This window comes from Pseudobutyrivibrio xylanivorans (assembly GCF_010906925.1).
In the GTDB taxonomy this organism is placed as follows: domain Bacteria; phylum Bacillota; class Clostridia; order Lachnospirales; family Lachnospiraceae; genus Pseudobutyrivibrio.
On the sequence record NZ_VTVE01000003.1, the window covers coordinates 115344 to 173014 of the forward strand.

49 protein-coding genes (2 of these 49 cut by a window edge) are annotated in these 57671 nt (G+C 39.6%); 45 read left to right on the forward strand and 4 right to left on the reverse strand.

Annotated elements, in window-relative coordinates; translation table 11 throughout:
- The 3 genes from F0Q01_RS09930 to F0Q01_RS09940 form a co-directional block, all read left to right on the forward strand.
- Positions 1-1731, forward strand: partial view of a glycosyltransferase gene (locus tag F0Q01_RS09930; protein ID WP_090488543.1) — the 3' portion only. 132 nt of this gene lie to the left of the window's left edge; the window shows 1731 of its 1863 coding nt (coding positions 133-1863); the start codon falls outside the window, past its left edge; the stop codon is at positions 1729-1731.
- 254 nt (positions 1732-1985) lie between these two features.
- The gene (locus F0Q01_RS09935) at positions 1986-3155 is read left to right on the forward strand and encodes a glycosyltransferase family protein (protein WP_090488545.1); all 1170 of its coding nucleotides are present in this window, start codon (positions 1986-1988) and stop codon (positions 3153-3155) included.
- 155 nt (positions 3156-3310) lie between these two features.
- Positions 3311-4750 carry a radical SAM protein gene (locus F0Q01_RS09940; protein WP_090488547.1) on the forward strand — a complete coding sequence of 480 codons (1440 nt, stop codon included), beginning with the start codon at positions 3311-3313 and terminating at the stop codon, positions 4748-4750.
- Between the two features lie 4 nt (positions 4751-4754).
- Here the strand turns inward: F0Q01_RS09940 and F0Q01_RS09945 are convergent, their stop codons facing one another.
- Complete coding sequence (locus F0Q01_RS09945; protein ID WP_090154401.1) at positions 4755-5648, reverse strand: AraC family transcriptional regulator; 894 nt, start codon at positions 5646-5648, stop codon at positions 4755-4757.
- Between the two features lie 209 nt (positions 5649-5857).
- Between F0Q01_RS09945 and F0Q01_RS09950 the strand changes: the two genes are divergently transcribed.
- The 13 genes from F0Q01_RS09950 to F0Q01_RS10010 all read left to right on the forward strand — a co-directional run bounded on the left by F0Q01_RS09950 (position 5858) and on the right by F0Q01_RS10010 (position 20751).
- Positions 5858-6499, forward strand: a complete 642-nt coding sequence (locus tag F0Q01_RS09950) for a bifunctional 4-hydroxy-2-oxoglutarate aldolase/2-dehydro-3-deoxy-phosphogluconate aldolase (protein WP_090154399.1) — start codon at positions 5858-5860, stop codon at positions 6497-6499.
- The gene (gene uxuA / locus F0Q01_RS09955; RefSeq protein ID WP_090488549.1) at positions 6499-7572 is read left to right on the forward strand and encodes a mannonate dehydratase; all 1074 of its coding nucleotides are present in this window, start codon (positions 6499-6501) and stop codon (positions 7570-7572) included. The genes F0Q01_RS09950 and uxuA overlap by 1 nt, the downstream gene beginning before the upstream one ends.
- A 4-nt stretch (positions 7573-7576) precedes the next feature.
- The gene (locus tag F0Q01_RS09960; RefSeq protein WP_090488551.1) at positions 7577-9073 is read left to right on the forward strand and encodes a mannitol dehydrogenase family protein; all 1497 of its coding nucleotides are present in this window, start codon (positions 7577-7579) and stop codon (positions 9071-9073) included.
- A complete protein-coding gene (gene uxaC / locus F0Q01_RS09965) occupies positions 9070-10470 on the forward strand; it encodes a glucuronate isomerase (protein WP_090488552.1) in 1401 nt (466 codons plus the stop codon). Before F0Q01_RS09960 ends, uxaC begins: the two co-directional genes overlap by 4 nt.
- Before the next feature lie 231 nt (positions 10471-10701).
- The gene (locus tag F0Q01_RS09970) at positions 10702-11799 is read left to right on the forward strand and encodes a sugar kinase (RefSeq protein ID WP_090488554.1); all 1098 of its coding nucleotides are present in this window, start codon (positions 10702-10704) and stop codon (positions 11797-11799) included.
- A 275-nt stretch (positions 11800-12074) separates the two neighbouring features.
- On the forward strand, positions 12075-13121 hold the full coding sequence (locus F0Q01_RS09975; RefSeq protein WP_090488556.1) for a TRAP transporter substrate-binding protein: 1047 nt from the start codon (positions 12075-12077) through the stop codon (positions 13119-13121).
- A gap of 12 nt (positions 13122-13133) precedes the next feature.
- On the forward strand, positions 13134-13658 hold the full coding sequence (locus tag F0Q01_RS09980; protein WP_090155770.1) for a TRAP transporter small permease: 525 nt from the start codon (positions 13134-13136) through the stop codon (positions 13656-13658).
- On the forward strand, positions 13658-14953 hold the full coding sequence (locus tag F0Q01_RS09985; protein WP_090155771.1) for a TRAP transporter large permease: 1296 nt from the start codon (positions 13658-13660) through the stop codon (positions 14951-14953). Before F0Q01_RS09980 ends, F0Q01_RS09985 begins: the two co-directional genes overlap by 1 nt.
- A 77-nt stretch (positions 14954-15030) precedes the next feature.
- Entirely contained in the window at positions 15031-16560 is a 1530-nt protein-coding gene (locus F0Q01_RS09990; protein ID WP_090155773.1) for a sensor histidine kinase, read from the forward strand.
- Positions 16535-17320, forward strand: coding sequence for a response regulator transcription factor (locus F0Q01_RS09995; RefSeq protein WP_090155776.1), 786 nt, complete (start codon positions 16535-16537; stop codon positions 17318-17320). The genes F0Q01_RS09990 and F0Q01_RS09995 overlap by 26 nt, the downstream gene beginning before the upstream one ends.
- Positions 17317-18327: a TRAP transporter substrate-binding protein gene (locus tag F0Q01_RS10000; RefSeq protein WP_090488558.1), complete on the forward strand. Its 1011-nt coding sequence runs from the start codon at positions 17317-17319 to the stop codon at positions 18325-18327. The genes F0Q01_RS09995 and F0Q01_RS10000 overlap by 4 nt, the downstream gene beginning before the upstream one ends.
- Positions 18328-18598: 271 nt before the next feature.
- Positions 18599-19765 (forward strand): WG repeat-containing protein, encoded by a 1167-nt coding sequence (locus F0Q01_RS10005; RefSeq protein ID WP_090488560.1) that lies wholly within the window; start codon positions 18599-18601, stop codon positions 19763-19765.
- Positions 19766-19887: 122 nt separating this feature from the next.
- On the forward strand, positions 19888-20751 hold the full coding sequence (locus F0Q01_RS10010) for a hypothetical protein (RefSeq protein WP_090488562.1): 864 nt from the start codon (positions 19888-19890) through the stop codon (positions 20749-20751).
- 45 nt (positions 20752-20796) lie between these two features.
- On the opposite strand, the gene F0Q01_RS10015 is transcribed toward F0Q01_RS10010, so the two are convergent.
- The 3 genes from F0Q01_RS10015 to F0Q01_RS10025 form a co-directional block, all read right to left on the reverse strand.
- Positions 20797-22071, reverse strand: a complete 1275-nt coding sequence (locus F0Q01_RS10015; RefSeq protein WP_090488564.1) for a hypothetical protein — start codon at positions 22069-22071, stop codon at positions 20797-20799.
- A 228-nt stretch (positions 22072-22299) separates the two neighbouring features.
- Positions 22300-23343 (reverse strand): glycosyltransferase, encoded by a 1044-nt coding sequence (locus tag F0Q01_RS10020; RefSeq protein WP_090488566.1) that lies wholly within the window; start codon positions 23341-23343, stop codon positions 22300-22302.
- Positions 23344-23345: 2 nt separating this feature from the next.
- Entirely contained in the window at positions 23346-24701 is a 1356-nt protein-coding gene (locus F0Q01_RS10025; protein ID WP_090488569.1) for an ABC transporter substrate binding protein, read from the reverse strand.
- A 79-nt stretch (positions 24702-24780) separates the two neighbouring features.
- On the opposite strand from F0Q01_RS10025, the gene F0Q01_RS10030 reads away from it, so the two are divergent.
- The 29 genes from F0Q01_RS10030 to F0Q01_RS10170 form a co-directional block, all read left to right on the forward strand.
- On the forward strand, positions 24781-25515 hold the full coding sequence (locus F0Q01_RS10030; protein WP_090488571.1) for a ComF family protein: 735 nt from the start codon (positions 24781-24783) through the stop codon (positions 25513-25515).
- A 19-nt stretch (positions 25516-25534) separates the two neighbouring features.
- Entirely contained in the window at positions 25535-25942 is a 408-nt protein-coding gene (locus tag F0Q01_RS10035) for a flagellar protein (RefSeq protein WP_099412915.1), read from the forward strand.
- A gap of 126 nt (positions 25943-26068) precedes the next feature.
- Complete coding sequence (locus F0Q01_RS10040; RefSeq protein WP_090488572.1) at positions 26069-26500, forward strand: hypothetical protein; 432 nt, start codon at positions 26069-26071, stop codon at positions 26498-26500.
- Between the two features lie 15 nt (positions 26501-26515).
- Entirely contained in the window at positions 26516-27427 is a 912-nt protein-coding gene (locus F0Q01_RS10045) for a hypothetical protein (protein WP_090488574.1), read from the forward strand.
- A 34-nt stretch (positions 27428-27461) separates the two neighbouring features.
- Positions 27462-28322: a diadenylate cyclase CdaA gene (gene cdaA, locus F0Q01_RS10050; RefSeq protein ID WP_242941866.1), complete on the forward strand. Its 861-nt coding sequence runs from the start codon at positions 27462-27464 to the stop codon at positions 28320-28322.
- Positions 28323-28324: 2 nt separating this feature from the next.
- Positions 28325-29596 carry a YbbR-like domain-containing protein gene (locus tag F0Q01_RS10055; RefSeq protein WP_090488576.1) on the forward strand — a complete coding sequence of 424 codons (1272 nt, stop codon included), beginning with the start codon at positions 28325-28327 and terminating at the stop codon, positions 29594-29596.
- A 21-nt stretch (positions 29597-29617) separates the two neighbouring features.
- The gene (glmM, locus tag F0Q01_RS10060) at positions 29618-30967 is read left to right on the forward strand and encodes a phosphoglucosamine mutase (RefSeq protein ID WP_090154355.1); all 1350 of its coding nucleotides are present in this window, start codon (positions 29618-29620) and stop codon (positions 30965-30967) included.
- Positions 30968-31018: 51 nt separating this feature from the next.
- Positions 31019-31285 (forward strand): HPr family phosphocarrier protein, encoded by a 267-nt coding sequence (locus F0Q01_RS10065; RefSeq protein ID WP_090154353.1) that lies wholly within the window; start codon positions 31019-31021, stop codon positions 31283-31285.
- Positions 31286-31578: 293 nt separating this feature from the next.
- Positions 31579-33267, forward strand: coding sequence for a 2-isopropylmalate synthase (gene leuA / locus F0Q01_RS10070; RefSeq protein WP_090488578.1), 1689 nt, complete (start codon positions 31579-31581; stop codon positions 33265-33267).
- A 240-nt stretch (positions 33268-33507) separates the two neighbouring features.
- Entirely contained in the window at positions 33508-34371 is an 864-nt protein-coding gene (rfbD, locus tag F0Q01_RS10075) for a dTDP-4-dehydrorhamnose reductase (RefSeq protein ID WP_090488581.1), read from the forward strand.
- A 283-nt stretch (positions 34372-34654) separates the two neighbouring features.
- A complete protein-coding gene (gene rfbB, locus F0Q01_RS10080; protein ID WP_090154347.1) occupies positions 34655-35740 on the forward strand; it encodes a dTDP-glucose 4,6-dehydratase in 1086 nt (361 codons plus the stop codon).
- A gap of 181 nt (positions 35741-35921) precedes the next feature.
- Positions 35922-37040 carry a UDP-galactopyranose mutase gene (gene glf, locus F0Q01_RS10085; RefSeq protein WP_090488584.1) on the forward strand — a complete coding sequence of 373 codons (1119 nt, stop codon included), beginning with the start codon at positions 35922-35924 and terminating at the stop codon, positions 37038-37040.
- A gap of 227 nt (positions 37041-37267) precedes the next feature.
- Complete coding sequence (gene rfbA / locus F0Q01_RS10090; RefSeq protein WP_090488586.1) at positions 37268-38146, forward strand: glucose-1-phosphate thymidylyltransferase RfbA; 879 nt, start codon at positions 37268-37270, stop codon at positions 38144-38146.
- A 237-nt stretch (positions 38147-38383) separates the two neighbouring features.
- Positions 38384-38962: a dTDP-4-dehydrorhamnose 3,5-epimerase gene (gene rfbC / locus F0Q01_RS10095; RefSeq protein WP_090488588.1), complete on the forward strand. Its 579-nt coding sequence runs from the start codon at positions 38384-38386 to the stop codon at positions 38960-38962.
- Positions 38963-39070: 108 nt separating this feature from the next.
- Complete coding sequence (locus F0Q01_RS10100) at positions 39071-41848, forward strand: glycoside hydrolase family 25 protein (protein ID WP_090488590.1); 2778 nt, start codon at positions 39071-39073, stop codon at positions 41846-41848.
- Between the two features lie 120 nt (positions 41849-41968).
- A complete protein-coding gene (locus F0Q01_RS10105) occupies positions 41969-43348 on the forward strand; it encodes an exopolysaccharide biosynthesis polyprenyl glycosylphosphotransferase (protein ID WP_090488592.1) in 1380 nt (459 codons plus the stop codon).
- 154 nt (positions 43349-43502) lie between these two features.
- Positions 43503-44726 (forward strand): glycosyltransferase family 4 protein, encoded by a 1224-nt coding sequence (locus F0Q01_RS10110; RefSeq protein WP_090488594.1) that lies wholly within the window; start codon positions 43503-43505, stop codon positions 44724-44726.
- Between the two features lie 226 nt (positions 44727-44952).
- On the forward strand, positions 44953-46047 hold the full coding sequence (locus tag F0Q01_RS10115) for a glycosyltransferase family 4 protein (protein ID WP_163927225.1): 1095 nt from the start codon (positions 44953-44955) through the stop codon (positions 46045-46047).
- Positions 46013-47464, forward strand: a complete 1452-nt coding sequence (locus F0Q01_RS10120; protein ID WP_090488598.1) for a lipopolysaccharide biosynthesis protein — start codon at positions 46013-46015, stop codon at positions 47462-47464. The genes F0Q01_RS10115 and F0Q01_RS10120 overlap by 35 nt, the downstream gene beginning before the upstream one ends.
- Before the next feature lie 71 nt (positions 47465-47535).
- Complete coding sequence (locus F0Q01_RS10125) at positions 47536-48969, forward strand: hypothetical protein (RefSeq protein ID WP_090488600.1); 1434 nt, start codon at positions 47536-47538, stop codon at positions 48967-48969.
- Positions 48970-49114: 145 nt separating this feature from the next.
- On the forward strand, positions 49115-50095 hold the full coding sequence (locus tag F0Q01_RS10130; RefSeq protein ID WP_090154323.1) for an NAD-dependent 4,6-dehydratase LegB: 981 nt from the start codon (positions 49115-49117) through the stop codon (positions 50093-50095).
- A gap of 306 nt (positions 50096-50401) precedes the next feature.
- The gene (locus tag F0Q01_RS10135; protein WP_090488603.1) at positions 50402-51568 is read left to right on the forward strand and encodes a LegC family aminotransferase; all 1167 of its coding nucleotides are present in this window, start codon (positions 50402-50404) and stop codon (positions 51566-51568) included.
- Positions 51569-51910: 342 nt separating this feature from the next.
- A complete protein-coding gene (locus F0Q01_RS10140; protein ID WP_090488605.1) occupies positions 51911-52957 on the forward strand; it encodes a sugar phosphate nucleotidyltransferase in 1047 nt (348 codons plus the stop codon).
- A gap of 19 nt (positions 52958-52976) precedes the next feature.
- The gene (locus F0Q01_RS10145; protein ID WP_090488606.1) at positions 52977-54662 is read left to right on the forward strand and encodes a DUF2142 domain-containing protein; all 1686 of its coding nucleotides are present in this window, start codon (positions 52977-52979) and stop codon (positions 54660-54662) included.
- A gap of 23 nt (positions 54663-54685) precedes the next feature.
- Positions 54686-54928 carry an acyl carrier protein gene (locus F0Q01_RS10150; protein ID WP_090154315.1) on the forward strand — a complete coding sequence of 81 codons (243 nt, stop codon included), beginning with the start codon at positions 54686-54688 and terminating at the stop codon, positions 54926-54928.
- A 108-nt stretch (positions 54929-55036) separates the two neighbouring features.
- Positions 55037-55450 (forward strand): MaoC family dehydratase, encoded by a 414-nt coding sequence (locus F0Q01_RS10155; protein WP_090488608.1) that lies wholly within the window; start codon positions 55037-55039, stop codon positions 55448-55450.
- A gap of 52 nt (positions 55451-55502) precedes the next feature.
- A complete protein-coding gene (locus tag F0Q01_RS10160) occupies positions 55503-56237 on the forward strand; it encodes an SDR family NAD(P)-dependent oxidoreductase (protein ID WP_090488610.1) in 735 nt (244 codons plus the stop codon).
- Between the two features lie 52 nt (positions 56238-56289).
- Positions 56290-56910 (forward strand): acetyltransferase, encoded by a 621-nt coding sequence (locus F0Q01_RS10165; RefSeq protein WP_090488612.1) that lies wholly within the window; start codon positions 56290-56292, stop codon positions 56908-56910.
- Positions 56911-57082: 172 nt separating this feature from the next.
- A protein-coding gene (locus tag F0Q01_RS10170) for a glycosyltransferase family 4 protein (protein ID WP_242869255.1) crosses the window boundary here: on the forward strand, positions 57083-57671 show its beginning. Its footprint extends 611 nt past the window's final position; the window shows 589 of its 1200 coding nt (coding positions 1-589); its start codon is at positions 57083-57085; the stop codon falls past the right edge of the window.

The window sequence follows — 57671 nt, forward strand, 5'->3', positions numbered from 1 at the left end:
GATACTGGATGTTCTCCTGAGACAAGAGCCATAATTGAAAAATATGCTGATGAGGTATTTGAATTCACATGGTGTAATGATTTTGCCAAGGCGAGAAATTTCCAGCTGGATCAAGCCAATGGAAAGATGTTTCTCTTTATCGATGATGATGAGTGGTTTTTGGACACCAAATATATAATCGATTTCTTTAAGCAGCCAAATTGTACAGAGTACAATATAGGTGGCTATTATCAGCGTAATTATCTTGATTTTGAGGGAATAGAATACTCTGATATAGAGGTTGTACGCATGTGTTCTGTGACCCCAGAAACTAGGTTTATTGGAAAGGTACATGAGTACATTGAGCCTGCTTATGGAAATGCTATGTTTATGGATGCTCAGGCAGGACACTTTGGCTATGTGTATGTTTCTGAGGAGGACAATATTAAGCATTCAATGCGAAACATTCCTCTTTTAAAGGAAATGATGGAAGAGCAGCCTGATAACTTGCGTTGGCCATACCAGCTGGCTCAGGAGTATAGGGCATGTAAATATCACGAAGACCTTTTAGAATTATGTAAGAAAGCCCTTGAAGATGCTAGAATCAATAAAGAGGAAGAGGCTATCCGCTACCGTGGACCGTTTGCTTGTGGTATAGCAATAGCATTAGATGAGCTTGATAGATATGATGAGCTTATTGAATTCTATTATGATGAACTTAAGCGCAATGAGATAATGGATTTAGCTGTTGCGAAGCTAAGTACTTATGCTGCAAAGGCTTTCTATGTAACCATAAAAACAAAGGAATGTGTGGAGGCATGTAACCGTTATCTAGAGATAATGGATAGGCTGGAAAATAATAAGGGTGAAATATTCCTGCAGGGAGGAATATTTGTTTTTGATGCCTTTGATGAGTTGCATAAGAATACAACATACTGCTATTTAATGGCTTGCGGACTTATGAATGATGATTTTGGACCGCTAGTACATTATTATCGCAGAATATCATGGAATTCCCCTGTTGTAAGACTCAATCGTGGCTTTATAAAAATGCTAGTTATAAAGGCATGTGAGTATGGCTATAAAAAAGAGCTGAGGGACGTACTAAACAAGTTCTTTACTAGACCGGGATTTAGAGATGTGCTTCAGCATGAAATAGACGAGAATCTTGAAAAAATAGATGGACCTATGTGGAAGAATTTAAAATCCGCATTTAAGACTACAGATCGTGAAAAGGAAATGAATCTTTTCTGTGATATTAGACTTATGGAACGTCGCCTTTTAGAGGGAGATTTCTACACCTTCAGCGAGCTTTTAGACAAGCTATTACAATATGCTGCCATGACTGAAGAATGGCACGGTCTTCACATAGCTTGGATGGAAGAAAAGGCAGATAAAAATGAGGTCAAGCCAGAAGTACGCCTGGGCAGATTATTTGTAGAATTTGCAGAGAAAAAAGATGGAGACCCAACAGTAGCTTTAAAGATTTTAAAGGATGCCATCGGTGTGAGAAAGATAATGGATTCTACAATTCAAAGCTTCTCTAAGTTATATGGCACATACCAGATGATTAAGGAAGAAAAAGAGAAAGATCCAAATAAATTTGCTGAGATGTACAACCTAGAGGAAGCTATCTTAAAGCAAATTGCAGACCTAGATGCAGCAGGCAAATCAGACGAAGCCATAGCTACATACGGACAATTAACTTCAATCATCCGCAGCACCTACGGAGTGGATACCTTACACTTCTAGTGTGGTGGTATTTATGGCGTATAATTGTGTTGAGTAATTAATAAAAACTAAGCATGTAGATAACAAGCTCTTTGTGGTGGAATGCAAAATTTTTGTGTATGAAGAGTTGACAATTAAAATGAGCTTGTAGCTATCAAGCTCTGAGTGTTGCGCAGCGAGACATGTAGTCGAGCGGAGTAATATCTCAGGCTTGAGAGCGTAACAAGCGGAGATAATTATATGGCTTGTTATCGTAACATGCGTAGGACATAGAAATGAAAAAGATTTTGATGTATAGGTGGAAAGCCTACAATTACAAAGACATAAAGTTTACATTTGAGAAAATGGGATTCGAAGTTAAGGAGGTCTATCAGGACCTTCTTAATTATGATGTGGATGAAAAATTTGCAGCTGAACTAAAGGCTATGATAAAGGCAGATTCATATGACTTTTTCTTTACTGTAAATTACTTTCCACTGATATCAAATGTATGCCAGGAATGTGGTCTTTTGTATGTGTGCTGGAGCTGTGACAATCCACTGATTTCCATGTATCACAAGTCAGTTTTCAATGATGTAAATCGCATCTTTTTATTTGATTTAACCAATGTCGAAGAGTTCAAGGGAATGGGGGTAGAGCATGTATATCACCTGCCCCTAGCAGTGGATTGCAACAGAATCGACTACCTTTTTAAAAACTCTGGAGATTTAGATAAATATATTAATGACATAAGCTTTGTAGGCTCCCTATATGAGAAAAATTCTTACGACAAAATGGAGTATACCCTGCCTGATTATTTGCGAGGATATTTTGAGGCGACAATGGAGGCACAGAAGGATTTACAGGGGATAAATATCATCGATAGAATGCTTACGCCAGAGATTTTAATGGAGCTTGAAAACTACTTTGAACTGGAAAAATCTGAGGATTCTCTGTCAGATTTAAACCTTATTTTTTCAGTTACAACACTTGGATTTAAAATAGCCGAAAAGCAAAGAAGAAGCATACTTATAGAGCTGTCAAAGCACCATGATGTAAGCATTTATACAAACTCAAATACAGCTGATTTGATACGTGTTAACTACAAGGGGGCCGTGGATTATTGGGAGGAAATGCCTAAGGTATTTAGGGGCTCCAAAGTAAACTTGAACATGACAATTCCAAATATAAAAAGCGGAGTTCCGCTTCGTATATACGATATACTTGGGGCAGGTGGATTTTGCATTACAAACTTCCAGGCGGAGCTGCCTATGCAATTTGAAAATGAAAAACATCTAGTCTGGTACTACGACCAGAGAGATCTTTTTGAAAAGGTGGATTTCTATCTAAAGCACGACGCTGAGCGAGCTGCCATTGCAGCAGCCGGCCGAAAGTATGTAGAAGAGAATTGTTCATATGAGCAGCGCATAAATACATTGCTTGAGGTCGTAACAGACTCATTGTGAATACATTTTAGATAAATAATGTAAATTATTAGACATTTTTATTCAAATGTAGTCTACAACAAACATTATATTTTTGCTGTACATTGTTTCATTTTAAATCCCTAACTAATATAAAAATAGAGAGCGAAAAGTTTTCGGTATCAGGGAGGGTTAAAATGGGTACAAATAATCTTGCACATGCGGCTCAGCGAAAGATTTTTTCAGCTGAGATTAACAAATTTATAAGAAATCTTAATAACAATCCAAAAGCACGAACAAATTCATATTTAAGACTGGCCAATGTTGGAGAAAAATTTTGGGGTACTAAAGGTGCCGATAAAGAAAAGCTTGAAAGGGCAAAAAAAGCTTTAGCTGATCCAAATAATAGATGGGTGAAATATATCAACAAGGTAATTGACGAAACTAACCCTGATTATCTCAGTAAAATGACGTTAAACCTAGGATACGAAGCATTTTTCCGTGGCACAAAAAAGATTCGCAAGAATAGAAAAAAGTATGGCTGTAACGTGCCTTGGCTTATTCTTTTTGACCCTACAATGGCTTGTAATATGCACTGTATTGGTTGCTGGTCTGGCACATATGGACACAAGGCAAATCTTACATTTGAAGACATGGATAAAATTGTCACAGAGGGTAAAGAGCTTGGCGTATATCTGTACATGATGACAGGCGGCGAACCAATGGTCAGAAAGGCTGATATTATAAAGCTTTGCGAGAAGCATAATGACTGTTTCTTTGCAGCCTACTCTAACTCTACTTTGATTGATGAGGAGCTTTGTAAGAAAGTTGTAGAGCTTGGAAATCTTACGTTCATGCTTTCTATCGAGGGAACTCCTGAGACAAATGATGCAAGAAGAGGCGACGGCCACTACGAAGCTGTAATGAAGGCTATGGACCTTTTAAAGAAGTATGGAATCATTTATGGAACTTCGATTTGTTATACAAGAGATAATATTGAAGCAGTAACTAGCGATGAGTTCTTAAGATTTATTTCTGAGAAGGGTGCTAGATTTGGTTTCTATTTCCACTATATGCCGGTTGGAAACAATGCTGTTCCTGAGCTTATGCCAACTGTTGAGCAGCGCAAGAATATGATTGAGCGTATCCGCTTTGTCAGATCAAATGAATCAGATATAGAATTTTTCCCAATGGACTTTCAGAATGATGGTGAGTATGTTGGTGGTTGTATAGCGGGTGGTCGTAATTACTTCCACATTAACTCAAACGGCGATGCGGAACCATGCGTGTTTATACATTTTTCAGATTCGAACATTCATGAGAAATCAATTTTGGAGATTCTACAGAGTCCACTTTTCATGGCATATCACGATGGACAGCCATTTAACAAGAATCACTTAAGACCATGTCCAATGCTTGAAAATCCTGAGAAACTCAGAGGCATTGTTGCTGCCACAGGTGCAAAGCAAACTAACATGGAATCACCAGAATCCGTAGACCACCTTTGCTCAAAGGCCGACACCTACGCCCGCGACTGGGGTAAAGCAGCCGATGAAATCTGGGAAAGCCAGCATAGTGTACAAACCCACAAGCACAGCGTTAAAGCACCTTTGCGACATATAAAACATACATCCTAAAATGTTATGTAGTAGGAAGGCCCATATTTCGTACAATATTATCCCTGTATTTCTTGGGGCTGGTTCCGTATTCCTTAACAAAGGCACGGTAGAATACGGAGTAGTCAGAAAAGCCGTAAGTTTCGGCTACTAGAGATATATCTTGACCGCTTAAAATGGCGTCTCGGCACATGTCGAGGCGCTTTTTTGTTATGTATTTATGGATGGAGAGTCCATTGGTTTCGGTGAAAACATGGGCTATGTGGAACTTGCTGACATGGAAATAGTCGGAGAGCAATTCCAATGATAAATCCTCGTCGATGTGGGTCTCAATGTATTGGATAATGCTTTCGTAAAGGGAGTCAGAATCCGCATTTACGATATTAGGGTTTTGTGACTCATATACATTTCGATTAATAGAAAGGATTAAATCGCTGACATAAAGCATGATTTTAGCGTCTTTTCCAAAGCGATTTGAGTTGATTTCATCAATGAGAGAGAATACCTTTCCCTGGATGGTGTTGAACTCAATTTCTGTGAATTTGTTAATGAAAAAGCTGCCGGAATTTTTGGCCTTATCGGTAAGGTATCGGTAGTCCTCTGACTGTCTACCCAGGTTGTCAATGAAGTCCTCTGTAACCCAAAATACAAATCTTCGATAAGGAACATCACTGTCTACAAGGCGAGCATAGTGTGCCAAATATGGAGGGATAACAACCATTGTTCCAGGTGTTGGAACAAATTTTTTACCATCAATGTACATGATAATATTTCCCTCGATGAAAAGATAAAACTCGTAATAATCATGAGTATGAGCCTCAACTGTAGGCACAATTCTGTCGCTGTAATAATAAATCTCAAAGTCCTGCGACAGCATATATTGTCTAGTAGAAAACTCGGTTTTTAAATTCTTTTTCATAATCAAATCACCCTAAAATTGCAATATTTGCCCAGTCAAAATAAGCGATTACTTCTTATTAAAAGTACTATTTTATAAATAACATAAAACAACAAGATTTGCAATATAGCTAACAATTTCAACAATGGGATAAATCTTTTTTCGAAGTTATTATGTGAACATAAACTAGTTCCCTAGAGGGAAAACCGGAAAGAAAAAGGAGAAAGGTCATGTACGAGGATTTAAAGAAAAGATTTGAAGAAATTGGTATTATCCCAGTTGTTGTACTTGAAGATGCTAAGGATGCTCACGCACTTGGAGAGGCTTTGATGAAGGGCGGTCTTCCAGCTGCTGAGGTTACTTTTAGAACAGAAGCTGCAGAGGAGGTAATCAGAATCTTATCAAAAGATTTCCCTGACATGCTTGTGGGCGCTGGCACAGTTTTAACATGTGAGCAGGCAGACAGAGCAGTTGCAGCAGGTGCAAAATTTATCGTTGCCCCAGGATTTAATCCAACAGTTGTTAAGCATTGTTTGGAGAAGGGATACCCAGTTACACCAGGTGTTCAGACACCAGGCGAGATGGAGCAGGCAATGGAGCTTGGACTTGATTTTGTAAAGTTCTTCCCAGCTGAGCCAGCAGGTGGCCTTCCAATGATTAAGGCTGTTGCAGCACCATATTCAAAGCTTAGATTCATGCCAACAGGCGGAATTAACAAGGAAAATGTAAAAGACTATTTAGCATATAAAAAGATTGTAGCCTGCGGTGGCACATGGATGGTAAAGGGCGATTTGATTGCTTCTGGCGATTTCGCAAAAATTGAAGAGCTTACACATGAGGCAGCAGAAATTGTTAAGGAGGCAAGAGCATAATGGAAATGACACTTAGATGGTATGGTAAGGATTTTGATACCGTAACTTTAGAGCAGATTAGACAGATTCCTGGTGTTAAGGGAGTTATCACTACACTTTATGACACAAAGCCAGGCGAGGTTTGGTCTCGTGAGAGAATTAAAGCTATGAAGGCTGAAGTTGAGGCAGCAGGACTTCACGTAGCAGGAATCGAAAGCGTAAACATCCACGAGGATATCAAGCTTGGAAAGCCAAGCAGAGAGCAGCTTATTGACAACTACATTGAGACACTTACAAATCTCGGTGAAGAAGATATTCACATGGTTTGCTACAACTTCATGCCAGTATTTGACTGGACAAGAACAGAGCTTGCAAGAAAGCGCCCAGATGGCTCTACAGTTCTTGCATACAACCAGGCTGCTGTAGATGCACTTGTTCCTGAGAAAATGTTTGATTCAATTGCTGGTGACACAAATGGTTCTTTGATGCCAGGTTGGGAGCCAGATAGACTTGCTCATGTTAAGGAGCTTTTCGACGAATACAAGGACATCACAGACGAAGATTTATTTGAGAACCTCAAGTATTTCCTTGAGAGAATCATGCCAGTTTGTGACAAGTATGATATCAACATGGCTATTCATCCAGATGATCCAGCGTGGCCTGTATTTGGTCTTCCAAGAATCATCATTAACAAGGAGAATATCCAGAGAATGATGAAAATGGTAGACAATCCACACAATGGTGTGACATTCTGCTCAGGTTCTTATGGAACAAATCTTGAGAATGATTTGCCAGACATGATTAGAAGCTTAAAGGGTAGAATTCATTTTGCCCATGTCAGAAATCTCAAGTTTAACTCAAAGGATGATTTCGAAGAGGCTGCACATCTTTCAAGTGATGGAAGCTTTGATATGTACGAGATAGTAAAGGCACTTTACGACATCGGATTTACAGGACCTATCAGACCAGATCACGGTCGTATGATTTGGGGCGAAAAGGCAATGCCTGGATATGGTCTTTACGATAGAGCTCTTGGAGCCGCCTACATTAATGGTTTGTGGGAAGCTATAGAGAAGAATGCAAAAAGGGGATAATGTGATGCAATTAACAAACGAAGGTATTAAGAACAAAGCGGCTTGGGAGAGTAAAGGTTATAAACTTCCTAGCTACGATAGAGAAAAAGTTACTGCAAATACAAAGGCAAATCCATCATGGATTCACTTTGGCGCAGGTAATATTTTCAGAGCTTTCCAGGCAAACGCAGTGGAAAAGCTACTTGAAGATGGCGCTATGGATACAGGCCTTATTGTTGCAGAAGGTTACGATTACGAGATTATTGAGAAATACAATAGACCTTGCGATAACCTAAGCATTTTAGCAACACTTAAGGCTGATGGAACAGTAGAAAAAACAGTTATCGGCTCAATTGTTGAGGCTTGCATTTTAGATGAGGAAAACAAGGCAGAAATTGAGCGATTAAGAGAGATTTTCAGAGCTCCATCTCTTCAGATGGTCAGCTTCACTATCACTGAAAAGGGATATAAGACAAGAGCCTACATGAACAAGGTGGTAGGTCTTATCTTAGAGAGATACAAGGCAGGTGCCCTTCCTATTTCCATTGTCAGCATGGATAACTGCTCACATAACGGAGACAAGTTAAAGGAAGCAGTAGTTGAAATCGCAAATGAATGGGTAGCAGATGGCAAATGCGAAAAGGGATTTGTTGACTATGTTGAAAATCCAAAGGTAGTGGCATTCCCACTTTCTATGATTGATAAAATCACACCACGTCCTGATGATACAGTTAAGAAAATGCTTGAGGCTGATGGTGTAGAAGGCACTGAGCCAATCGTTACCTCAAAGAATACTTATGTATCTAACTTCGTAAATGCGGAGGAGACAGAGTATCTTGTCATTGAGGATTTGTTCCCTAATGGAAGACCTTCCCTAGAGAAGGCAGGCATCATCTTTACTGATAGAGAGACAGTAGATAAGACAGAGAAGATGAAGGTATGTACTTGCTTAAATCCTCTTCATACAGCACTTGCTATATTTGGATGTCTTCTTGGATACAAGACAATCCACGATGAGATGGATGATGAGACACTTAAAAAGCTTGTTACAACTCTTGGCAAGGAAGAGGGCATGAAGGTAGTTGTGGACCCTAAGGTTCTTTCACCACAGGAGTTTTTAGATGCTGTTCTTACAAAGCGTCTTCCAAACCCATTTATGCCAGATACTCCACAGAGAATTGCCTGCGATACATCGCAGAAGCTCCCAATTAGATTTGGTGAGACAATCAAGGCTTATCGCGCAAGTCACACTCTTAGCACAGATAGCCTGAGAGTTATCCCTGTGGTACTTGCTGGATATTTAAGATACTTAGAGGGCATTGATGATGAGGGCAACCCATTTGAGCAGAGCCCAGACCCATTGCTTGATGAGTTAAAGGCACTTTCACCAAAGGATGTGCTAAAACGTAAAGACGTATTTGGCGTAGATCTTTATGAGGATTCTTTAGCAAAGAGAGTTCTTGAGATTCATTCTGAAATGGTTGGAAAAGGTAATGTAAGAAGGGAATTAGAAAAACTATGAAAAAATTTATGGATGAAACATTCTTACTGAATAATCAAACAGCAATTGATTTGTTTAAAGCAGTAAAAGATGATCCTATTATCGATTATCACAATCATTTAAATCCTAAAGAGATTTATGAGGATAAATGTTTTGACAATATGACTGAAGTTTGGCTTGGCGGAGACCATTACAAGTGGCGCGCAATGAGAGCCAACGGTGTTTCAGAAGTGCTTATCACTGGAGACGGGGCTCCTTTTGATAAATTTGTTGCATGGGCAGATACTGTGCAGAACCTAATTGGAAACCCTCTATATCACTGGACCCATATGGAATTGCAGAGATACTTCGGTATCGATACTCCCCTAACCCCTGCATCTGCAAAGGCTATATGGGACCAGTGTAACCAAAAACTCAAAACAAAGGAATTCTCAGTGAGAAACCTCCTAAGAAAACAAAATGTATCTGCCCTATGTACAACAGATGACCCTGCAGATAGCTTAGAGTGGCACAAGAAAATCCGTGAAGATGGATTTGAAATAAAGGTGCTTCCATCTTTTAGACCAGAGAAGGCAATTGGAATAGATAAGCTTGATTATCTCGATTATCTTGACCGACTTTCAAATGTTTCTGGTGTGGAGATAAAGGATGTTGATTCTCTCCTTGAGGCATTGAAAAAGAGACTTGAGTTCTTTATCGAGAATGGATGTAGAGTATCTGACCACAGCTTGGAGGCTACATTCTACGTAAAGACAAATAAGGTAGAGGTAGACGAATTATTTAAAGAAAGATTAGAAGGAAAAACTCTTTCAGAGGAAGAGGAAGGCAAATTTAAGGGCTTTGTTCTTACAAAGCTTGGACAGATGTACGCTAAGAAAAATATCGTAATGCAGCTTCATATTGGAGCTATCAGAAATAACTCTATGAGATTTTTCAATTACATCGGTCCTGATACAGGCTTTGATGCGTTAAATGATTTCAACTACGCACCACAGCTTGCATCACTACTTTCAGATATGGATTTAACAGACCAGTTACCAAAGACAATTCTTTACTGCTTAAATCCAAAGGATACAGAAATGCTTGCAGCTATGGCAGGAACATTCTGCAGTAATGAGCATGGAATTAAGGGTAAGGTACAGCTGGGAGCAGCATGGTGGTTCTGTGATCACAAAAATGGAATTGAGCGTCAGATTGAGGCTATGTCAGACTCTGGACTTATTTCAACATCCATCGGAATGCTCACTGATTCACGTAGCTTCCTTTCATTCCCACGCCATGAGCTCTATCGTCGAATCCTTTGCAACAAAATCGGCTCATGGGTAGAAAATGGAGAGTACCCAGCAGACATGGACTACCTCCGTGGCATGGTGGCTGACATTTGCGGCGGCAACGCAGTGAAATATTTCAACTTGTAAAAAAGACACTTGTGGTAAAGCATAAATAATTACAACTATTATAAATAAAATTTATAGATGAGCGTAAAGCTAAGCTAGACAAGTGTTTTCGTAGAGACCTTTGAGTGCCATCCCTACTTAGATGGTCCGTAGGAGCATCTTATGTAGGGCAATGAGCACGACAAGAGCGAAAGCGTGTCTCCAGAAAATACTTGGCTAGCGCAGCTAACGCGGACCAAGGAGAGAAAAGAAATGAATTTAGAATTAAGAGACAAAAAGGATTGTAAGTATGATGCGGTATCTCTTGGTGAGGTAATGCTTCGCCTTGACCCAGGTGAGGGCAGAATCCGCACAGCTCGTCAGTTTAGAGCGTGGGAAGGTGGCGGAGAGTACAATGTAATCCGCGGACTTCGTAGATGCTTTGGCATGGATACAGCTGTTATTACTGCATTTGCAGATAATGAGGTAGGACATCTTGTAGAGGATTTCATCCTTCAGGGTGGCGTAGATACAAAGCTTATTAACTGGAAGAAGACAGATGGTATCGGCCGTGAGTGCAGAAATGGTCTTAACTTTGTAGAGAGAGGCTTTGGTATCAGAGGAGCTCTTTCATGTTCAGATAGAGCAAACACAGCTATTTCTCAAGCTACAGATAAGGATTTTGATTTTGACTATATCTTTGGTGAGCTTGGAGTAAGATGGTTCCACACAGGCGGAATCTATGCAGCTCTTTCAGAGCAGTCAGCAGAAACAGTTGTTAAGGCTATCAAGACTGCAAAGAAGTACGGCACAATCGTTTCTTATGACCTTAACTACAGAGCTTCTATGTGGTCTGCAATCGGCGGTCAGGCAAAGGCTCAGGAAGTTAACAAGGAAATTGCTAAGTATGTAGATGTAATGATTGGAAACGAGGAAGATTTCACAGCTTGCCTTGGTTTCGAAATCGAGGGAAATGATGCAAACCTTAAGGAGCTTAACATCGATGGTTACAAGAAGATGATTGATGAGGCTTCAAAGGTATATCCTAACTTCAAGGTTGTTGCTACAACTCTTCGTACAGTAAAGACAGCTACTGTAAATGATTGGTCAGCACTTTGCTGGGCTGATGGCCAGATTCATAAGGCAAAGGATTATAAGGGACTTGAAATAATGGACCGTGTAGGCGGTGGTGATTCATTTGCTTCAGGTCTTATCTATGGTCTCATGACAACAGCAGATGCTGCAAAGGCTGTAGAGTATGGTACAGCTCATGGTGCACTTGCTATGACAACACCAGGTGATACAACAATGGCTACATGTGCCGAGGTTGAGGCTATTATGGGTGGCGCAGGCGCTCGTGTAAAGAGATAAATTAATCCAAAAAAGAAACTAAATAAAACTCCAAATAAAGACGTTCAATGATTCAAAGAAAAATGCACAATTTCTCCACTGGGAAATTGTGCATTTTTTATACAAAAAAAGCTATGTTGTATAATGGTTTTTCTAGGACGATAGGATATTTTTAAACATGTTTAAATAATGCTAGGAATGTTTAGAATGTCCGATTTATTGAGAAAAAATAGTCACTTATAATGTCATTGTCAGACATGACAGGTAATTTTAAATCTTTTTTGGGAGGTAAAAATATGAAGAAAAAGATTCTTTCTACAATTCTTACAGCAGCATTAGTTTTCTCAATGACTGCATGTGGAGTATCAGCTCCAGAGACATCAGCAGTAAATGATGCTGAGACACCAGCAGCCGCAGCGGACGGCGAGGTAATCACACTTGTAATGGCAGAGGTTAATCCACTTGATTCAGTTGCAGGTATGACAGATCAGAAATTCAAAGAGGAAGTTGAAGCAAGATCTAATGGTACTATCAAGATTGACCTTCAGGCAGGCGCAGTTTTAGGACCTGAGGATCAGGTATTAGATCAGATGCTTGGTGGCGGCGGTAACATCGATATCGCACGTATTTCTCCATTCAGCCTTACACCATATGGAGCAAACAAGACAAAGTTAATGTCACTTCCATATACATTCGTAAGCCGTGATCACTACTGGAATTTTGCTACATCTGATTTAGCAGAGGAATTCTTACTTGAGCCACATGAGAATGGTAGTGGTGTAAGAGGTCTCTTCTATGCAGAGGAAGGCTTCCGTCATTTCTTCTCAAATGAGGATATCTCAACAATTGATAAGTTCAACGGTATGAAGGTTCGTGTTTCTGATGACCCTGTAATGAATGGTTTAGTAAAGGGCCTTGGTGCTAACCCAACAGTTGTAAGCTTTAACGAGTTATATTCAGCTCTTCAGACAGGCGTTGTTGATGCAGCAGAGCAGCCAATCTCTAACTACAAGACAAACGCATTCCCAGAAGTAGCTAACAACATGGTACTTGATGGCCACACAATTGGTGCCCTTGAAGTAATCATCGCTGATTCAACATGGGATAGCCTTACAGAAGAGCAGCAGCAGATTCTTGTTGAGGCAGGAAAGGCAACTCAGGAGTACAATAAGCAGATCTCAGAGGAGCAGGAGAACGTAGTTCTTCAGCAGCTCAAGGATGATGGTGTTAATATCATCGAAGTTGAGGATATTACTCCATGGCAGGACGCTGTAAAGCCTGTAGTTGATGAAAATATTAAGGGTCAGGAAGATTTATATCAGCAGATCGTTGATATGCAGTAGAAAAGAGGATTTATGGAAGGCATTTTTAAACGAGTAGATAAAATAAAGCCACTATATGATGTTACATATAAGGTAATGCTCTTTATCTGCAAGGTTTTACTTGTAGCAGATATCTTGATTACCGTATACAGCATTACAGGACGATATGTAAGTTTTATCCCTGATTCTGCATGGACAGAGCAGATGGTACTTACACTTATGTCTTATATGGCGGTACTTTCTGCTGCGCTAGCTATTAGAAATAGATCGCATATACGTATGACAGCATTTGATGAGCGTCTTCCAAAGGGTTTGGTAAAGACACTCGATATATTAAATGATTTGTTTGTAATGGTTCTTGCAGTAGTAATGGTGGTTATTGGATGGCAGTATGCAATCTCAATAGGAGCAGTCGGAACATACACAAGTATGCCATGGCTGTCTAGATTTTGGATGTATTTTCCAATTCCTGTTGCAGGAATAGCAATGTTTGTATTTGAATTAGAGTTACTATACAACCATGTTAAGGGTATTTGTTTAAAGGAGGGCGATAAGTAATGGCAGTTAATACTGGAGCAATAGCAGTGTTGCTTATAAGCTTTCTGGTAATGATATTACTCAGATTTCAAATTGCTTATGCTGTAGCACTATCATCTATTTTTTGCTTGTTGTACATGGGTCTTCCTTTATCACTTGTATGTCAGCAAATGGTTAAAGGTATCAGTTCATATAGTTTAATGGCTGTGCCTTTCTTCATAACAATGGGCTGCTTGATGGGAGGCGGTGGAATTTCCGAGAGGCTGATTGCGCTAGCTAATGCCTGCGTAGGATGGATGACCGGCGGTATGTCAATGGTTAATATCGTGGCATCATATTTCTTTGGTGGTATTTCTGGTTCAGCAGCTGCTGATACCGCATCCCTTGGAAGTATCCTTATTCCAATGATGGTTGAGGAAGGTTATGATGATGACTTCTCAACTGCAGTTACAATTACATCATCATGTGAAGGACTATTGGTTCCACCTAGCCACAACATGGTAATTTACGCCATGAGTGCTGGAGGAATTTCAGTTGGTGCTCTTTTCTTAGCAGGATATATACCAGGAGCGTTACTTGCCATTTCTCTTATGATAGGTTCATTTATCATCTCTAAGAAAAGAAATTACCCTAAGGGTGAGAAGTTCAACTTTATTAAATTTATAAAGCAACTTGGAACTTCATTCTGGGCATTGGCAGCTATCATCATAGTTGTAGTCGGCGTTGTCGGCGGTGTATTTACAGCTACTGAGTCAGCAGCCGTTGCAGTTATTTACAGTCTTCTTGTCAGCGTATTTGTTTACAAGGGACTTACATGGAAGGGCGTATGGAAGACATTTGACCAGTGCATTGGAACACTTTCAATCGTTCTTATCCTTATTGCAACATCAAGCATTTTTGGTTATTGCCTCACAATGCTTCATGTACCTGATTTAGCTGCAAGCGCGATTGTAGGTTTGACACGTAATCCAATAGCTATAGCACTTCTTATTAACTGTATTTTACTTGTGCTTGGCTGCATTATGGATATGGCACCTATCATCCTTATTGCAACACCAATCCTTCTTCCAATCGCTGAGTCAATTGGAATTACTCCAATCCAGTTTGGTATCATGCTTATTCTTAACTGTGGTATCGGACTTTTAACCCCACCTGTTGGAGGCGTTCTCTTCATTGGATCAGCAGTTGGTAAAGTAAAAATGGAGAAAGTTGTAAAAGCTACACTTCCATTTTACTTATGCATGATTGCAGTACTTATTTTAATTACATTTATACCTGAAATAAGCATGTTCCTTCCAAATATGTTAGGTAGTTAAAATCTAGAATAGAAAAATTTGCAAGACAGCATTATACTTACTATAGTAACTATACATGCTGTCTTGTTTTTGAAAATATGAAAAAATTAAACTCTTTTTGGATTAAAGCTACAATTAAAAATAAAATTTCATTATTTATAGGAACAGTTTTGCTCACTATTGTGGTGGCAATTGTTTTTGATGCTTTTTTGATACGATTATTTGTAATTGATATCAACGAGATAATGGAAGACAACTCTAACGGAGGTCAGATTATTATCTCTCTTGATGAGGAAAAAGCTAGCTTTAATAAATATATTGATAATAAATCAGAGGATAATTTGAATGAGCTGATGAAGGCTTTAGACAACACATCTAAGGCTATCGATAAGGTTCCACTAGATTACAATTATCTAGGAGAGGACAGATATGCTCAGCTTTTTTCTCTCAAGACTACTTATGGAGTTTATCGCCAGTACATGGATGAGCTCCTAAATGGAGATCTTTTAAAGGATGAGTATGTCTCAAAGCTATATTCCATATACAATATGCAGGACTATATGGTCAGCTATAGTAGACGATTCGTAGATTTTACCTTGAAAGAGGGTAATGCTAAATATAAGGAACTGATTCCAAAGGTGCTTGCAATTCCAGTGCTAGCCCTTGCTATTAGCGCCTTTTTCTTTGTAGTTGTTGTTGAAATATCTAGAAGAATGAATAAGGATATTACTGAGCCAGTGCTTACTTTGGCTGATGCTTCTAGACGAATAGCAATCAACGATTTTTATATTGATGACGTTGTTGTGAAAAATGAAGACGAAATTGGTGAGCTGGTTCACGCTTTTAACAAAATGAAATACGCAACAGGAGAGTATATAGACGCTCTTGAAAAGAGACGAGAGGCCCTTGACAGGCTTCATGCAAAAGAGGTGGAGACTTTAGAGGTAGAAAAGCAGCTTGATGCTATGAACCTTGAGCTTCTAAAGAATCAAATCAATCCACATTTCTTATTTAACACCTTAAATGTAATTGGTGGTATGGCAAACTTAGAGGGTGCCGACACCACTGAGGAAATGATAAAAGCTCTTAGCTCTTTGTTTAGATACAATCTCAAGACTCAGGGCAAGGAGGTCCTATTATCCAAGGAGCTTCAGGTTTCTGAGAATTACATGTATCTTCAGAAGATGAGATTTGGAGACAGGGTTAAATATATAGTGAAGTGTACAGTTGATGCAGATGATGTTTTTGTTCCAACATTTACACTTCAGCCACTTATTGAAAATTGTATTATTCACGGAATCGCCCCAAAGATGGAAGGCGGTTGTGTTTTAGTTGAAATTAGTAAAAGAGAAGAAAACTTATTTATTTCCGTAGTTGATACCGGAGTTGGAATGAGCCAGGAGACATTAGATAAGCTGGTTCGTTCTCTTGAGCAAAAAGACAGTGCCTCTATGGGTATTGGCATGGGAAATATTTATAGACGAATTAAGGCGATGTACAAGACAGCCAGTATGGTAGTAGAGAGTAAAGAAGGGGTGGGGACCTCTGTGGAAATAGAATTGCCTTATATAAATAGTGATACATATTATAAGGAGAATAGTAATGTACAGGGTATTGATAGCAGATGACGAGCCAATCGAGCGTCAGGTTATATCCAAGAAAATAAATGGATTTTTCCCCGACCAGGTGGAGATTTTTTTAGCGGAAAATGGAGTGGAGGCAGTTGATAAGTTTAAGAGCAACAATTGCCAGATTGCACTCCTTGATATAGAGATGCCAGGTAAAAGTGGCCTTGAGGCTGCAGAAGAAATTAGGAATTTTGATAAAGAATGTAGTATTATTTTTCTAACAGCATTTGATGAATTTAACTATGCTAAAAAGGCGATAACAGTCAAGGCACTTGACTATTTGCTCAAGCCTGGCTCAGATGAAGATATAATAGGTGCCTTCGAGGAATCCTTTAGTATTGCTGATAAAAAAGGTGCTAATAGTGACGCTGAGGCTCCGATTAGAAATGTACAGGTACCTCTTAGAGATGAGGAGGATTTCAGCTTCAGCAAGGCCAAGGCTGTAGCTAAGGAAGTAATGAATTACATCCATGAGCACTACAAGGAGGACATTTCTCTCCAGGATGTTGCGGAAGTAATAGGATATTCAGAAGTATATTTCTGTAAGTTATTTAAGCAGAATTTTGGCAAGAGTTTTATCGTATACTTAAATGAGTATAGGATTGAGAAGGCCAAGAAGCTTTTGGAGAATCCTTTGATAAATATTAAGGATATTTGCTTTGAGTCCGGATATCGTGACGCTAATTATTTTACTAGAGTATTTAAGCGTCAGACAGGTATGACTCCTAGCGAGTATAGAAATGGTGTGATGCAAAGATGAGAAAGAGATGGATTGGACTAGTCCTAGTATTTTTAATAATTGCAGTTTCTGCTGTGTTGGTATTACTTTTTAAAAGGGATAAAAAGGCGGAGCCTGCCCCTGAGTTTGTATTTTACTATGCAGATAATCAGACTGAGGACTATCCGACCACTCAAGGCGATAAAAAGTTTGCAGAGCTGGTTTATGAGAGGACCAATGGCCGTATCAAAATTGAGGTCATGTGCGATGCCAAAATGGGCAGCGAAAGAGAAGTAATAAACCAGATGAAATACGGCGGTATTGCCTTTGCCCGTGTTTCTACATCTCAGCTTGCAGAAGTTATTCCTGACATGAATGTACTACTATTGCCATACCTATACAATGACTCGGAACATATGTGGAGAGTTCTTGAGGGAGATATTGGTGATGAGTTTTTAGCCAAGGCAGATGAATATGACCTTGTAGGTCTGTCCTGGTACGATGCAGGTGCCCGTAATTTCTACAGTACAGATAAGCCTATTACATCTGTGGAAGACTGTGCCGGCATGAAAATAAGAGTTCAGGAGTCGGCCATGATGTCAGATATGGTATCTGCTCTTGGAGCTACACCTGTTGAGGTAACATACTCAGAAGTATACTCAGCCCTTGAGAAGGGCACTGTGGATGGTGCAGAGAACAACTGGCCATCATATCAGGCAATGGGTCACAACAAGCTGGCTAAATACTACACTATAGACGAGCACATCCGAGTTCCAGAGATGCAGGTTTGCTCAAAAGTAGTTTGGGAAATGCTTGATAGTGCAGATCAAAAGATAATTGAGGAATGCGCTAAGGAATCAGCCGTCTACGAGCGCAAGCTCTGGACAGAGCGCGAGAATCTCTCTAAGCAGATAGCTATAGAAAATGGCACACAGGTAATCTATCTAGATGTAGAGGAAAAACAGAAATTCCGCGATGCCATGAGCGAAGTCTACAAGAAGTATTGTAGCGATGATATGGATTTGGTGGAGAAGATAATAAACTATTAAGAATGGATTGAGTATAATAATTGCCACCAATTAAATGTTAAATAAAAGCAGATAATCATTACAACCTGTGATTATCTGCTTTTTTGTGAAAATAGGTTGCAAACATTGAAAGGGTAGAGCATGATTACCGTAAAATAGGGTATACTTATTTATGCTTTCGTAGGATAATGAAGAATCAAAAAGTCATCAATTTAGCTTGTTTTTTGATTATGTTGACGAAATAGAAAAACCCAAATGAGAATCAGTAAATTATTATAATTAGGAGGAGAATATGTTAAAAAAAATAGTACCTGGTATAGCCGTACTTTTGATTATTATTTTAGCTACATCGTATCATTTTTATTTAAAGAGTATGGAGATTGGTATAATTGTAAATCCAGAAGGAAACGGTGCTATGTATTTCATAGATACAGATGGGAATGTTGTATCTGATACTCCGTTCTATGGTGTTTATGAGTTTAATGAGGATGGTATTGCACTTGTAAGCGCATACTATGGTAATAGAAAAGATTATAAAAAAGTATATGGATATATAGACTCTTCATTTTCTTTTATTAATGATACATTTTGGGATTATGGTGACGGAGAAGGATATACAAATTACAATTATTTTGAAGGGAACTATGCAGGTGTTCTTTTGCGAAAAAACTCGGGAAATGATGAATTGCAAATATTTGATACTTCATTAAATGAAATAAGTAGGCTAGATGGTCTTGATTTGTCAAATGCATTTAATTGGAGAGTATCTGACGATGGTACTGTACTTGTGACAACAAAAGATGGACTATCAGGATATCTAGATAAAAATGGCGAGTGGATAATTGAACCTAAGTATACTTATGCAGATATTTTTAAAAAGGGGTATGCTGTAGCTGGTGTAGATGGAAAAGAAGGCTTGATTGATAAGAAAGGCAATTGGCAGATAGCACCTATGTATGAAACATTAATATATAATGGTGATTGTGAGATTTTAATAGCAGAAATAGATGATGATAATTGTATATTAATAGATAAGAACGGTAATCAAGTTATAGATCGAGTATTTGATGATGAAGAGCTAGGTTCTGGGTTTGATAGCGGACTATGCTTAAAAAGGGATGTCTATTATGGATATATTGATAAATCCGGAGAATACGTAATAGACCCCCAATTTGATGATGCGTCATGGTTTAATAATGGCTATGCATATGTGAAAGATGAATCAAATGAAAAATACGCATATATAGATACAGAGGGAAACTATATAACAGATTATCTGTTTGATGAAGTGAAATATTTCACTGAGGATGGATTGGCCGCGGTTAAAGTGAACGGAAAGTGGGGCTATATAAAGACTGATGGAACATGGTTCCTAGAACCTCAATTTGAATCTGCTACATCTTTTACAGAAGGCTATGCAGCTGTTTGGCTTGATAAGGGGCAGAATATTCAGAAATAGATAAAACTAATAATATAAAATTAGGAAGATTTGAAAATAAGGGATGGAATTTTGCCATCCTGGATAAAGTTTAACATAATATAGAGGCATCACTTAGTTTTACAAGAAAGGGAATAGTAGTTATGAAGAAAAAAGGAATTGTGGTAATTGGATTGTTGTTGTCTTTGATTGGTTGTGGCAATACTCCTACCACTGCAATAGATAAGGAAACAACAGTTGAGCTTTCTAAGGAAGAGCTAGCAAGCATAGAAAATGATTTTAATGAGTATCAGCCAAATTTCTACATAGAGTATTTAAGCTCTGAATTTGATACTGAAAGTGAAATTAAAGATATTGAAGAAACTATAGAATTTATAAAAGATAATCCATCAGAGATTAAGAGTTTGTGCGGTAAATACAAATGCGTTTCAGGCACTAAGGAAGGCGATTTGTACAAGGTTCATGTAGAGGTAGTTGAAGGTGATAACTGGTCTGAGGTTGTTTTTCCACCTAGAGATGTTACATTCAAAAAGGAAAATGATAGCTATAAGTTTGTTTCAAACATATTTGATTGGGCCTCAGGAAGTAATTTAGAAGTGGCATATGAGGTGGACATGCCGGAGCTTAAAGGCACTACAAATTTATATGTTTATGATAATTTAGAAGATTTCCCTAATGAGTCATTTATATATGCTGTTAATAATGGAAAGAAATTCGACAGATTATTACTCCATGAATTTACAGATGACAACGAAATCATAAATGATATATATAAAGTAAGCGATATGGAAGCATATGATTATAATTCGGATGGGACCACAGATTTAATCATAGTTGGAACGGACCATAAAGGTGAAGATAATGTTTTGATATTCCACTATGAAACTGGCGATGAAAGCATGGAAGGCTATTTTTACGAAGATAGTGAGTTGTCTGAATCCTTAGCACAGTCGGTAGATGAGATTACAATGGAAAATATTAAAAAGGCTCTAGATAGTATGAAATAAAAAAAGAGGAATGACTTACGTCGTTCCTCTTTTCTTTATATATGTTTATAATCCGTAATTACACATCATTCCTGAGTAGGCGCTGGTAGCGTAAGGCGCTGCCAGAGTCTTGCCAGGATTCTTGTATTCTACAATAGCCTTGTCAACGTACTGCATCGGGTTGATTGATGCCTTGGTGGCTGCGCTACGGATGACTGCCTTGAACTCGTTGAGAGTGGCAAATGCTTCCTCACGATTACCACTGTTGATAGCATCAGTAAGTGTAGAACTATCAAGTGACAGATGGCCAAGTGAATCGGCGTCTATTCCAATGGCTGCAAGTCTTCCTGCCATGTTGCGGCCAATAGAAGAAATCTCATTGAAAAGTGCGCGATTCTGATGTCCGCTAGTATATCTAAGTCCTACATCTATCATGCCATTGTAGCTAAATAGAAGCTGGTTAACACCTGTTGAAAGAGCCTCTGTGTCATTCATAAGTCCTATATTGACAGGTCCATTGCTAGGCTTTTTCATGGTCAGCTCATAGGTCTTGTTGACTGTGAATGTATTGGAAACCGACTGATGAGATACTCCGTTTAATTTAAAGTCAGAATTAGATGGCTTCTGAAGTATGTTGTCGATTCCAAGTGTGTTGAGCTCGCGCCATGAGATGTTAGAGGAAATATCAAACAATAAATCCTTGTCATCGTTAAGTCCGGTGGCCTTAGATGAAATCTCGATAGCGTTGGCCTTTTGGCTATTGGTAATCAGGCTGGCCTTAAGGCCTACGTCTGATGTATTTAACAATCTGACAATCTTATCCTGGACTGATAAATTAGTCTCGCCACGATTGACATTGAACTGGAACTCGTAAGAATGATTGCGAATATCCAAATCAAATGAATACTGGCCCTCTTCGAAGCTGTGACCATCAGGTGGTAGGTAATTACCACGGTTAATCTGTGGCTGAGCAAGCTTATTAACCTGGATTTCAAAATCCTCTGCATCATCAGAAGAATCTCCAACATAAACTACATCAACTGACTCTGGCTGAGAAGAATTAGCAATTCTCTTATCTAAAACAGAAGAGATATCCTCGCCATTGGCAGTCAAATTAGAGATTGACAATGCAATGGAATTAGCATGCTCCTTGATATCAATCGCAAACTGGCCTATATCCTCGGAATCCTTAATCTTGTACAGAGGGGATTCTTTGTTGGCTTTCACTATTTTGTTGTAGGTATCGCGTAATTCACTCTTCTTATGGGATTCGTACCTTGAACCTATGTTGTCGCCATAGGTGGTCATAAAGTAATTATACGCAGTATCTATGCGTGACATAAGACGCCCCTCCTTTCTTCCATGAATTTTAAAACGTTCGACAATCCTTTGTCTAATCCGGGACATAGATAGCTTAAATTATACTTATAGATATAATAATAATACCACATGTCAAGGTGTTTGAAAACCCACTAGATTTAGAGATATTATCTGATAATTGCACAATAAGTTGCGACAAAGACCTTTAAAGCGAAAAAAACCAGCCCATAAAGGACTGGCTAAAAGATACTATTTTAAATTCTGATATATGCCATAAAGCTGCTCACAGTACGCATTGCTATTATCAAAGGTCTGAGCCTGTCTCATTGCTCCATCAGATTTTGATGAATAAATTGATGCATCACTAAGAAGCTCTGAAATTGAATCTCCATAGGATTTAATTTCATTACATATATAACCGCAGGAATCATTTACTATATTGGTAAGTCCTCCCACACCTGAGCAGACAACAGGCTTACCCAAGGTCATTGCCTCTAAGGCTACAAGCCCGAATCCTTCGAAGATAGATGGCATAAGAAGTACTTTTGTTTTATTCATGTATTTATAAACATTTTCCTGGTAGCCCTCAAAAATGATCTGGTCTGAAAGGCCATGGGAAGAAACATACTCCTTGCATTCATCAAGAAGCTCTCCGTTACCAACCATCCTGAATATGAGAGAATCCTTGTCTAGTAGGCTCTCGAATATCTTGATTGCGCCAAGTGGGTTCTTGGCCTGATTAAAACGGCCTACATATAATAAGTCGGAATGTATATCACTGTCAGGTTCTTCTGATGCAGCCTTTAATACTGCCTCAGTGGAAAATGGATTACCCATTGTAGTAATAGGACATTTTAACTTGCTGGCATAGCAGTATTCCTCGGCAATAGAATCAGATACCGTAATAATGTGAGCATACCATTTGTTAGCTAAATAATATGAAAATGACTTAGGGTGAAGTGGATTTTTAAGCCAAAGTGGGTTGCAGTGTAAATGTGAAATAACAGGAACCTTACCCTTTAGGGCAATGCCACAGAGCACACTGGCTGTAAAATCATGGGCGTGAACAACATCTGGGTGCAACTCTTCTACGGCCTTTTTAATTTCATAAACAGAAAGCTTATCAATGCCACGATAACAATTGATAAGCCCTATAGATCTAAGCTTGTCCTCGATGGGACCGTGGGGAGCCATATACACAAACTCCTCACGTCCTGAGAGACCCTTTATAATCTGGCACACTACATTTTCAGCACCAGAGTAAATATTTGATTTGATAACATGTAAAATCATGTCTATTCCTCTTCAGATTCTGAATGACGGGTGGTAGAGCTTCCGTATTCATATGTACTAAGAAAATCTTTTAATTCGCTGAATGACTTAGGGAACTCAATTCCATATTTCTCAGCGATATCTCCGTTGTAAAGCTTTACATCATCATCAGAATCTCCGTTGGAAATCTTGATGGTTGCAATATCATCTCCGTTAAATACTCTAACGGCCTTTTTACCTGCCTGATATCCAAGTGAATATGGATCAGTGAAAAGTGTAACCAATGCATTATCAGCAATCGTGGTATCGCCTGCTACAACAACTACCTGAGATTCGGTAGTAATGGAACCGATAACGTCCATCTGATCGGTGAGAATGCTGCCGAAAGGAATGTAGATTACAGAACACTCATCGCAAGCATCCTGAATACGGCTCTCAAGTGTAGGCTCCTCCTCAGATTCACTTTCTTCAGGTTCTTCTAGCTCCTCTTCCTCAGCAATCTCTGCCTCATCGGCTAAAGTACGTCCTGATGTGGTCTTACCACCTGTCCAGAAGGCAGACTGCTCGGCAACTCTAGTAGAAGAAGGTGAATTAAGTCCTAAAATAGAGTCATCTCCAAGTGTTATTACTGTATCGTCAATACCAGTTTTGGCAGAATATGCGGTGTACTTGCTAGGTGTAAGTGCTGTGGAGTTCTGATCCTCGGCGCCTCCGATTGCACTGTCGCTGGCTGGAATTAAATATTCCTTCCATGGGATGCCGGCCTGATCTAAGTATGATTCAAAAATCTCATTCTGATAGATGGCATCGGTGTCTTCTGGGGAGAATAAAATACCAACTGTCTGTAAATCCTTAGTAGATTCGATCATAAGTGAAACCTGATCTACGATAGAAGGCTTGCTGCTGACACCAGTGACATTACGTCCTGTGGTCTTGTCCCATGACTTGCCATCAAGGCTTGTGATTCTAAGGGTTCCCTTGAAATCAACAATGCCCGTAGCAACAATAGGAATAGCCTCAGTAGCTGTAGTGGCAGAAGTGAGAGTTGCCTTTCCTGCTGTAAAAATCATATCAGGGCTAGTTGCCAGTGCTTTTTTTACAACATCATCGCTAGCCATATCCTCTGAAGTAGTGTAAACAGTGACCTTTATGTGGTCTGCACCAACATAATCACCAACACAATCTTCAAAACCTTTTAGAAGATTTCTGTTGTAGTCATTGTCTTCTGAAAGACATGCTGCTATATTATAGATAAAGTCTTCTTCGGAAGACTCTTCGTTATTTACATTCTCAGGTTCTTTTTTAGAGTTTTTTTGGCAGGCGATTAGTCCTACGGCAAGTAGCCCGACCAAAAGAACACTTATTATTCTTTTTTTCATAATAATCCTTTTATTTTCCTTCTTTAATTAGATATCAATTTTATTAATAAAACACTAATAAGTCAAATAAGGAGTATAAATGACTAAGCTTTTGAAGACAATTATAAACTCAGCCGTGGAGTTATTGTACCCAAAACAATGTATGTCATGCGGTAAAGTTTTATTGAAAATAGAAAAAGAATTTGGCTTTTGCCACTCATGTATAAAAGAAGTGAAGTTTGTAGGGGGAAATTCATGCATGCGTTGCGGAAAACCAATAGCAGACTCTATAGATGAATTCTGTAATCAATGCCAAGAGAAGAAACACTATTTTGAGCAGAACAAGGGGATATTTATATATGATGGGGCAATGAAGAAAAGTATGTACCAATTTAAATATGCAAACAAGAGACGTTTTGCTGAGAAATATGGGAAATATGCCTATGAGAAATATGGTAAATGGATAGAAAACAATAAAATAGAAGCGATTATTCCCGTGCCAATGCATAAGAAAAAGATGAAACGACGAGGATATAATCAAGCGGAAGTATTTGCAAATCAGCTGAGCAAGATGACAAAAATACCTGTCGCAAAGGATGTTATTATACGAGATAGAGAAACTGTTGCCATGAAGCAGCTGAGGGGCGCAAAAAGAAAGAAAAATCTGTTAAATGCTTTTAAAGTGACGGAAAATATTGTACAATTTAGAAAAGTGTTAGTAGTTGATGATATTTATACAACTGGCACAACAATCGATGAGATATCAAAAGCATTAAAAGGTGGGGGCATAACTGAAGTATACAGTCTTTGCATTTGCATTGGAAAATGTGATTGATTAACAGGAGGTATCACCTATGGAAGTTCGTAACTGTAGAAATTGCGGAAGACTTTTTAATTACCTTGGAGGACCAAATATCTGCCCGGCGTGTAGAGAAGAGGTGGAGAAGAAGTTTCAGGAGGTAAAGGAATACATTCGTGAGAATCCTCGCTCAAATATTCCAGAAATTGCTGAGGCTAATAATGTTACTACATCTCAGATTAAGCAATGGATTCGTGAGGAGAGATTGCAGTTTGCAGATGATTCCCCTGTAGGTATCGAGTGCGAGATTTGCGGTGCCACAATCAAGACTGGAAAGTATTGCGAAAGCTGCAAGAATAACACAGCTGCAGCCTTGGCAAAATCTATTGAAAAACCAAAGATGCCAGAGGCTCCAAGAGAGAAGCCAAAGCGCGAAAACAGAATGAGATTCTTAGAAAAATAAAGATAATTACAAATACCTGTCGCTACTTACGACAGGTATTTTATTTTGTATTGATTTTATGCTATACTCAGTCTGATTAACTATGTTTCTATTTGCAACAGGAATAGACAAAAGGGAATAATAATTATGATAAATGAAGAAAGAGTTAGGCATATGACTGCTATGGCTATTTTCGAGAAGGAAATGGGCCCTGAGTATCAGCCAATGCTTAAGTACACGAAAAAGGAATACATAGCGCTTCACGGCTGGGGAGGATTCCTGGCAGGCACATTGATTTACGCTGTTGTATTTGCATTGATTGTTATCTATTTGATTAGTGATAAAATTGGTAATTTAAATACCATGTATATGTTGACAATAGCTTTGGTGGGACTTTTAGGTTATGCAGCATACATCATTTTACATGTTCACAATGTTCGTAGGAGAGCGGAGCGACACTACAGACGTGGACGACGCCTTATCAAAGAGCTTGGAGCTAAATACAACAAGCTAAATAATATGTATGTGGATGAGGCGCAACAGACAAAACCGTTACTTGCAAGAGATTTCGAAGAATAGATTAAGGAAGAATATATGAACGCTTTTATTAGAATACGTGATGATATCAGAAGATTTGTACTTTCGCGAGAATTACTTTTTGTTAAGATTTGGAACGCACTTGTAGCATTTGTTGGTCTTTTATGTATCAGCAGCAATTTTGGGCACTATAAACCTATTAGTCAATTATGGGTTTCAATTATAATTTCAATTGTATGTGCTTTCTTTCCAATTCAAGGAGTTGCCTTTGTTCTTTCAGCAGTTCTTTTTGTTGACTTAGCATCTCTAGATTTAGGCATTGCACTTGTTGCACTAGGTCTTGTTGTGATTGGATATCTCGTTTGTGCATATTTTAGAAGTAAAAATACCTACAATATGGTTGTGGTCCCTATTTGTTATTCTTTTGGCGCTCCTTATGTGATGTCGCTTGGAGCGGGACTCATGTCAAACATTACAGAAGTTACATCGATTATTTGCGGCTCAGTAGTGGCATTTTATTTGCATGTAATCAAGTCAAATGTGACAGCTATATTAGATGAGACTGTAGAGGTCAATTCTATTTCTCTTATAAAAGAACAGATGATTCAAAACAAAATGTTTTGGTTCTTCTTGGCAGCTATGACAGCCATGTTTTTGGTTGTCTATTTCTTACGTCAGTCTAGCATAAATATGTCATGGATTATTGCAAATGTTACTGGCGTTGCTGTTGAGTTTGTTATCATGCTCGCAGGCTATCTTCTTACTAGCCAAAAGGGTGAGATTACAGGATTGATTTTAGGAAATATTTTAGTATTGATAGTGGGAGTGATTTTAAATTACTTCGTACTTGATTTGGATTATTCTAGAATTGAAAAGGTTCAGTTCGAGGATGATGATTACTATTATTATGTTACAGCGGTTCCTAAGATCAGAATCGTTGAAGAAGATAAAGAAATCAAAAAAATATAACAATGACCCGAGAGGGTAGTGAGGAAGTGAATAAGTGGTCGAATTTGTAAATGCTGTTGATGCCTTCATCGATGATTATTTCAATGTAAAGCTTCCAGATGTTTCCATCACAGACATAATTGAGATTGTTATAATTTCATATTTCATGTACCACCTGCTTGTTTGGATAAAAAATAGTAGAGTGTGGATGCTGGTTAGGGGTGTTATTTTCATCCTTATCTTTTTTGTGTTTGCCGCTATTTTTGAAATGAACACCATCTTGTGGCTAGGTGAAAAGCTGGTCTCTGTTGCAGTCACTGTACTTATAGTTGTATTCCAGCCAGAGCTTAGACGAGCCCTAGAGCAAATAGGTCGCAGGAAAATCAAGTCCATATTCACGTGGAACTTACTGAAGACGGGTGCTAAAAAGTTTGACGACACCACTATTGTCAGCATGGTTACTGCTTGCTATGAGATGGGCGCAGTTAAAACGGGAGCACTTATTGTAGTAGAAAATGACATGCAGCTGACTGAGTTTGAGCGTACAGGTATTAGCATAGACGCCCTGGTTACCAGACAGCTTCTGATTAACATATTTGAAAAGAACACACCACTTCATGATGGAGCCGTGATAGTCAGAGGAGATAGAGTGGTATCTGCTACCTGCTATTTACCGCTTTCTGACAACATGGGACTGTCAAAGGATTTAGGAACAAGACATAGAGCTGCTGTTGGTATCAGTGAGGTTTCTGACTCTCTTACAATCGTTGTTTCTGAGGAGACAGGTACTGTTTCCTATGCTCGTGAGGGACGTATTGTTCGGGATGTTAAGGAAGATGAGCTGATTGCTGAGTTAAAGCGCATCCAGAATCCTGATGAAGAAGATGTTATCGAGCCAGAAAAGAGGGAGGGATAGTTATGAAGCAGAAAATATTAAAAGCCCTCACCAAGGACGTAGGACTGAAGATTTTAGCTTTCGTCTTCGCCTTCTTATTATGGCTAGTTGTTGTAAATATTGATGATCCTACACAGACTAGGACATTTACTTCGGTTGTTACAGTTACTAATGCGGATGTATTGAAAAACGCTGGTAAGCTATACGAGATAAAAGATGGTGTCAACACAGTTAGCTTTAGAGTTACTGCAAAGCGTTCTATCATTGAGAAACTTTCGCCATCGGATTTTAGTGCTGTTGCAGACATGAAGGACTTAGAGAACGAGGAGAGAATTCCTGTTACTATTTCCGCAAAATCATACGCAAACAGCGTATCCATCTCTAGCAAGCAGAACTACCTATATGTAGAGCTTGAGGATGAGATAACAGAGAGATTTGTAATTAACGCAGAGACAACAGGCAAGTCAGATACAGACTTAGAGGTAGAAACTGTCACATGCAGTCCAACAGTTCTTACAGTTACAGGTCCAGAGGAAATCGTTAACAGTATAGAAAAGGTAGTTGCTACTGCAAATATTTCTGGAGTTACAGGCGACTTTACAGAGAGTGTAATTCCTAAGTTCTATGACAAGGGTGGCGAATTGGTAGATGCTAAGGAATTGACTCTATCAGTTTCAACTGTAGGTGTCAGCGTTCACTTCGTAAATACGAAGACAGTTGATATTGTTGTCAAGACAAGCGGTACACTATCTGCTGATTTGAAGCTTGGCTCTATTAAGACAGATCCGTCATCAGTGATGGTTATTGGAGAGGCTAGCGCCCTTAACAACGTTGCCAACATAACCATTCCAGACAGTGTTATTAACCTATCAAATATTACTGGATCATTTATGACCACAGTTGATATTAGCTCATATCTACCTGAGGGTGTGGAACTTACAGAGGGCACATCATCAAAGGTTACCATCTATGTATTGATGGAAGAAGAGGTTGCCAGCACAGCCCATGTGGCAACTGACAATATTGAGCTTAGAGACGTACCGGAGGGTCTTAGCGCCACATTGACTACTGACAAGATTACAGTCAATGTATACGGTACACAATCAGCTATTGACGCTTTGAATGCTTCTGATATAAAGGGATATATTGATTGCTCAGGATTATCAGCAGGGGATGGCCAAAATGTTGTCCTACAGTTTGAAAACCCTGAGGGAATCACAGTCCAGAATACTTCCGTCACAGTAAATGTGGTTGAGGAGAAAAAAGAGGATTCAGACGAGGCGGCTGAAAATTAAACAAAAGAGGATTATTAGAAAATGGGAAGATTATTTGGAACAGATGGAGTCAGAGGTGTAGCTGGCTCAGAACTTACAATAGACCTTGCTAGACAGCTTGGACAGGCTGGCGCATACGTACTCACAAAAGAGGCTAGCCATCAGCCAACAATCATCGTTGGTTGCGATACACGTATTTCAGGTACAATGCTTGCATCTGCTCTTATGAGTGGTATCTGTTCGGTTGGAGCTAATGCAGTTTATGTTGGAGTATTACCAACACCAGCTATTGCTTATTTAACTAGAAAGCACAAGGTTGATGCCGGCGTCGTTATTTCTGCCAGCCACAACCCAATGGAGTTCAACGGAATCAAGTTCTTTAACGGTGATGGCTTCAAGCTTTCTGATGAGCTTGAGGATGAGATTCAAGAGCTTATCGAAAGCGATATGAAGGGGGTAAATCTCCCAACAGGTGCTGAGATTGGTAAGATTGATTTCAGATTTGATCTTGGTAGAGAGTACGTAGACTTCCTCAAGAACACAGTTCCTATGGATTTATCAGGAATGAAGATTGTTATCGACTGTGCAGAGGGTGCTTCATATAGGACATCAGTTGCTTGTCTTTCTGAGATGGGCGCTGAGCTTATTACAATTCACAACAATCCAGACGGAACAAATATCAATAGCAACTGTGGTAGTACACATATGGATGAGCTTAAGGCTCGTGTAGTTGCTGAAAATGCAAAGCTAGGTCTTGCTTTTGACGGCGATGCAGATAGAATGCTTGCAGTTGATGAGAAGGGACGCCTTGTTGACGGCGACCAGATTATGGCAATCTGCGCTAAGCACATGAAGGACAAGGGAATCCTTAAGAAGAATACATGTGTAGTTACAGTAATGACCAATCTTGGCTTTACTCTCATGGCTAAGGAACAGGGAATCAATGTTGAGTCAACAAAGGTTGGTGATAGATACGTTCTCGAGAACATGCTTGCAAATGGTTACAATATCGGCGGCGAGCAGAGTGGTCACGTTATTTTCTTAGATGATAATACAACAGGTGATGGCCTTTTATCAGCTCTTCACCTTCTTAGAGTATTAGTTGAGACAGGAAAGTCTCTTTCAGAGCTTGCTTCTATTATGGAGGTACTTCCACAGGCACTTGTTAATGCCAAGGTACCTAACCACAAGAAGGAAAGCTACATGGAGTATCCTGAGATTGCTGAGGCAATCAAGAATCTTGAGGCTAAGTTCGCAGGCGAGGGCCGCGTACTCATCCGTCCTTCAGGTACAGAGCCACTAGTTCGAGTTATGATTGAGGGCAAGAATCAGGAAGAAATAGAGGGTGATGCTAAGGCACTAGCAGAGCTCATCACTAACACAATGCTCTAATAATTTTGAGAGCAAATCTTTACGAAAATGTAATAGATTTGGAGATACATTATGGTTACTAAAAAAGTTCAGATAGTAAACGCCACAGGTCTTCACCTTCGCCCTGCAGGACTTTTGTGCGAGATTGCTATGAAATATACAAGCAAAATTACTTTCAAAACAGATAACAATTACGAGGCAAACGCCAAGTCAGTTTTAAGTGTACTTGGTGCATGCGTAAAAAGTGGCGAAGAAATTGAAATCATCTGTGATGGCATAGATGAAGAAGAGGCTCTTGAAGATATGGTTAATTCTATATCTGCAGGTCTCGGCGAATAATAGCGCCCTAAATCAGCTAAAAATCGTGTAATGAAACATTGCATGATTTTTAAATAGACAAAGAATAGCTTTTTATATATCTGACGATAGCCTTGTAGCTATCAAGCTCTAAGTGTTGCGTAGGTTCTTAGCACAAGCATTCGCTTGTGTACATACTAAAAGTCTTCCTTGCAGTCGACTTTTGGTATGATTTTCACATGTAGTGAACCGGAGCAATATCTTAGGCTTGAGAGCGTAACAAGGCGAGAAAAAAGATAAAATAAAAAGTGAGATGTTAGCTAGGAGGAAGAACAATGTTGAATTACAAGCGTTACAAGGCAAACCCAGTGTTAAAGTTTCCAGAGCGTACTTGGCCTGACAAGCAGATCACCAAAGCTCCAATTTGGTGTTCAGTAGACCTACGTGATGGTAACCAGGCTCTCGTTGAACCAATGTCGGTTGACGAGAAAATGGAACTATTTGACCTCCTACTAAAGCTAGGTTTCAAGGAAATCGAAATCGGATTTCCAGCAGCAAGCCAGATTGAATTCGACTTTTTGAGACAGTTAGTTAAGGAAAATAAGATTCCTTCAGATGTTAAGGTACAGGTTCTTTCACAGTGCCGCGAGGAGTTAATTGACCGTACATTTGAGGCTATTCAGGGAATTCCAAATGTTATTTTCCATATTTACAATTCCACATCAACTCTTCAGAGAGATGTAGTTTTCAATGCAGACAAGGAAGAGATTATTGAGATTGCAAAGAAGGGTACTCAGATGGTCAAGGACCGTTTGGACCGTTACGATGGCAATTTACAGCTTGAGTATTCTCCAGAATCATTTACAGGTACTGAGGTAGATTTCTCACTTGAGATTTGTACAGCAGTTCAGGATACTTGGGACCATGCAACAGATGCTCCAATAATTTTCAACTTACCAGCAACTGTTGAGATGAATACTCCTAACGTATATGCGGATCAAATCGAGTGGATGAGCACACACTTCAAGGACAGAGAGAATATTATTCTTTCAATCCATCCACACAATGATAGAGGTACAGGCGTAGCTATTACAGAGCTTGGACTTCTTGCTGGCGCTGACAGAGTAGAGGGAACTCTTCTCGGAAATGGTGAGCGTACAGGTAATGTAGATATTCTTACAATTGCTTATAATATGTTCTCTCAGGGTGTTAACCCAGAGCTTGATCTTGATGATATCAAGGAAATTGTTGAAGTTTGCGAGAGAGTTACAAAGATGCCTACAGATGCAAGACATCCATATGCAGGTGAGCTTGTGTTTACAGCATTCTCTGGTTCTCATCAGGATGCAATCAACAAGGGTGTCAAGGCAATGAGAGAGCGCCAGAATATGTACTGGGAGGTTCCATATCTTCCAATTGACCCTGCAGATATCGGCCGTAAGTACGAGCCAGTTGTTCGTATCAACAGCCAGTCAGGTAAGGGCGGCGTAGCATTTGTTATGGATACAGTTTATGGCTACAAGCTTCCAAAGAAGATGCAGCGTGAGTTTGCTGATGTTGTTCAGTATATTTCTGAGAAGCAGGGCGGCGAGGTTACACCACAGCGCATTATGGAGGCATTCAAGTCTCAGTACTTAGAGAACAAAGAGCCACTTACACTTGAGTATGTTGTCATCAAAGATGACAAGGATACAGACGATACAGTTGCAGTCCTTGACTTTAGCTACAATGGAGAGAAGTTCCATTCAGAGGCTGAAGGAAACGGACCTATCGATGCTGTTAAGCTTGCAATCAAGCAGTGTGTACCAGAGCTTGAGTTTACACTTATCGACTACACCGAGCATACACTTGCACAGGCTCAGGGTTCAGGTGCTAAGGCTGCTGCCTATATTGAGATGCGTGATGAGCGCCACGGCAACACAACATTCGGAGTTGGCGTTAGCTCAAATATCACACGCGCATCTATCCGCGGTATGTTTAGTGCATACAATAGACTCATCAAAAAGTCTAAGGACTATGTATAAAATAGGCAGCCAAAAATTTAGGCTGTGAGTCAATCCAGCTTATATAATCATCCAATGACACGCTTTCGCTCTTATTCGCTCGTCACGTTACTAAGATGCTGCTATGCACCATCAAGTAACGACGGCTCATCAAGGTCATTTGGATTGATTATATAACCTGAATTTCCAGCATTGGTTTTCTATTTGGCTGACAAATAAATAAACCGGGGGCATATTTTGAACCACGGTAAAGAGGTAAATATGAGAAAGATTTTAGTTACGGGTTGCAATGGACAGCTTGGTCGTGCAATTCAGAATGAGTATGGCGATGAGGTAGAGTTTATTCTTACTGATGTTGTTGAGGGAGAAAAAATTTCGCCACTTAATATTATGGATTTGGACGAGGTGCTTAGCTTCGTTGAGTCCAAAAAGCCAGATGTTATCATTAACTGCGCAGCAGCTACTAATGTAGATGGTTGCGAGAAGGACTGGGATTTTGCTTACAAGCTTAATGCTCTTGGTCCTAGAAATTTGGCTATAGCAGCTACTAAGGTAGGAGCAAAGCTTGTGCATGTTAGCACAGATTATGTTTTCCCAGGCAATGCCACAAAGCCAATTACAGAGTTTGATGAGCCAGGCCCAATCAGTGCCTATGGCAAGACCAAGTACGAGGGCGAGAAATTTGTTCAGCAGTTTGCTGACAAGTGGTTTATCGTTCGTACTGCATGGCTCTACGGCGATGGTAAAAATTTCGTTAAGACAATGCTTAGCCTAGCAGAGACTCATGATGAGCTCTCAGTTGTATGTGACCAGCTTGGCTCACCTACTTCAGCAGTAGAGCTTGCTCGTATGATTCATCACCTTGAGCCTACAGAGAACTATGGTATTTTCCATGGTACTTGCGAGGGTGATACCAACTGGGCAGATTTCACAGCAGAGATTTTCAGACTTAAGGGAATCAACGTCAAAGTCAACCGTGTAACTAGCGAAGAGTACAAGAAGATGAATCCAGCTAGCGCAGACAGACCTCACTACAGTATTCTTGACAACTATATGCTTCGCCTTACATCAGGCTACAAGATGGCAGATTGGAAGGATGCTTTAAAAGAGTATCTCTGCAACTAACAAACCGTTAATAGACGATGGAGCCCGCTCCTATCGTTTATATAAATATGAGTGACATAATTTTTTATATACTCAAAGCAAGGCAATCTACAAAAAGTAAATTGATTGTATGCTTCTCATATTTCATCATAAGGGTACTTGAGAGCCCGTCGGCACTTATCGAGACAAAGTCGAGATTAGTACCGCTACGAGGCTCTAGTAGCGAAAGCGTGCCCGATGATGACATGTGAGAAGTATACAATTAAAAAAACTCGGGAGATTGCCGTATAAGAAGGAGATTAAAATGAGAACATATTTAGTAACAGGTGGAGCTGGTTTCATCGGCTCAAATTACATTCATTACATGTTTAAGAAATATGATAATGAAATCAGAATTATCAACGTAGATAAGCTTACCTACGCTGGTAACCTTGAGAACCTCAAGGACGTAGAGAACAGAGACAACTATACATTTGTAAAGGCTGATATCTGTGATAAGGAAGCTATCCGCAAGGTATTTGCAGAGAACGACATCGATAGAGTTGTTCATTTTGCAGCTGAGTCACACGTTGACCGTTCGATCAAGAACCCAGAGGTTTTTGTACAGACAAATGTACTTGGTACAGCAGTAATGCTTAACTGTGCAAAGGAAGCATGGGAGCTTCCTGATGGAACATTCAAGGAGGGCAAGAAGTTCCTTCACGTTTCTACAGACGAAGTATATGGATCACTTCCAGATGATGACAATGCATTTTTCTATGAGACATCACCTTATGATCCACATTCACCATATTCAGCATCAAAGGCTTCATCAGATATGATTGTAAAGGCTTACATGGATACATATAAGTTCCCAGCAAACATTACAAACTGCTCAAACAACTATGGCCCTTACCAGTTCCCTGAGAAGCTTATTCCACTTATCATCAACAATGCACTTCAGGGCAAGGACCTTCCAGTGTATGGCGATGGTAAGAACGTTCGTGACTGGTTATACGTAGAAGACCATGCTAAGGGAATCGATATGGTTCAGGAGCAGGGTAAGCTTTTCGAGACATACAATATCGGTGGACACAATGAGAAGCAGAATATCCAGATTATCCACATCATCCTTGATACACTTCAGGAGATGCTTCCAGAGGGAGATCCTCGTAAGGAGCTTGTTTCTGAAAAGCTTATCAAGTATGTAACAGATAGAAAGGGTCACGATAGAAGATACGCTATCGCACCTGACAAGATTAAGGCAGATATCGGCTGGTATCCAGAGACATGTTTCGAAGAGGGTATCAAGAAGACAATCGCATGGTTCTTCGAAAACGAAGAGTGGATGAAGAACGTAACATCTGGCGATTACCAGAAGTACTATACAGATATGTACTCTAATAAATAACAATTAATTTAGGCTGAGTGCAAATTGTTACGCTTACAAGCCTTAGATTCTCTTCCAGAGAACAAAGAGCTTGTTAGCTACAATTTGACCGAAAGCAATCTCCATGAACACTCAAGGGAATCCTGTTAGATGAGCGGAGTGTTACATGGGATTGTGTACGTAACAGCCGGGAGAATACTTAATGAAAAAATACGATTATTTAGTTGTGGGTGCAGGCTTGTTTGGAGCGACATTTGCTTATGAGGCTATGAAGCGTGGCAAGTCAGTTCTTGTGATTGATAAGAGAAATCACATTGCCGGCAACATTTACACAAAAGAAGAAGATGGAATTAATGTACACGTTTACGGTGCCCACATTTTCCACACTAGCGACAAAAAGATTTGGGAGTACATGAACCAGTTTGCTGAGTTCAATAACTACATCAATTCTCCAGTGGCTATTTACAAGGATGAGCTTTACAATCTTCCTTTTAACATGAATACATTTTCAAAGATGTGGGGAATTAAAACACCTGCTGAGGCTAAGGCTAAAATCGCAGAGCAGATTAAGGAGCTTGGCATTACAGAGCCAAAGAATCTTGAGGAGCAGGCACTTTCATTAGTTGGTACAGATGTATATGAAAAGCTTATAAAGGGCTACACACAGAAGCAATGGGGACGCCCATGTACAGAGCTTCCATCATTCATCATCAAGAGATTGCCACTTAGATTTACATACGACAACAACTATTTCAATGATAGATTCCAGGGCATCCCAATGGGTGGATACACTCAGATTGTTGAAAAGATGCTTAAGGGCGCTGATATTGTTTTAGAGCAGGATTATTTCAAACTTGCAAAAGAAGGAAAGCTAAATGATGGCACAGAGGTAAGCTGGGATAAGCTACTTTTCACAGGCCAGATTGATGAGTACTATGATAGCTGTTTCGGTCCACTTGAGTACCGTTCAGTTTGCTTTGAGACAGAGAAGCTTGATTGTGAAAATTATCAGGGCAATGCAGTTGTAAATTATACCGAGGCAGATGTGCCATACACTCGTATCATCGAGCACAAGCACTTTGAATTTGGCACACAGCCAACAACTATCATTTCAAGAGAGTATTCTTCTGAGTGGAAGCCTGGCGTAGAGCCATACTATCCTGTCAACAATGACAAAAACAACGCAGTATATCAGAAGTACGCAGACAAGGCTGCATCTGACAAGGACGTAATCTTTGGAGGACGCCTGGGTCAGTACAAATACTACGACATGGACAAGGTGGTAGCCGCAGCCCTTGAGTGTGTGGCTCAAGAGTTTTAGCTAGCGCATTTATTGTGGTAAAAATTTTGTGGCTGAAACAGCCATGGAAGAGTATTGCGTTTTAGTTTTTATTTATAGAGAGCAAAACTTAGGAGTGTATGTACAAAATGTAGCTAACAAGCTAATTCCTCTCTGGAAGGAACATGTAGTGACTGGAAGAGAGTGTATTGCTTGTGAGTGTAACATTTTGAGCAAAGACTTGGGGTTTTGCGGACTAGGAGGAAAAAATGAAGGGTATTATTTTAGCAGGTGGATCAGGCACAAGATTGTATCCACTTACAAAAGCTATTAGTAAGCAGATTATGCCAATATATGACAAGCCAATGATTTATTATCCACTTTCTACTCTTATGCTTGCAGGCATCAGAGAAGTGCTTATCATTTCAACACCAAGAGATCTTCCTGTATTCGAGGAGCTTTTAGGTGATGGCAAGCAGCTTGGTATGGATATTCAGTATGCAGTTCAGGAAGCTCCAAATGGACTTGCTGAGGCATTTATTATTGGTGCAGATTTCATCGGAAGCGATGCTGTAGCACTTGTACTTGGCGATAATATTTTCTATGGTCAGTCATTTTCAAAGGTGCTTCTTTCAGCAGCAACTAGAACAGAGTCTGAGCCAGGCGCAACAATCTTTGGTTACTACGTACGTGACCCAAGAGAGTATGGCGTTGTAGAGTTTGATGAAAATGGTGTGGCAATTTCTATCGAAGAGAAGCCAGCTGAGCCAAAGAGCAATTACGCAGTTCCAGGTCTTTACTTCTACGACAACTCAGTAGTAGAAATCGCTAAGACAATCAAGCCATCAGCTCGTGGAGAGCTTGAGATTACAGCAGTTAATAACGAGTATTTGAACCGTGGTAACTTACATGTAGAGACACTTGGTCGTGGATTTGCATGGCTGGATACAGGTAACCATGACATGCTTCTTCAGGCAGCTGAGTTTGTCAGCACATTCCAGAAGCGCCAGGGTATGTACATTTCTTGCATCGAAGAAATCGCATTCAAGCGTGGTTTCATCAATAAGGACCAGCTCCTTAAGCTTGCAGAGCCACTTATGAAAACAGCCTACGGCCAGTATCTCGTAGACGTAGCCAACGGACTATAAAAATGTGGTGGAAATCCAGTGACTTTTTTCACTTCGTAATTATAAAAAAATAATGAGCAAAAGCTAAGTGAGAGATTCAAATATAATAAGATTGACCTTAAAGTGCGGTCGTTACTTAGAAGGCACGAAGTGGCTTCTTACGTAACGCAACCAGCACGACAAGAGCGAAAGCGTGTCAAGCGTTTATATTTGAAAGCTCGAACGAGAGCTTTTGTACACAGATTAGAGGTTTATAAAATGGCAATTACAGTTGAGAAAAATGTAAATGGTATTGAGGGCCTTTGCGTTATCACTCCTAAGGTTTTTGGTGACGATAGAGGTTACTTCATGGAGACATACAATGAGAATGACATGAAGGCAGAGGGGCTTGATTATGTTTTTGTACAGGATAATCAGTCCGCAAGCAAAAAGGGTGTCCTTCGTGGTCTTCATTTCCAGAAGAATTTTCCACAGGACAAGCTAGTTAGAGTTATCTCTGGCGAGGTTTATGATGTGGCAGTTGATTTGAGAGAGGGCTCACCTACATTTGGTAAGCACTACGGAATTCTTCTTTCAGCTGAGAATAAAAAGCAGTTCATGATTCCAAAGGGATTTGCTCATGGATTTTTAGTTGTCAGCGAATATGCAGAGTTTTGCTACAAGGTTACTGATTTCTATCATCCAAATGACGAGGGCGGACTTGCATTTGATGATCCAGATATTAATGTTCAGTGGCCAATTCCAGAGGGAATGACAAAGGATGATTTGATTTTATCTGACAAAGATAAGGTAAATGCTTCATACAAGGAATATTGCAAGGAGCATGGTATTAATTAGTTTATAACTTGTTTTAAACAAGTTGAAATAAAGGGTTCTACAAATAGATTTTCAGGAGCTATATGCAATTGAAAACTATAAATAATTGTTTATTGGGAGAATAGTCGAATGTCTAGATTATTTAAGAATATTGCGTTTCTTGTAAGCAGAAACCGTGCTATAAGTTTGGGACTTGCAAGTATATTAGGTGTTTCTGCAGTTGGAGGCGGTGCTTATGCAGCCTACAACAAGTTTTTCAAGGAACCGGGGGAAGAACCTGAGTTAGAATCAGTTGAGGTGGAGCAGCAGGCAGCCGCATCAGCAGCTGATGTTTATATCCCAGAGTTTAAAAAGGTATTTCTTACCAGCTCATCAATTGAAAAGGATTTAACAATCTATATTTCAGATACAGAAGAAGGAGAAAGCTGTGTTACTGGAGTTCCTTTCCAGGTAAAGCTGGTTTCACCTGACGCAATGGAGAAACTTCAGCCATACGTGTCAGCAATTCAGGATATAGATTCACAGATTAACGAGTATACCGCTTCTTATGATGATTCAGTAAATATTGCAACAATTCTCGAGGAAAGAAATGTTCCTGTGACAGTAACTGACGAGAATAATGAGGTGGTTGAGACTGTAAACGGAGATATCGAATCTGACCCACTTTATCTTTTATACTTGGACAAAGAGACAGCAGTACAGGCATACACTGTAGCACTTAATGATGCTGAAGGTGTTGTTTATACAGATGAGGATATGGATGGCGTTATCACTGAGACAGAGGTGGAGCCAGGTGATTACGTTGCATGTATCGTTAATTCTCTCGATAATGGTGTTTCTTACAATACAGATAGCTATGAGACTGAGGTCAATGTAAAGGACAAGGTCGAGTACAAGGTAGAAAAAGAGATTATCAAACAGGTTAAAAAGGATGACGCCAAAGAGGACGGACAGCCAGCAGAGGCTGCTCCTGTAGAGGCGACACTTACAAATACAGTTGAGTATGTTGATTCTAAGAAGGAAGAGACAGGCGGTTCTTACAAGGAGACAACTGATGTAGTTGCTCCAAAGACAGATGCTAGCAAGAGTACTGCTACTAAAAAAGAAGGCAAGACATCAGTTACTCATGATGTAGCAGTTGCTCCAAGCCAGTACACAATTACTATCAACTACAAGCTTTTGGATGCAAATGGTAAGGAAGTTACAACTGTAAAGAAGACTGATTTAACTGTAAATGCTAATGCAGCACCTTCATTCACAGCTGATCAGACATATGGATACAACAATGTAACTTACAAGCTTCAGTCTGGTCCTAACCCAGCATTTGCAGCTGCAACAGCTAATGCTACTTACACATACACATATAAGGCTGAGCCAGAAGCTCCAAAGACTTATTCGGTTTCAATTACATGTGTTGATGAAGGTGGAAAGACAATCCACACAGCTACAATCAATGATGTAAAGGACGGAGATTCAATCAATCCTCCATCAGTTGAGAATTACACATGTAGTGATTCTGCTGTAAAGGCAAGCGCAAACAACAAGAATGTGACATTCCACTACAAGAAAAAGCAGCAGGAACAGCCACAGGAACAGCAGCAGGATAATAACCAGAATAACAACAGCCAAAATAACAATAATCAGGACAATAATCAGGATAATCAGCAGCAGGAACAGCCTGAGCAGAACAACAATCAAGAACAGACAGACAATAATAATGCTGGTGATGGACAGACAGATAATGGAGCTGAGCCAACAACTACAGAGGCAAGAAGAACTGTTGCTAGAAACAATGTAAATAGAACTCGTGCTCAGTCTAATGTAAAAAAAGAGACAGCAACACTTGATATGTCATATTCAAAGGGTGTATTTACAATTTCCGCTTCAGGCAATGTAAGTTCTGTAACTGTCAACGGAGCAGCTATTACTCTTTCAAATGGAAAGGGTACATATACAGCTACAGCAAATGGTGATTACAAGCTTGCAGGTGTGGCAACATTCTCAGATGGTGCTACAGACAATTCACTTGCAGTTACTTATACAGTTTCAGGTATGACAGGCGGCTCAAATGAGAAGCTTAAGGATTCAAAAGGCAACCAGCTCTATCTTGACGCTGAGGGTAAGAAAGAGGCTACAGCAGCAGATTACCAGAAGGGTAAGACATATTATTACAAAGAAGCTAGCTATAAGTATTATGGTTGGCAGACAATAGATGGTAAGACAAAGTTCTTCAACGGTAACGGTGACTATGTAACTGGTGAGCAGGTAATTCAGGGCGTTAAATATAACTTTGGTAGCGATGGCGCTCTTCTTGTAAATGGAGTAGGTATCGACGTATCAAAGCACCAGGGTACAATTGATTGGTCACAGGCAGGACCTGCAGTTTCATTTGCAATTATCAGATGCGGCTATAGAGGAATGTATGATGGACAGCTTCATGAGGATCCATTCTTCTACAAGAACATGAGTGGAGCTAAGGCAAATGGAGTAACAACAGGTATCTACATTTACTCTACTGCTTTAAATGAAGGCGAGGCTGTAGCTGAGGCATCTATGGCAGTTGCTATGGCAAAGAAAGCTGGCGGATGCTCGCTTCCAATCTACATCGATATGGAGGATAGCGTAAGAGGCCAGAAGAATCTTACTAATGATCAGAGAAATGCAATTATTAATGCTTTCTGTAGCACAGTTCAGTCAGCAGGTTACAAGTCAGGTGTATATGCCAACAAGACTTGGATGACAAAATATATTAATGCATCGAGCCTTCCTGGTTCATGCCATATTTGGGTTGCACAGTACAACACAGCATGCTCATATTCAGGCAGATATTCAATGTGGCAGTACTCAAGCAAGGGCTCAATCCCAGGCATCAAGGGCAACGTAGACGTTAATAAATCATTTTTCTAAAAGGTAATAATTTAGTGAAGCAGATGTAATTAACAAGCTAATTCCTCTCTGTAAGGAACATGTAGTGCCTGAAAGATAGTGGATTGCTTGTTAATGTAACAGCTGCGGGATTGTGAATATATGAATAATAATACTAACGTAGAAACACAAAAAAAGGTATTTAGATTTTTTAGTAGCGTAGTTCTAGTGGTTACACTAGCTACGCTCTTTGGCGTTATGTGGTATTTGCGCTTGCAGATGCTTATGCCAACACGTTTTCTTGGCCTTGGAAATTATTTGATGATTGGCCTATACACCGTTTTAATGGTGCTAATGATAAATACTTTTAAAGGCTTTAATATTGGAAGCGGTCGAATTTCAATTCTTACAATGTCACAGGCAATAGCTATGGGGCTTGTAAACATTCTTGAGTTTATAATTGTTATTTTGATGACAAGAATTAAATCATTAATGTGGATGACACTGGCCTACATTATTGTACTTACATTTGTTCAGGCAATAGCAGTGCTTGCGATTACTTTTATCAGCACCAAGCTATATAGAGCGGTGTTTCCTCCATTTTCTATTCTCAATATTTATGGTGAATATGAAAATGACTTGGTAATTAAAATGAACCGCCGTGCAGATAAATACAAAATCACAGGTGAGATGAGTTGCAATGAGCCGCTTGAGAAAATAGTTAAAGAACTTGAAAACTATGATGCTGTTCTTATAAATGATGTACCATCGGAAATAAGAAATGATATTGTAAAAGCTTGTTTTGCAACGGATAAGAGAGTTTACTTTACTCCGAAGATTGCAGATATTTTGATTAAGGGCTCAGAGGAGGTAAACCTTTTCGATACACCTCTTTATCTCTGCAAGAATGTTGGAATGGATGGCATTTCAGCTGCAATTAAGAGAATGGGCGATATTATAATTTCCGCTATTGGAATTATTCTTACCAGCCCAATTATGCTGGTGACAGCTATACTTATCCACAAGTATGATGGCGGCCCAGTATTTTATAAACAGGTGCGCTGTACAATCGGTGGAAAAGAATACAAGATTATGAAGTTCCGCTCAATGATTACTGATGCGGAAAAAGATGGAAAGGCGCGACTTGCCAGCGAGAATGACGATAGAATCACACCTATCGGACATTTCATTCGTGCTACACGTATTGATGAGCTTCCACAGTTCTTTAATATTTTGAAGGGCGAGATGTCAATTGTAGGACCACGTCCTGAGCGCCCTGAGATTATTGCCGAGTATGTAAAAGAGGTTCCGGAATTTGCTTTCCGTACTCACGTAAAGGCTGGCCTTACTGGCTACGCACAGGTTTACGGCAAGTACAACACCACCTCATACGACAAGCTTAAGCTTGACATGATTTACTGTGAGAAGTGCTCTGTACTTCTTGATATTCAACTGATACTTATGACTCTTCGCGTTATCTTCACTAAAGACGCTACCGAAGGTGTAGCCGAGGGTGAAACCACCGCTAAAGTTCACAAATAGACATTTGTGGCTTGAGAGCGTAACAAGCGAGCGAAAAGTTTTTAGATGTTTATAAATAGCCTATAGTTAACAAGCTAATTTCTCTCTGGAAGGAACATGTAGTGACTGAAAGAGAGCGAATTGCTTGTTAACGTAATAGGCGAGGAAGAAAATTATGAAAAAAGCTTTGATGCATGGTCACACTGCTTATATGGTGACCCAGTTTAATTTAGATAATATAAAAATTTTGCAAGACCTAGGCTACACAGTTGATGTGGCCTGCTGCTGGCATGATGATGACAGCGCCCTCAGTCTGGAAGCTTTACAGGATCGCAGAAAAAAGCTGGATGAGATGGGGTGCCGAGTTATTGAAACAGCCAGCCTTAGAAAGATTTTTAATATTTCAGAGTTGAGAAAGGCCTATAAGCAGCTTAAGTCTGAGGTGGAGGAGAACAAGTACGAAATAGTCCACACTCAGTCTCCTATAGGTGGAGTTATTTGTCGTCTTGCTTGCCGCAAGGCTAGAAAGCTCTATGGAACCAAGGTTATCTATGCAGCCCACGGTTTCCACTTTTTTGAAGGGGCTCCACTTAAGAACTGGCTTGTGTATTACAATGTGGAAAAACACTGTAGTAGATTCACCGACTTGTTGATAACTATCAATAAGGAGGATTATAAGAATGCTCAGAAGTTCCATGCAAAGCAGGTTGCCTATGTACCAGGTGCCGGTGTAGACACTCATAAATTTGTGGCTAGCGATGGAGCAAGAGGAAAAATCAGAGCAGAGCTTGGTATAGATGATGATACCTGCGTACTTCTTTCCGTTGGCGAGTTGATTACTAGAAAGAATCATATTCAGGTTCTAAAGGCTCTCAAGATCATGAAAGACCAGGGAATGCTTGTGGGTCCAGATAGCGACGAACGTGTGGAACCAAAATATAAGCTTAAGTATCTGATTGCAGGCCGTGGAAAAATCGAGGCAGAGCTTCAGGAGGCCATCAAGGACTTGGGCCTTTCAGACTATGTTCAGATGCTTGGATTTAGAAGAGATGTGGCAGATGTTTTTGCTGCCAGTGATATTTATGTTTTCCCTTCTCATCAGGAGGGACTTCCAGTTGCTTTGATGGAGGCTATGTCAGTAGGACTTCCTGTCGTATGTAGCAAGATTCGTGGCAATACAGATTTGATTACCGAGGGAGAGGGCGGATATCTATTCGACTCCAAGGATCCTCAATCATTAGTGCTTGCTCTGAAGAAATCTCTTGCGGATTTACCAGAAGTCAGACAGAACATGGGTGAAATCAACATGGAAACCATGAAAGCCTTCGACAAACAAACCGTAAATGCGGTAATGAAAGAATTATATACAAACATAGTGGGAGCGGTAAGCAATCCGTAAATAATTTGCTGATTCTTCACTTTTAGAAACATTTGGATAAGTTGATATATTATAGTTTTATATGAGCAATTGTTACTTTTGAAGATGTAAATCAGCAATCGGTAGGTAACAAGCTATTAGTTCTCTGGAGAATGACATATAGTCATCGGAAGAGAATCTAATGCTTGTTAGCGTAACTGATTGCGTAAATGCATGTCACTGTAACAATTGCGGACTAGGAGAAATTATGATTATATTGCATGTTTCAAAGTCTGGTAAGTATAGTGGCATGGAAAACGTAGCAATCAACACAATTGCTGCCATGCCAGAGGATATTAGGTGCGTTTACCTGACAGCTACAGGTCCTATTGAGACCAAGTTATTGGATAAGGGCATCGAGTATATCGCTGTGGAAAAGGTAGATGAGAAGGCTATCAAGGAAGCTATCGACGAGGTGAAGCCTGATATTATTCATGCCTATGAGTATGATTGTAGCCTTATGTGCACAAAGGTAACGGACACAATTCCGATTATCAGCCATCTATATTCTATTCCAAAGTGGGTGCAAAAGATTGGACCGAAATCTGTTATTTACGGCGGAGCATGTAAAAATTTCTCCAAGATAATTATCCCTGCCAAAGTGGTAGAGGAAAAGGCTTGGTTCAAGGATAAAATGGAAGGCAAGACTGTTGTGCTTGGCATGCCTTTTAATGCAGTAGCTACATTTGAAAAGGGGTATTTAGCTGGCACAGAGATGACCAAGGAAAAGCTGGAAGCTTATAAATCAGACATGCTTTTTGTTGGATATCTCACAGACAATAAAAATCCTTACGAGTTCATACAAATCGTTAAGGAAGTGTCTAAAACACATCCTAAGGTAAAGGCTGTCATGGTAGGCGGTGGAGACTTGGGAAGCGAATGTTTGAAATTAATTGGAAAGCTGGGACTTGCAGATAATATTAAAATGGTAGGCTTCCAGCACAATCCATACATATATATGAACCAGACAAAGATTCTGGTGGCACCATCCAAATTCGAAGGTTTTGGAATGGCAGCAGTGGAGGCTATGGCTTTTGGAAAGCCTGTGCTTACCAGCAAGGTGGGTGGATTTAAGGTCTCTGTTAATGATGATTGCGGCAAGATTTGTGGAAATGACAAGAAGCCACTTGATAGAGAAGCATTTGTAGCAAATATCAATGAGCTACTTGATAATAGTGAGATTTATAGAATGAAGTCTGAGGGGGCAAGAAAACGTGCCAAAGATTTAAACAACTTTGACACATACATGGAAGAAGTAATTAAAATATATGAAGATGCTTACAAAACTGTTCAACAAAATTAAAAGTGCAGACTTTATATTGGTGACACTTTCGACTGTGGTCTGTTCGGCCCTTTCATTTGTGCTTAACGTTTACTCAAAGCATGAGGTGGATTCTAAACCCATGGGTATATATAGTGCGTGTCTTATTGTACTTGCCTATATGAACTATGCTCAGCTTGGAGTATTAAACGCCTACAATAGAGACTATCCACAGGCCCTTGGTCGAAAGGATTTCGATGAAGCCAATAAGCAGAGAAATATAACAGTTACATTTATGCTGATGATTTATGCACTGATTTTAGTAGTGTTTGAAGCATGGGTGTTTTTCAAATATAACGGTCAGATTGGCGTAAGCCAAAAGGGAACCTTCTATGCATTTGGATATGGTCTTTGTCCTATTATGATTCTCCTAAAGAGTTTTGATGATATGGCAAATTCCACTGTTAGAATGCAGGGCAAATATAATAAGTCAGCGCTTATTGGATTTATCAGAACAGTGTTGGCATTTGGCATTGGTGCAGTTTTTATTAAATTGTTTGGTTACTATGGCCTTTATGCCATGATGATTTCATCAGCATTTCTTGGGATTGTTTTCTTCTACAAGGATGCTTTTAAGGGCGTAAAACTTGATTTTGATTTCAAATATATGAAGCTGATGATTTTAGGAGGTCTTCCTCTTCTAATCAATAGCTTAATATGGACCATCGTTCAGAATGTGGATAAGCATGTTATTCAGCTATTTTTTAAGGATCCAGAAGATGCCCTTGGAATTTATACAGTACCTACAATGGGATTTACTACAATGGTGCTTGTTCCACAGACCATTTCTCAGGTTTTTTATATCAAGATTTCCCACTTGTATGGTGCAAATAAGGACGAGCAGGAGCTTCTCGATAAGGCAGGACATTTCACTTGCCTAACATCACTGATTTCAGGTGCAGCATGTGCCTTTGTATTTTATATAATGCCAATATTTGTTGGGGTATTTATGCCTAAATATACAAATGGTAATGTGGCAACTCAGATTCTTATTATCGGTGTTGCGATTTATTCCACAACCATGTTGTTTGGAAATATTTTCAGTGTTGTAAAACTGAATAAATCATTGATTGCAAACTCAGTAGCACTTTGTATTTTCAATATGATTTTCTCAAGTGCCCTAGTTTTATTTATAGAGCGAAGCGTCAACATGGTAGCTATTGGTACAGGACTTTCATATGCCCTCTACTCGCTGCTTTTGATGATAAAGCTTTCAAGGAAATTTGATTATTCCTTTATTAAATTGTTTTCAAGAAGCTGGCTTCCTGTTTTAGGCATTATTATCCCAAGCGTGCTGTTCTATATTTTCATTGAGAACATCTATGTTGCCGCAGGATTGGCTTTATTTACTATACTTTTAGTTTGTGGTATCATTAGAAGACTATTTTTTAAGAAATAGTTTATTTATTGCGCTGTTTTAAACTTTATTTTGATGGCGTTTTTTCCCGATTTTGCGGGAGAGGAGACAACATGTACAATATTTGTTTTATGGCACGTCGTGCATTCAATGACGTAGCCATAGCATCTTTCAAAGAGATACAAAAAGAATACGATAAGGACGCTTTTGGCGTTTTCATCACCTGCGATAAGCAGGAGGCTGACTATGTTTACAGCAAGTTTGAGGATCGTTCTCAGATAGCAGTTTGCGATTTTGCCTCATATATTAATGAGCACTGGGACGAGTTTACATTAGATAAATTAGTAGAGTTTGAGAAGAAATACGACGCTTCTCCAATGTGGAAATACATCTACACCGATAGATTTTTGATTTATCGTGACTATGATTATTGCGTTCACACAGCCGCAGGATTGTTTTCATTCTGGGAGCATGTGTTTACCACTTACAATATAGATTTCTACTGGGATGAGGTAGTAGGCACACTTCTTACATACTCAGCTTATTTAGTAGGTAAGAAAACAGGGGCCAAGTATTTTTCAATGCTTCTGATGCGTTCAGTCGGCATGGATTTGACCCATCACTACATTTTAAATGATCCTTTCGAGATGATTTATAACTTCCCAGAGAACTACAAGGATATCCAGTTTTCTGAGGAGCAGCTAAAAGAGGCTGATGAGTTTTTATCAGGTTTTGAGGAGAAACATTCAAAGCCTGCTTTTATGCGTTTTTCAGGTAAAAAGCCAAAATGGAAGGCTAGATTCTTTATCTTGCCACTTTTCTGGGTGAGACAGAGATTTTTCAATCCATACACTCGCGACAAGGGCTCATACATTTATTACAGAGCTTACGAGCGCACAATGGAGTCTATCAAGTTCTACTTCAGATATAAGAAGAGTAGGAAATACTATAAAAAGGCTGATATGACCAAGAAGTTCGTGTACTTCCCACTTCATTTGCAGCCAGAGGCATCCACAATAGTGTGTGCCCAGAAGTATGAGAAGCAGCTGTATTTCCTTGATAATCTGGCAAAGTCAGTGCCAGCAGATACAGTTATCTACGCCAAGGAGCATTATTCATTCCTTGGTAGCCGTGACAACAGTTTCTATGAGGCTTTGAAGCAGTACCCTAATATCGAGCTTATCGATCCATGGGAAGATTCATTTGCTCTCATTGAAAAATGTCAGTGTGTGGCAACACTTACAGGTACTGCAGGGCAGGAAGCTATGATGCTTCGTCGACCAGTTATCATGGGTGGCGACATTCTCTATGAAAATGCCCCAGGCATCATGCGTATAGAGGATATCTTTGAGAACTACGTGGAGGCTATGGAGAATTGGAAACAGCCTAGCCGCGACGAAATCGTTCAATACTTGGCAGCGTATATGTCATGCGCTCGCCCAGGCAATACATATTTACTTTCCGACGATCGCTTCAAGCCGGAGAATATTTCGTTACTAGCGAAATCTATGGTTGATTACTTTAGTGAATTTAAGGCAGCTAAGTAGTCTTGGTAAGCGCGAGCAGGGGAGTGCCATGCAAGCTAGGAGGGCGCCGCGAAGCGGAAAGTTGCCTAGCGCAGTATGGAGGGTGCCCTGCGGGAGCATGAAATATTAGATGCTGCCGGAGATTTAGAGTGGAGGAAACAAATAGATGAGTAAAGTTTTAGTTACAGGTTCAGATGGATTTATTGGCTCACATTTGGTTGAGGAGCTTGTAAAAAAAGGATATGAGGTAAAGGCATTTGTGTACTACAATTCCTTCAATAACTGGGGTTGGTTAGACACACTTCCAAAGGATATTATGGATCATGTAGAGGTCTTTGCAGGTGATGTAAGAGACCCTAATGGTGTAAGAGAGGCTATGAAGGGATGCGATGCTGTATTCCATTTGGCAGCACTTATCGCTATTCCATTTTCATACCACAGCCCAGATGCATATGTAGATACAAATATTAAGGGAACTCTTAATATCCTTCAGGCCGCAAGAGACCTTGGAACAGCAAGAGTCCTTGTTACATCTACATCAGAAGTTTATGGTACAGCACAGTACGTGCCTATCGATGAGAAGCACCCATACCAGGGTCAGTCTCCATATTCAGCAACAAAAATTGGCGCCGATAGACTTGCAGAGTCATTCTATCGTTCATTTGATTTACCTGTTACAATCGTGCGTCCATTTAATACATTTGGACCACGTCAGTCAGCACGTGCGGTTATTCCAACAATCATCACACAGCTTCTTGCAGGCAAGGAAGAGATTAAGCTTGGTAGCCTTACACCAACACGTGATTTCAATTACGTAAAGGATACAGCTGCAGGCTTTATCGCTATGTACGAAAGCGATAAGACAATCGGTCAGGAAATCAATATCGCAACTCAGAAGGAGATTTCAATCGGACAGCTTGCTGAGGAGCTTATCCGTCAGATTAATCCAAATGCACGTATCATCTGCGACGAAGATAGACTTCGCCCAGAGAAGTCTGAGGTAAACCGTCTCCTTGGCTCAAATCAAAAGATTCTTGAGCTTACAGACTGGAAGCCTCGCTACACATTCGAGCAGGGTCTCGCCGAGACAATCGAATTCTTACGTGGAAATCTCGATAAATACAAAGTGGATATCTACAATATTTAATAAAATCGTATGGTGCTAAGAAAAGCAAATAGTGTTCTATTTAATGATATAAAGTAGAAATATTAGATGAGTGCCGGCTAGTAACGAGCGAATAAGAGCGCAAGTGCGGGCAAAAAATTATAATAATTAAGTGAGCACATAAAAGATAGAATAAGTTTGCAAAAGACCTTGATTGGCCCGTCCCTACTTAGATGGTTCCGTAGGAAGCATCTTATGTAGGGTAACGAGGACAATAAGAGCGCAAGCGTGTCGCTGCAAACTTATGATAGCTTTTACTGTGCGGACTAAGATTAGAGGTGTATTAAAATGGCAGATGAATTTATTGCACTTTCAGTGCCAAATTTAAAGGGAAATGAGCTTAAGTATGTTACAGATGCTGTAGAGACTGAGTGGGTTTCTACTGCTGGTCCTTATGTTAGTGATTTTGAGAAGAAGTTAGCTGAGTATGTACATGTGCCAGCTGCAGTTAGTACACAGAATGGTACATCAGCCCTTCATATTAGTTTGATGCTTTGTGGTGTTACAAGAGAGGATGCAGTAATCGTTCCTACTCTTACATTTATTGCAGCAGTTAATCCTACAAAGTATATTGGCGCTGAGCCTATTTTCATGGATTGCGACGATAGCCTTTGCATGGACCCAGTTAAGCTTAAGAAGTTCTGCGAAGAAGAATGTGACTTTACAGATGGCAAGCTTATAGATAGAGCAACTGGCCGCCATATTAAGGCCATGGTAGTTGTTCATGTGTTTGGAAATATGGCAGATATGGAAGCTATTCTTCCTATCGCTGAAAAATATAATATTAGAGTTGTTGAGGATGCAACAGAGGCACTTGGAACTTACTATACAGAGGGTAAGTTTGCAGGTAGATTCGCTGGTACATTTGGTGATTTCGGTTGCTACTCATTCAATGGTAATAAGATTATCACCACTGGTGGTGGCGGTATGATTGTTGCCAAGAACCCTGAGGAGCTTGCTCATGCAAAGCACCTTACTACACAGGCTAAGGCAGATCAGGCTAATTTCATCCATGATGAGATTGGATTTAACTATAGAATGACAAATCTTCAGGCAGCACTTGGACTTGCTCAGCTTGAACAGCTTGAGGATTTCATTAAGACAAAGACTGCAAATTATAACCAGTACAAGGAAGCTATTGATAAGATTGAAGGACTTCATGTTCAGGATTTCAGACCTGGTACTCGTAGCAATTACTGGTTCTACTCAGTAGTATTTGAGAATGATGAGACAGGCCGTGATGCTCTTATTGAGGAGCTTAAGGAAAACCATATCCAGTCACGTCCTATTTGGGGTCTTATTTCAGACCAGCTTCCATACGAGGGCGCTCGCACATATGACCTCGTAAAGGCACCATGGTACTGGAAGAGAGTGGTAAATGTTCCTTGCTCTACTAACCTTACATCAGAAGGCGTCGACCGCGTAATTAACGTAATCCGCTCCTTCATGTCCTAGTGTGGTGGACGAATAGTATTAAAATTTAATCATGAGGAATGATTAAAAGAAGTTTTTAATTTCACTATATTATTAAATGAGCCGAAGATTCGAATGAATACTATGAGCATTAAATGATTAGATGAGCATATTTTTTATGAACATCAATGATGGTATAAGCTGACCTTAAAGCGCACTCGTTACTTAGATGGTTCCGAAGGAAGCATCTTATGTAACGCAAGTAGCGCGACAAGAGCGAGAGCGTGTCAGCGTTATTATCAGTGATGTGAATTATAAAATATGCGGGGTGTGCTGTGTATGCTTATAGTATTAATGAGAATTTAAGGCGGAGTAAATTAATTTATGGAAAATGTTTTTATTAAAGAGGATGATTCAATTTTAGATGCCATGAGGACTTTTGATGCCAGTGGCAGGAAGACAGCCTTCATCATTGATGAGGACAAAAAGCTCCTTGCTGCAGTTTCAGAGGGTGACGTCCGCCGCTTTATTTTGTCTGGCGGTGATTTGAATGATTCTGTAAAGAAAATAGCAAACTATAAGCCTCGTAGCCTGAAAGAGGACGAGAGAGATGATGCATATGATTTCCTTCGTCGTCATAATATTCAGGGTCTTCCTATTGTGGATGAAAATGGGGTTGTTATTGATACTGTTTTCTGGAGTGAAAATCATTATAAGAAGCAGAGCGAGTTAAGCTGCCCAGTTGTTATGATGGCAGGAGGCAAGGGAACTCGCCTTTATCCGTATACACGTATTCTTCCAAAGCCTCTTATTCCAGTTGGAGAAAAGCCAATTGCTGAGCTTATAATGGATAGCTTTTCTGAGTACGGAATAAATAGAATGATTTTAGTCGTTAACCATAAGAAAAATATGATTAAGTCATATTTTGGTGAGGTTGATAAGCCTTATACTATTGAATATGTAGATGAGGATACTCCACTTGGTACAGGTGGTGGACTTTCCCTTCTTAGAGGTAAGGTAGATGAGACATTTATCCTTACAAATTGCGATATTCTAATCGAAGAAGATTATTCTAAAATATATGCTCACCATAAGGCTGAGGGCAATGTGATTACAATGGTCTGCTCTCTTCGCAATTTCCAGGTTGCTTATGGCGTAGTGGAATTTGGCGAGCATGGAAATATTACTGACATGAAAGAAAAGCCTGAGTTTAGTTTTTTTACAAACACAGGTATCTATATAGTTGAGCCTGAAGTAATTGATTATATTAAAGATGGTGAATTTATCGGATTCCCAGATATTATCAATAGACTAAAGGATGATGGTAAAAAGGTTGGAGTATATCCAATCAATGAAAACACATGGATGGACATGGGCCAGCTGGACGAGCTTGGCAAGATGGAAAACCGTCTTAGAGGGATTAGCAAATAACATATAGAGAGGACTTGTTTTGGAAAAAATCAAAAGCTTTTTTTGTCCAATGACAAAGGATAAGGCATTTAGACTTGGTGCGGTTCTTTTGGCTGCAGTAGGTACAATTTTTGCTACAGTATTCTTTATTTTAAATTGTTTTAACACATCAAAATCTAAATTTTATAATGGATATTTTCTCTTTATCTTATTGATAATGATTGCAACAACTGTTTATTTACTTAGATTTTTGTTGCTAGATAAAAAGTGGAGCTATCCAAGAGTGTTTGTGGTATTGGCACTAGGCTGGAGCATTAGTATGCAGCTTGTTATGCCACCTATTTCTGGTGTAGATGAGGTGTCACATTATTATGGTGCTTATCACTGCTCAAACATTTTACTTGGTATGAAAGACCACGACTTCGAGACTGAGCGTCAGGAAGAGTGGGGCAGATGGATACAGGGTACTACATATTTTGAGATGAGAGCTGAGGATTATATCTTACTTCCTACAGTGGATATCACATTCCCTTATCAGTACCAGGTGCTTGCAGATGGCAATTGGTTCCATTGCCCAGAAGAGGCCAAGCAATTGGTGAAGTGTTATGAGTATCCTGCTAGAGCAAGACGATATCTTGTTTCTGGTGCAGGAATGGCCATTGCTAGATTGCTCGGTTTTGGATTTGCTGGAACTATTTTTATGGGACGAATGATGAATTCTCTCTTACTTATTTTCATTGGATGGTTCTGTCTAAAGATTATCCCAGTTGGTAAGTTGCAGATAGTATCATTTGCATTATTCCCTACCATACTTCAGCTTTGTTCATCATATTCTTATGACAATATGAGTATTTTATTCTCGCTATTGCTACTTACTATGTGTCTATACTATAGTCAGGATCATGTAAAGCTTCATGCGTGGGATATTATAATAATTGCAATATGTATGGCTATGCTTATTCCAAACAAGACTGTTTATGCACTGTTTGGAGTTTGGTTCTTTATGATTCCAATTAAGAAATGGTGGAAGGATGTAGGACTTAGTAAAAAGTGGTATGAGTACGGCATTCTTGCAGTGATTTTAGCTGGAATAATAGTAGTAGGTAAGAAGCTTATTACAAAATACTACTGGGCAATATATAGCCAGATTTTCTGGAAATGGGATGGTTCGATAGAGCAGGATGGCGAGATGCAGTCCTATACTTGGTATTATTTCAAGGACCATATTCCTGAGACTCTTAAATTTGCATGGAATGGTATTAAGGTAGATTTCTGGTACAACATCAAGCATGTTATCGGTGCAGAAATCGGACATGTTAGACTTAATGCAACAGTTCCAGTTGCATGCACAGTTTTACTTCTAATTTGCCTTATTGTTGGAATCGTAATTAACAAGGGCAAGAGAATTAAGCCATGGCAGTATGTGATCCTAGGACTTGGATTGTTACTTTGCCTTGTAGCTGTATTTATCGGTTGTCTCGTTAGATTTACTCCTGTTGAGGGAAGCGAGAGAATCCAGATTTCATACAGATATTTGATTCCAATATATATGTGTTTATCTGTTGCACTTGGAACAGATGCAAAAGAAAACAAAAAAGCTTTAGCGCTTATATATATTCAAAACATAGTTCTTATATTTGCTATGTGTGGCACACTTTACTTCTTGTTACATCTTAGAGATGGTCAGCCTGTGCCAGAAATTTTGAAACTTATAGGCATTTCATAAGCATTTATTAATGGAGGAATACAATGACTAGAGAAGAAGTATTTGAGACATTAACTGAGATTTTTCAGGATGTTTTCGATGATGATGAAATAGAACTTACAGATGCTACAACAGCCGATGACATCGAGGATTGGGACTCACTTGAGCAGATTAATCTTGTAGTAGCTTGTGAGAAGAAATTCAACGTGAAGTTTGATATGAAGGAAATCCAGGCCCTCAAAAACGTAGGCGAAATGGTAGACACGATATTATCAAAATTGAACTAGGTAGAAATAGCTAGTAGTTGACAATCTCTAAGTGTTTCCGGCAGGGAACATGTTAGTTCCCAGAGGAAACAGTTTAGGATTGTAAACGTAACTAGCGAGAGAATAATTATGAATAAATACAAATTTGAAGAATTAAGTGTGGGAATGAGCGAAAGCTTCAATGTCACAATCACGGAGGATATGCTCTCTAAGTTTAGGGACATAACAGGTGATGTGAATCCCCTTCATAATGACACAGAATTTGCAGTATCAAAAGGCCATCCGGGTAGGGTGGCATTTGGTATGCTTACAGCTAGTTTTTTATCTACTCTTGCTGGGGTATATATTCCAGGTGAGCGCAGTCTAATTCAGCAGGTGGAGACAAAATTTGCAAATCCTGTATACATAGGTGATGAGCTTACTGTAAAGGGCGAGATTACTGAGCTAATAGAGAGTGTTCAGAGGCTTGAGCTGAAGGTGACTATTACCAATCAAAATGGTAAAAAGGTACTTAGAGGAAAAATGCAAATATTGGTGGTATAGAGTTAAGAGGTCTAGTAGACCTCTTATACCTGACTTTTAGGAGAATATATTCATGAGAGAAAACAAGATACTATTTGTAACAGGTGCATCTTCCGAGGTAGGATGCGGGCTTATAAATCAGGTCGCTGACAACTATGATGTAATTGTGGCTCATTACAGAAGCAGCGTGGATAGACTTTTACCATTAGAGGAGAAGCTTGGTGATAAGCTTGTAATGGTTCAGGCTGATTTTTCTGATGCCATGTCTGTAAGAAAGATGCTTGATTTTATGGAGCAGCGGGAATTGACACCGGATCATATAGTTCATTTGGCAGCTCTTCCAATGGAGAACAAGCACTTTAAGAAGCAGGATTGGTGTAATTTTGCGGAGAATATTGAGACAGACCTTAGACCAGTAGTAGATATCTTAAAGGATTTCCTCCCTGCTATGAGCAAGCAGAAATATGGCAAGATTGTATTTATGCTTACAAGCTGCACGGTAGGGATGCCACCAAAATATACTAGCGTATATACAACTGCAAAATACGCATGCCTTGGTCTCATGAAGTCACTTGCAGCAGAGTATGCAGACAAGGGAATCACAGTTAATGGCGTGAGCCCAGAGATGATTGACACTAGATTTTTACAGGACCTTCCTGATTTAATAAAAGAAATGAATGCTAATTCAATGCCACAGGGTAAGAATCTTACAGTGGACCAGGTGGTTCCAACAATTGAGTTCTTATTATCTGACGGGGCCGATATGATAAACGGTCAGAATATTGCTATCAATGATGGCAAGGCTTAACCGAAATGAATTTCGCCGAAATGGATTTCGGTAAATTTGAAAGGAAGAAAACATGAGAAATCTTGTTATTGTAGGTACCGGTGGTGCTGGTAAGGAGACAAAATGGTTGGCAGAGCGAATTAATGCGGTGACGCCAACTTGGAATATACTTGGATTTATTGACATGGAGCCGGGAGAGGGTGTCATAGGTGATGACAGCTATATCACGGATACAACAGAGAATTTGGATGTTGTAATTGCTATGGGTTCCATGGAACGACGTAAGTTTTTATATGAGCTTTACAAGAAAAATCCTAAGGTGCATTTTCCTAATCTTATAGATCCAACTGCTATCGTATCAGATGCAGTAGAGATGGGTGAGGGCAATGTAATTTGCGCCGGAGCCATCATTACAGTAGATGTTAAAATTGGCAATCAGAATCTGATTAATTTTAATTGCACAATAGCTCATGACTCAGTTTTAGGTGATTACAATACCCTTAATCCTAATGCAAACATTTCAGGGGCATGTACTCTTGGCAATCTCATCGAAGTTGGCACTGGCTCACAGATTGTACAGGGCAAAAAAATTGGCGACGAGACCCATATTTGGGCAGGCTCTTGTGTCATCAAAAACACTAAGGGCCGCTGCGAAGTGGTCGGTGTACCGGCTAAGACTGTCTTGAAATTCTAGCGGGGCCGTAGCAAATTAATAAATAAGTAAAAAAGTTTGTAGACCGTAACAAGCAAATATTAAAGGAAGTAAAAGTAGGAGGTAGTTAGCAAGCTCTTATATTACTCAAGCGAATCGTGTTAGATGAGCGGAGTAATATAAGGCTTGTGAACGTAACCTCCGGGAGAAAAACTTGGAAAAGAAACATATTTTAATAATTTGCCAGCACTTTTATCCGGAGAATTTTAGGATAAACGATATGGCCTTCGAGTGGGTAAAGCGAGGCTACAAGGTCACTGCAGTGACCGGCACTCCTAATTATCCAACAGGGAAGTTTTTCCCAGGCTATAGCTGGTTCAAACATACAAAAGATAATATAAATGGTGTGGAGATTTTTAGAATTCCACTTATTGCACCAGGCCATAATAAGCTTGGATTGATTCTGAATTATTTCAGCTTTCCATTCTTTGGTTTTTGGTGGCAGCTGTTTTCAAAAATAAAAGCGGATGAGGTTTTTATGTTTGAGACTTCGCCAATGAATCAATGTATGGTTGGCGTGAGATTTGCCAAGAGACATAAGATTCCATGCTATTTATACGTTCAGGATTTGTGGCCTGAAAATGTTGAGATGATTACAGGTATCCATTCACCTATAGTGATTAAGCCTATAGAGAGAATGGTTAGAAAGATATACAAGGGCTGTACTCATATTTGGGGAACCAGTCCAAGCTTTGTGGATTCGATTCGCAAATACGTAGATGAGAGTGAGCATGATAAGGTTA

What these genes read in the sequence shown, in the direction of transcription:
- F0Q01_RS10005 (WP_090488560.1), top strand. Translation starts at nt 18,599, where the DNA reads ATGTTAAAAAAAATAGTACCTGGTATAGCCGTACTTTTGATTATTATT.
- F0Q01_RS10030 (WP_090488571.1), top strand. Translation starts at nt 24,781, where the DNA reads ATGACTAAGCTTTTGAAGACAATTATAAACTCAGCCGTGGAGTTATTG.
- F0Q01_RS09990 (WP_090155773.1), top strand. Translation starts at nt 15,031, where the DNA reads ATGAAAAAATTAAACTCTTTTTGGATTAAAGCTACAATTAAAAATAAA.
- F0Q01_RS10140 (WP_090488605.1), top strand. Translation starts at nt 51,911, where the DNA reads ATGGAAAATGTTTTTATTAAAGAGGATGATTCAATTTTAGATGCCATG.
- F0Q01_RS09945 (WP_090154401.1), bottom strand. Translation starts at nt 5,648, where the DNA reads ATGAAAAAGAATTTAAAAACCGAGTTTTCTACTAGACAATATATGCTG.
- rfbB (WP_090154347.1), top strand. Translation starts at nt 34,655, where the DNA reads ATGAGAACATATTTAGTAACAGGTGGAGCTGGTTTCATCGGCTCAAAT.
- F0Q01_RS10110 (WP_090488594.1), top strand. Translation starts at nt 43,503, where the DNA reads ATGAAAAAAGCTTTGATGCATGGTCACACTGCTTATATGGTGACCCAG.
- F0Q01_RS09940 (WP_090488547.1), top strand. Translation starts at nt 3,311, where the DNA reads ATGGGTACAAATAATCTTGCACATGCGGCTCAGCGAAAGATTTTTTCA.
- F0Q01_RS09950 (WP_090154399.1), top strand. Translation starts at nt 5,858, where the DNA reads ATGTACGAGGATTTAAAGAAAAGATTTGAAGAAATTGGTATTATCCCA.
- F0Q01_RS09985 (WP_090155771.1), top strand. Translation starts at nt 13,658, where the DNA reads ATGGCAGTTAATACTGGAGCAATAGCAGTGTTGCTTATAAGCTTTCTG.
- F0Q01_RS10045 (WP_090488574.1), top strand. Translation starts at nt 26,516, where the DNA reads ATGAACGCTTTTATTAGAATACGTGATGATATCAGAAGATTTGTACTT.
- leuA (WP_090488578.1), top strand. Translation starts at nt 31,579, where the DNA reads ATGTTGAATTACAAGCGTTACAAGGCAAACCCAGTGTTAAAGTTTCCA.
- F0Q01_RS10120 (WP_090488598.1), top strand. Translation starts at nt 46,013, where the DNA reads ATGAAGATGCTTACAAAACTGTTCAACAAAATTAAAAGTGCAGACTTT.
- rfbC (WP_090488588.1), top strand. Translation starts at nt 38,384, where the DNA reads ATGGCAATTACAGTTGAGAAAAATGTAAATGGTATTGAGGGCCTTTGC.
- F0Q01_RS10150 (WP_090154315.1), top strand. Translation starts at nt 54,686, where the DNA reads ATGACTAGAGAAGAAGTATTTGAGACATTAACTGAGATTTTTCAGGAT.
- F0Q01_RS09970 (WP_090488554.1), top strand. Translation starts at nt 10,702, where the DNA reads ATGAATTTAGAATTAAGAGACAAAAAGGATTGTAAGTATGATGCGGTA.
- F0Q01_RS10100 (WP_090488590.1), top strand. Translation starts at nt 39,071, where the DNA reads ATGTCTAGATTATTTAAGAATATTGCGTTTCTTGTAAGCAGAAACCGT.
- F0Q01_RS10105 (WP_090488592.1), top strand. Translation starts at nt 41,969, where the DNA reads ATGAATAATAATACTAACGTAGAAACACAAAAAAAGGTATTTAGATTT.
- F0Q01_RS10040 (WP_090488572.1), top strand. Translation starts at nt 26,069, where the DNA reads ATGATAAATGAAGAAAGAGTTAGGCATATGACTGCTATGGCTATTTTC.
- glmM (WP_090154355.1), top strand. Translation starts at nt 29,618, where the DNA reads ATGGGAAGATTATTTGGAACAGATGGAGTCAGAGGTGTAGCTGGCTCA.
- F0Q01_RS09995 (WP_090155776.1), top strand. Translation starts at nt 16,535, where the DNA reads ATGTACAGGGTATTGATAGCAGATGACGAGCCAATCGAGCGTCAGGTT.
- F0Q01_RS10015 (WP_090488564.1), bottom strand. Translation starts at nt 22,071, where the DNA reads ATGTCACGCATAGATACTGCGTATAATTACTTTATGACCACCTATGGC.
- F0Q01_RS10035 (WP_099412915.1), top strand. Translation starts at nt 25,535, where the DNA reads ATGGAAGTTCGTAACTGTAGAAATTGCGGAAGACTTTTTAATTACCTT.
- F0Q01_RS10130 (WP_090154323.1), top strand. Translation starts at nt 49,115, where the DNA reads ATGAGTAAAGTTTTAGTTACAGGTTCAGATGGATTTATTGGCTCACAT.
- uxuA (WP_090488549.1), top strand. Translation starts at nt 6,499, where the DNA reads ATGGAAATGACACTTAGATGGTATGGTAAGGATTTTGATACCGTAACT.
- F0Q01_RS09960 (WP_090488551.1), top strand. Translation starts at nt 7,577, where the DNA reads ATGCAATTAACAAACGAAGGTATTAAGAACAAAGCGGCTTGGGAGAGT.
- F0Q01_RS10115 (WP_163927225.1), top strand. Translation starts at nt 44,953, where the DNA reads ATGATTATATTGCATGTTTCAAAGTCTGGTAAGTATAGTGGCATGGAA.
- F0Q01_RS10135 (WP_090488603.1), top strand. Translation starts at nt 50,402, where the DNA reads ATGGCAGATGAATTTATTGCACTTTCAGTGCCAAATTTAAAGGGAAAT.
- F0Q01_RS09975 (WP_090488556.1), top strand. Translation starts at nt 12,075, where the DNA reads ATGAAGAAAAAGATTCTTTCTACAATTCTTACAGCAGCATTAGTTTTC.
- F0Q01_RS09935 (WP_090488545.1), top strand. Translation starts at nt 1,986, where the DNA reads ATGAAAAAGATTTTGATGTATAGGTGGAAAGCCTACAATTACAAAGAC.
- F0Q01_RS10065 (WP_090154353.1), top strand. Translation starts at nt 31,019, where the DNA reads ATGGTTACTAAAAAAGTTCAGATAGTAAACGCCACAGGTCTTCACCTT.
- F0Q01_RS10000 (WP_090488558.1), top strand. Translation starts at nt 17,317, where the DNA reads ATGAGAAAGAGATGGATTGGACTAGTCCTAGTATTTTTAATAATTGCA.
- glf (WP_090488584.1), top strand. Translation starts at nt 35,922, where the DNA reads ATGAAAAAATACGATTATTTAGTTGTGGGTGCAGGCTTGTTTGGAGCG.
- rfbA (WP_090488586.1), top strand. Translation starts at nt 37,268, where the DNA reads ATGAAGGGTATTATTTTAGCAGGTGGATCAGGCACAAGATTGTATCCA.
- F0Q01_RS10010 (WP_090488562.1), top strand. Translation starts at nt 19,888, where the DNA reads ATGAAGAAAAAAGGAATTGTGGTAATTGGATTGTTGTTGTCTTTGATT.
- F0Q01_RS10020 (WP_090488566.1), bottom strand. Translation starts at nt 23,343, where the DNA reads ATGATTTTACATGTTATCAAATCAAATATTTACTCTGGTGCTGAAAAT.
- F0Q01_RS10165 (WP_090488612.1), top strand. Translation starts at nt 56,290, where the DNA reads ATGAGAAATCTTGTTATTGTAGGTACCGGTGGTGCTGGTAAGGAGACA.
- F0Q01_RS10155 (WP_090488608.1), top strand. Translation starts at nt 55,037, where the DNA reads ATGAATAAATACAAATTTGAAGAATTAAGTGTGGGAATGAGCGAAAGC.
- F0Q01_RS09980 (WP_090155770.1), top strand. Translation starts at nt 13,134, where the DNA reads ATGGAAGGCATTTTTAAACGAGTAGATAAAATAAAGCCACTATATGAT.
- F0Q01_RS10160 (WP_090488610.1), top strand. Translation starts at nt 55,503, where the DNA reads ATGAGAGAAAACAAGATACTATTTGTAACAGGTGCATCTTCCGAGGTA.
- rfbD (WP_090488581.1), top strand. Translation starts at nt 33,508, where the DNA reads ATGAGAAAGATTTTAGTTACGGGTTGCAATGGACAGCTTGGTCGTGCA.
- F0Q01_RS10025 (WP_090488569.1), bottom strand. Translation starts at nt 24,701, where the DNA reads ATGAAAAAAAGAATAATAAGTGTTCTTTTGGTCGGGCTACTTGCCGTA.
- F0Q01_RS10055 (WP_090488576.1), top strand. Translation starts at nt 28,325, where the DNA reads ATGAAGCAGAAAATATTAAAAGCCCTCACCAAGGACGTAGGACTGAAG.
- uxaC (WP_090488552.1), top strand. Translation starts at nt 9,070, where the DNA reads ATGAAAAAATTTATGGATGAAACATTCTTACTGAATAATCAAACAGCA.
- F0Q01_RS10125 (WP_090488600.1), top strand. Translation starts at nt 47,536, where the DNA reads ATGTACAATATTTGTTTTATGGCACGTCGTGCATTCAATGACGTAGCC.